This window comes from Halorubrum sp. B52, assembly GCF_059752555.1.
The window spans coordinates 1-53,285 of sequence record NZ_MWTG01000005.1; the positions used below are offsets into that span (position 1 = coordinate 1).

64 protein-coding genes and 4 pseudogenes (1 of these 68 running past the window's edge) are annotated in these 53,285 nt (G+C 59.0%); 33 read left to right on the forward strand and 35 right to left on the reverse strand.

From position 1 onward, the window contains the following. The 5 genes from B4V04_RS00855 to B4V04_RS00875 all read left to right on the forward strand — a co-directional run. Nucleotides 1–285, forward strand: a 285-nt coding sequence (locus tag B4V04_RS00855) for an SHOCT domain-containing protein (RefSeq protein ID WP_498228520.1), incomplete at its 5' end; no start/stop codon positions are given. A 521-nt stretch (nucleotides 286–806) separates the two neighbouring features. Continuing rightward, a complete protein-coding gene (locus B4V04_RS00860; protein WP_312621665.1) occupies nucleotides 807–1,229 on the forward strand; it encodes a DUF302 domain-containing protein in 423 nt (140 codons plus the stop codon). A gap of 2 nt (nucleotides 1,230–1,231) precedes the next feature. Next, nucleotides 1,232–1,585 carry an SHOCT domain-containing protein gene (locus B4V04_RS00865; protein ID WP_498228522.1) on the forward strand — a complete coding sequence of 118 codons (354 nt, stop codon included), beginning with the start codon at nucleotides 1,232–1,234 and terminating at the stop codon, nucleotides 1,583–1,585. A gap of 123 nt (nucleotides 1,586–1,708) precedes the next feature. Further along, a complete protein-coding gene (locus B4V04_RS00870) occupies nucleotides 1,709–2,017 on the forward strand; it encodes a thioredoxin family protein (RefSeq protein ID WP_310902080.1) in 309 nt (102 codons plus the stop codon). Nucleotides 2,018–2,036: 19 nt separating this feature from the next. Then, entirely contained in the window at nucleotides 2,037–2,789 is a 753-nt protein-coding gene (locus B4V04_RS00875; protein ID WP_310902079.1) for a plastocyanin/azurin family copper-binding protein, read from the forward strand. Between the two features lie 78 nt (nucleotides 2,790–2,867). Here B4V04_RS00875 and B4V04_RS00880 read toward each other — a convergent pair whose 3' ends face one another. Genes B4V04_RS00880 through B4V04_RS00890 form a run of 3 tightly spaced genes read right to left on the reverse strand, consistent with a single transcriptional unit; the run spans nucleotide 2,868 to nucleotide 5,072 of the window. Then, nucleotides 2,868–3,620, reverse strand: a complete 753-nt coding sequence (locus B4V04_RS00880; RefSeq protein WP_310902078.1) for an ABC transporter permease — start codon at nucleotides 3,618–3,620, stop codon at nucleotides 2,868–2,870. After that, the gene (locus B4V04_RS00885) at nucleotides 3,617–4,291 is read right to left on the reverse strand and encodes an ABC transporter permease (protein WP_310930776.1); all 675 of its coding nucleotides are present in this window, start codon (nucleotides 4,289–4,291) and stop codon (nucleotides 3,617–3,619) included. Before B4V04_RS00885 ends, B4V04_RS00880 begins: the two co-directional genes overlap by 4 nt. 55 nt (nucleotides 4,292–4,346) lie before the next feature. Further along, complete coding sequence (locus B4V04_RS00890) at nucleotides 4,347–5,072, reverse strand: ABC transporter ATP-binding protein (RefSeq protein WP_233514217.1); 726 nt, start codon at nucleotides 5,070–5,072, stop codon at nucleotides 4,347–4,349. 502 nt (nucleotides 5,073–5,574) lie between these two features. Here B4V04_RS00890 and B4V04_RS00895 point away from each other — a divergent pair. The 3 genes from B4V04_RS00895 (at nucleotide 5,575) to B4V04_RS00905 (ending at nucleotide 6,594) form a co-directional block, all read left to right on the forward strand. After that, nucleotides 5,575–5,796 carry a hypothetical protein gene (locus tag B4V04_RS00895; protein WP_058365172.1) on the forward strand — a complete coding sequence of 74 codons (222 nt, stop codon included), beginning with the start codon at nucleotides 5,575–5,577 and terminating at the stop codon, nucleotides 5,794–5,796. Between the two features lie 126 nt (nucleotides 5,797–5,922). Continuing rightward, entirely contained in the window at nucleotides 5,923–6,291 is a 369-nt protein-coding gene (locus B4V04_RS00900; RefSeq protein WP_058365173.1) for an SHOCT domain-containing protein, read from the forward strand. 9 nt (nucleotides 6,292–6,300) lie between these two features. After that, nucleotides 6,301–6,594, forward strand: coding sequence for a hypothetical protein (locus B4V04_RS00905; protein WP_058365174.1), 294 nt, complete (start codon nucleotides 6,301–6,303; stop codon nucleotides 6,592–6,594). Between the two features lie 210 nt (nucleotides 6,595–6,804). Here B4V04_RS00905 and B4V04_RS00910 read toward each other — a convergent pair whose 3' ends face one another. Then, complete coding sequence (locus tag B4V04_RS00910; RefSeq protein WP_123115056.1) at nucleotides 6,805–7,329, reverse strand: ArsR/SmtB family transcription factor; 525 nt, start codon at nucleotides 7,327–7,329, stop codon at nucleotides 6,805–6,807. Nucleotides 7,330–7,526: 197 nt separating this feature from the next. Between B4V04_RS00910 and B4V04_RS00915 the strand changes: the two genes are divergently transcribed. From B4V04_RS00915 to B4V04_RS00930, 4 genes are all read left to right on the forward strand, one after another. Beyond that, complete coding sequence (locus B4V04_RS00915) at nucleotides 7,527–7,742, forward strand: heavy-metal-associated domain-containing protein (protein WP_006667201.1); 216 nt, start codon at nucleotides 7,527–7,529, stop codon at nucleotides 7,740–7,742. Between the two features lie 4 nt (nucleotides 7,743–7,746). After that, a complete protein-coding gene (locus tag B4V04_RS00920) occupies nucleotides 7,747–9,666 on the forward strand; it encodes a heavy metal translocating P-type ATPase (RefSeq protein WP_123115057.1) in 1,920 nt (639 codons plus the stop codon). Nucleotides 9,667–9,678: 12 nt separating this feature from the next. Next, entirely contained in the window at nucleotides 9,679–10,332 is a 654-nt protein-coding gene (locus B4V04_RS00925) for a hypothetical protein (protein ID WP_089769851.1), read from the forward strand. A gap of 199 nt (nucleotides 10,333–10,531) precedes the next feature. Further along, on the forward strand, nucleotides 10,532–10,744 hold the full coding sequence (locus tag B4V04_RS00930; protein ID WP_235853656.1) for an SUI1 family translation initiation factor: 213 nt from the start codon (nucleotides 10,532–10,534) through the stop codon (nucleotides 10,742–10,744). Between the two features lie 88 nt (nucleotides 10,745–10,832). Here the strand turns inward: B4V04_RS00930 and B4V04_RS00935 are convergent, their stop codons facing one another. Together B4V04_RS00935 and B4V04_RS00940 are read right to left on the reverse strand one after the other, a co-directional pair. After that, on the reverse strand, nucleotides 10,833–11,273 hold the full coding sequence (locus B4V04_RS00935) for a TRAM domain-containing protein (RefSeq protein WP_058365043.1): 441 nt from the start codon (nucleotides 11,271–11,273) through the stop codon (nucleotides 10,833–10,835). A 46-nt stretch (nucleotides 11,274–11,319) separates the two neighbouring features. After that, on the reverse strand, nucleotides 11,320–11,895 hold the full coding sequence (locus B4V04_RS00940; RefSeq protein ID WP_058365044.1) for a DUF8170 family protein: 576 nt from the start codon (nucleotides 11,893–11,895) through the stop codon (nucleotides 11,320–11,322). Between the two features lie 132 nt (nucleotides 11,896–12,027). Between B4V04_RS00940 and B4V04_RS00945 the strand changes: the two genes are divergently transcribed. Then, nucleotides 12,028–12,459 carry a helix-turn-helix domain-containing protein gene (locus B4V04_RS00945; RefSeq protein ID WP_058365045.1) on the forward strand — a complete coding sequence of 144 codons (432 nt, stop codon included), beginning with the start codon at nucleotides 12,028–12,030 and terminating at the stop codon, nucleotides 12,457–12,459. 197 nt (nucleotides 12,460–12,656) lie between these two features. On the opposite strand, the pseudogene B4V04_RS00950 reads toward B4V04_RS00945, so the two are convergent. Together B4V04_RS00950 and B4V04_RS00955 are read right to left on the reverse strand one after the other, a co-directional pair. Beyond that, nucleotides 12,657–13,520, reverse strand: a pseudogene (locus B4V04_RS00950) (PLP-dependent transferase); the annotation flags it as partial. Further along, entirely contained in the window at nucleotides 13,517–14,491 is a 975-nt protein-coding gene (locus tag B4V04_RS00955; protein WP_142980530.1) for a PLP-dependent cysteine synthase family protein, read from the reverse strand. The pseudogene B4V04_RS00950 and the gene B4V04_RS00955, both read right to left, overlap by 4 nt. A 95-nt stretch (nucleotides 14,492–14,586) precedes the next feature. Here B4V04_RS00955 and B4V04_RS00960 point away from each other — a divergent pair, with 95 nt between their 5' ends. The 8 genes from B4V04_RS00960 to B4V04_RS00995 all read left to right on the forward strand — a co-directional run bounded on the left by B4V04_RS00960 (nucleotide 14,587) and on the right by B4V04_RS00995 (nucleotide 19,653). Further along, the gene (locus B4V04_RS00960; RefSeq protein WP_498228527.1) at nucleotides 14,587–14,847 is read left to right on the forward strand and encodes a DUF411 domain-containing protein; all 261 of its coding nucleotides are present in this window, start codon (nucleotides 14,587–14,589) and stop codon (nucleotides 14,845–14,847) included. Nucleotides 14,848–15,069: 222 nt separating this feature from the next. Then, nucleotides 15,070–15,270, forward strand: coding sequence for a hypothetical protein (locus B4V04_RS00965; protein ID WP_394348376.1), 201 nt, complete (start codon nucleotides 15,070–15,072; stop codon nucleotides 15,268–15,270). A 7-nt stretch (nucleotides 15,271–15,277) separates the two neighbouring features. Beyond that, nucleotides 15,278–16,159: a class I SAM-dependent methyltransferase gene (locus tag B4V04_RS00970; protein ID WP_142980481.1), complete on the forward strand. Its 882-nt coding sequence runs from the start codon at nucleotides 15,278–15,280 to the stop codon at nucleotides 16,157–16,159. A gap of 348 nt (nucleotides 16,160–16,507) precedes the next feature. Continuing rightward, complete coding sequence (locus B4V04_RS00975; RefSeq protein ID WP_142980482.1) at nucleotides 16,508–16,648, forward strand: YHS domain-containing protein; 141 nt, start codon at nucleotides 16,508–16,510, stop codon at nucleotides 16,646–16,648. Between the two features lie 83 nt (nucleotides 16,649–16,731). Further along, nucleotides 16,732–17,334 carry an AsnC family transcriptional regulator gene (locus B4V04_RS00980; RefSeq protein WP_142980483.1) on the forward strand — a complete coding sequence of 201 codons (603 nt, stop codon included), beginning with the start codon at nucleotides 16,732–16,734 and terminating at the stop codon, nucleotides 17,332–17,334. Nucleotides 17,335–17,550: 216 nt separating this feature from the next. Next, nucleotides 17,551–18,174 carry an ABC transporter ATP-binding protein gene (locus tag B4V04_RS00985; RefSeq protein WP_142980484.1) on the forward strand — a complete coding sequence of 208 codons (624 nt, stop codon included), beginning with the start codon at nucleotides 17,551–17,553 and terminating at the stop codon, nucleotides 18,172–18,174. A gap of 127 nt (nucleotides 18,175–18,301) precedes the next feature. After that, nucleotides 18,302–18,904 carry an ABC transporter permease gene (locus B4V04_RS00990; protein WP_241659229.1) on the forward strand — a complete coding sequence of 201 codons (603 nt, stop codon included), beginning with the start codon at nucleotides 18,302–18,304 and terminating at the stop codon, nucleotides 18,902–18,904. Then, on the forward strand, nucleotides 18,901–19,653 hold the full coding sequence (locus B4V04_RS00995) for an ABC transporter permease (protein WP_142980486.1): 753 nt from the start codon (nucleotides 18,901–18,903) through the stop codon (nucleotides 19,651–19,653). Before B4V04_RS00990 ends, B4V04_RS00995 begins: the two co-directional genes overlap by 4 nt. Nucleotides 19,654–19,788: 135 nt before the next feature. Here B4V04_RS00995 and B4V04_RS01000 read toward each other — a convergent pair whose 3' ends face one another. The 8 genes from B4V04_RS01000 to B4V04_RS01035 all read right to left on the reverse strand — a co-directional run bounded on the left by B4V04_RS01000 (nucleotide 19,789) and on the right by B4V04_RS01035 (nucleotide 25,491). Then, on the reverse strand, nucleotides 19,789–20,634 hold the full coding sequence (locus tag B4V04_RS01000; RefSeq protein ID WP_246057995.1) for a plastocyanin/azurin family copper-binding protein: 846 nt from the start codon (nucleotides 20,632–20,634) through the stop codon (nucleotides 19,789–19,791). A 134-nt stretch (nucleotides 20,635–20,768) separates the two neighbouring features. Next, nucleotides 20,769–21,122 (reverse strand): SHOCT domain-containing protein, encoded by a 354-nt coding sequence (locus B4V04_RS01005; protein ID WP_004048653.1) that lies wholly within the window; start codon nucleotides 21,120–21,122, stop codon nucleotides 20,769–20,771. A 6-nt stretch (nucleotides 21,123–21,128) separates the two neighbouring features. Then, on the reverse strand, nucleotides 21,129–21,545 hold the full coding sequence (locus B4V04_RS01010; protein ID WP_142980487.1) for a DUF302 domain-containing protein: 417 nt from the start codon (nucleotides 21,543–21,545) through the stop codon (nucleotides 21,129–21,131). Nucleotides 21,546–21,649: 104 nt separating this feature from the next. Further along, the gene (locus B4V04_RS01015) at nucleotides 21,650–21,997 is read right to left on the reverse strand and encodes an SHOCT domain-containing protein (protein ID WP_142980488.1); all 348 of its coding nucleotides are present in this window, start codon (nucleotides 21,995–21,997) and stop codon (nucleotides 21,650–21,652) included. 63 nt (nucleotides 21,998–22,060) lie between these two features. Beyond that, on the reverse strand, nucleotides 22,061–22,378 hold the full coding sequence (locus tag B4V04_RS01020) for a hypothetical protein (protein ID WP_142980489.1): 318 nt from the start codon (nucleotides 22,376–22,378) through the stop codon (nucleotides 22,061–22,063). A 272-nt stretch (nucleotides 22,379–22,650) separates the two neighbouring features. After that, the gene (locus B4V04_RS01025) at nucleotides 22,651–23,355 is read right to left on the reverse strand and encodes a DUF7546 family protein (protein ID WP_498228530.1); all 705 of its coding nucleotides are present in this window, start codon (nucleotides 23,353–23,355) and stop codon (nucleotides 22,651–22,653) included. 25 nt (nucleotides 23,356–23,380) lie between these two features. Beyond that, on the reverse strand, nucleotides 23,381–23,971 hold the full coding sequence (locus B4V04_RS01030; RefSeq protein ID WP_142980491.1) for a helix-turn-helix transcriptional regulator: 591 nt from the start codon (nucleotides 23,969–23,971) through the stop codon (nucleotides 23,381–23,383). A gap of 125 nt (nucleotides 23,972–24,096) precedes the next feature. Next, nucleotides 24,097–25,491, reverse strand: coding sequence for a permease (locus tag B4V04_RS01035; protein WP_498228531.1), 1,395 nt, complete (start codon nucleotides 25,489–25,491; stop codon nucleotides 24,097–24,099). A gap of 328 nt (nucleotides 25,492–25,819) precedes the next feature. Here B4V04_RS01035 and B4V04_RS01040 point away from each other — a divergent pair, with 328 nt between their 5' ends. Then, on the forward strand, nucleotides 25,820–27,286 hold the full coding sequence (locus B4V04_RS01040; protein WP_498228533.1) for an amidohydrolase family protein: 1,467 nt from the start codon (nucleotides 25,820–25,822) through the stop codon (nucleotides 27,284–27,286). Nucleotides 27,287–27,660: 374 nt separating this feature from the next. Here the strand turns inward: B4V04_RS01040 and B4V04_RS01045 are convergent, their stop codons facing one another. The 4 genes and pseudogenes from B4V04_RS01045 to B4V04_RS01060 all read right to left on the reverse strand — a co-directional run. Continuing rightward, a complete protein-coding gene (locus B4V04_RS01045; RefSeq protein ID WP_142980494.1) occupies nucleotides 27,661–28,347 on the reverse strand; it encodes an NAD(P)-dependent oxidoreductase in 687 nt (228 codons plus the stop codon). Then, on the reverse strand, nucleotides 28,344–28,655 hold the full coding sequence (locus B4V04_RS01050) for a hypothetical protein (protein WP_241659241.1): 312 nt from the start codon (nucleotides 28,653–28,655) through the stop codon (nucleotides 28,344–28,346). Before B4V04_RS01050 ends, B4V04_RS01045 begins: the two co-directional genes overlap by 4 nt. A gap of 659 nt (nucleotides 28,656–29,314) precedes the next feature. Continuing rightward, nucleotides 29,315–30,469 carry a DUF63 family protein gene (locus B4V04_RS01055; protein ID WP_049983668.1) on the reverse strand — a complete coding sequence of 385 codons (1,155 nt, stop codon included), beginning with the start codon at nucleotides 30,467–30,469 and terminating at the stop codon, nucleotides 29,315–29,317. A gap of 72 nt (nucleotides 30,470–30,541) precedes the next feature. Further along, a pseudogene (locus tag B4V04_RS01060) lies at nucleotides 30,542–30,763 on the reverse strand (Lrp/AsnC ligand binding domain-containing protein); the annotation flags it as partial. Here B4V04_RS01060 and B4V04_RS01065 point away from each other — a divergent pair. After that, nucleotides 30,752–31,292 (forward strand): annotated as a pseudogene (locus tag B4V04_RS01065) (hypothetical protein); the annotation flags it as partial. The pseudogenes B4V04_RS01060 and B4V04_RS01065 sit on opposite strands and share 12 nt — an antisense overlap. Before the next feature lie 35 nt (nucleotides 31,293–31,327). On the opposite strand, the gene B4V04_RS01070 reads toward B4V04_RS01065, so the two are convergent. From B4V04_RS01070 to B4V04_RS01080, 3 genes are read right to left on the reverse strand one after another with little or no spacing between them, the layout of a single operon-like run. Then, complete coding sequence (locus tag B4V04_RS01070) at nucleotides 31,328–32,566, reverse strand: site-specific integrase (protein ID WP_498228535.1); 1,239 nt, start codon at nucleotides 32,564–32,566, stop codon at nucleotides 31,328–31,330. Further along, complete coding sequence (locus B4V04_RS01075) at nucleotides 32,563–33,021, reverse strand: hypothetical protein (RefSeq protein WP_004048666.1); 459 nt, start codon at nucleotides 33,019–33,021, stop codon at nucleotides 32,563–32,565. Before B4V04_RS01075 ends, B4V04_RS01070 begins: the two co-directional genes overlap by 4 nt. A 3-nt stretch (nucleotides 33,022–33,024) precedes the next feature. Then, a complete protein-coding gene (locus tag B4V04_RS01080; RefSeq protein WP_498228537.1) occupies nucleotides 33,025–33,606 on the reverse strand; it encodes a DUF7342 family protein in 582 nt (193 codons plus the stop codon). 890 nt (nucleotides 33,607–34,496) lie between these two features. Between B4V04_RS01080 and B4V04_RS01085 the strand changes: the two genes are divergently transcribed. The 3 genes and pseudogenes from B4V04_RS01085 (at nucleotide 34,497) to B4V04_RS01095 (ending at nucleotide 36,883) form a co-directional block, all read left to right on the forward strand. Next, complete coding sequence (locus B4V04_RS01085) at nucleotides 34,497–35,450, forward strand: ParA family protein (RefSeq protein WP_271932952.1); 954 nt, start codon at nucleotides 34,497–34,499, stop codon at nucleotides 35,448–35,450. Further along, nucleotides 35,447–35,998: a DUF7970 domain-containing protein gene (locus B4V04_RS01090; protein ID WP_271932953.1), complete on the forward strand. Its 552-nt coding sequence runs from the start codon at nucleotides 35,447–35,449 to the stop codon at nucleotides 35,996–35,998. Before B4V04_RS01085 ends, B4V04_RS01090 begins: the two co-directional genes overlap by 4 nt. A 203-nt stretch (nucleotides 35,999–36,201) precedes the next feature. After that, nucleotides 36,202–36,883, forward strand: a pseudogene (locus B4V04_RS01095) (RNA polymerase subunit sigma-70). A gap of 88 nt (nucleotides 36,884–36,971) precedes the next feature. Here the strand turns inward: B4V04_RS01095 and B4V04_RS01100 are convergent. Continuing rightward, complete coding sequence (locus B4V04_RS01100) at nucleotides 36,972–37,403, reverse strand: TRAM domain-containing protein (protein ID WP_271932954.1); 432 nt, start codon at nucleotides 37,401–37,403, stop codon at nucleotides 36,972–36,974. 302 nt (nucleotides 37,404–37,705) lie between these two features. Next, on the reverse strand, nucleotides 37,706–38,098 hold the full coding sequence (locus tag B4V04_RS01105) for a winged helix-turn-helix domain-containing protein (RefSeq protein WP_271932955.1): 393 nt from the start codon (nucleotides 38,096–38,098) through the stop codon (nucleotides 37,706–37,708). Nucleotides 38,099–38,210: 112 nt separating this feature from the next. On the opposite strand from B4V04_RS01105, the gene B4V04_RS01110 reads away from it, so the two are divergent. After that, nucleotides 38,211–38,879, forward strand: a complete 669-nt coding sequence (locus B4V04_RS01110) for a DUF7509 family protein (RefSeq protein ID WP_271932956.1) — start codon at nucleotides 38,211–38,213, stop codon at nucleotides 38,877–38,879. 426 nt (nucleotides 38,880–39,305) lie between these two features. Here the strand turns inward: B4V04_RS01110 and B4V04_RS01115 are convergent, their stop codons facing one another. Continuing rightward, nucleotides 39,306–40,631 (reverse strand): orc1/cdc6 family replication initiation protein, encoded by a 1,326-nt coding sequence (locus tag B4V04_RS01115; protein WP_271932957.1) that lies wholly within the window; start codon nucleotides 40,629–40,631, stop codon nucleotides 39,306–39,308. A gap of 1,030 nt (nucleotides 40,632–41,661) precedes the next feature. Between B4V04_RS01115 and B4V04_RS01120 the strand changes: the two genes are divergently transcribed. Further along, the gene (locus tag B4V04_RS01120) at nucleotides 41,662–42,072 is read left to right on the forward strand and encodes a helix-turn-helix domain-containing protein (RefSeq protein WP_271932959.1); all 411 of its coding nucleotides are present in this window, start codon (nucleotides 41,662–41,664) and stop codon (nucleotides 42,070–42,072) included. Between the two features lie 72 nt (nucleotides 42,073–42,144). Here the strand turns inward: B4V04_RS01120 and B4V04_RS01125 are convergent, their stop codons facing one another. From B4V04_RS01125 to B4V04_RS01135, 3 genes are all read right to left on the reverse strand, one after another. Then, complete coding sequence (locus B4V04_RS01125; RefSeq protein ID WP_271932960.1) at nucleotides 42,145–42,468, reverse strand: DUF6788 family protein; 324 nt, start codon at nucleotides 42,466–42,468, stop codon at nucleotides 42,145–42,147. A 172-nt stretch (nucleotides 42,469–42,640) separates the two neighbouring features. Then, the gene (locus B4V04_RS01130) at nucleotides 42,641–43,459 is read right to left on the reverse strand and encodes a hypothetical protein (protein ID WP_271932961.1); all 819 of its coding nucleotides are present in this window, start codon (nucleotides 43,457–43,459) and stop codon (nucleotides 42,641–42,643) included. A gap of 112 nt (nucleotides 43,460–43,571) precedes the next feature. Continuing rightward, nucleotides 43,572–44,501, reverse strand: coding sequence for a M78 family metallopeptidase domain-containing protein (locus tag B4V04_RS01135; protein WP_271932962.1), 930 nt, complete (start codon nucleotides 44,499–44,501; stop codon nucleotides 43,572–43,574). Nucleotides 44,502–44,655: 154 nt separating this feature from the next. Between B4V04_RS01135 and B4V04_RS01140 the strand changes: the two genes are divergently transcribed. Beyond that, nucleotides 44,656–44,811 carry a hypothetical protein gene (locus B4V04_RS01140; RefSeq protein WP_271959273.1) on the forward strand — a complete coding sequence of 52 codons (156 nt, stop codon included), beginning with the start codon at nucleotides 44,656–44,658 and terminating at the stop codon, nucleotides 44,809–44,811. 92 nt (nucleotides 44,812–44,903) lie between these two features. On the opposite strand, the gene B4V04_RS01145 is transcribed toward B4V04_RS01140, so the two are convergent. The 3 genes from B4V04_RS01145 to B4V04_RS01155 form a co-directional block, all read right to left on the reverse strand. Then, entirely contained in the window at nucleotides 44,904–45,251 is a 348-nt protein-coding gene (locus tag B4V04_RS01145; RefSeq protein ID WP_271932963.1) for a DUF8013 domain-containing protein, read from the reverse strand. Between the two features lie 76 nt (nucleotides 45,252–45,327). Continuing rightward, complete coding sequence (locus B4V04_RS01150; protein WP_205252789.1) at nucleotides 45,328–46,326, reverse strand: DUF6610 family protein; 999 nt, start codon at nucleotides 46,324–46,326, stop codon at nucleotides 45,328–45,330. 123 nt (nucleotides 46,327–46,449) lie between these two features. Beyond that, entirely contained in the window at nucleotides 46,450–46,665 is a 216-nt protein-coding gene (locus B4V04_RS01155; RefSeq protein ID WP_144928047.1) for a DUF8129 domain-containing protein, read from the reverse strand. A 132-nt stretch (nucleotides 46,666–46,797) separates the two neighbouring features. Between B4V04_RS01155 and B4V04_RS01160 the strand changes: the two genes are divergently transcribed. Next, nucleotides 46,798–47,004: a heavy-metal-associated domain-containing protein gene (locus tag B4V04_RS01160; RefSeq protein WP_205252790.1), complete on the forward strand. Its 207-nt coding sequence runs from the start codon at nucleotides 46,798–46,800 to the stop codon at nucleotides 47,002–47,004. Here B4V04_RS01160 and B4V04_RS01165 read toward each other — a convergent pair. Then, a complete protein-coding gene (locus B4V04_RS01165) occupies nucleotides 47,001–49,277 on the reverse strand; it encodes a heavy metal translocating P-type ATPase (protein ID WP_271932964.1) in 2,277 nt (758 codons plus the stop codon). The two genes, B4V04_RS01160 and B4V04_RS01165, sit on opposite strands and share 4 nt — an antisense overlap. A 131-nt stretch (nucleotides 49,278–49,408) precedes the next feature. On the opposite strand from B4V04_RS01165, the gene B4V04_RS01170 reads away from it, so the two are divergent. Then, the gene (locus B4V04_RS01170) at nucleotides 49,409–49,963 is read left to right on the forward strand and encodes an ArsR/SmtB family transcription factor (RefSeq protein ID WP_205252792.1); all 555 of its coding nucleotides are present in this window, start codon (nucleotides 49,409–49,411) and stop codon (nucleotides 49,961–49,963) included. A 3-nt stretch (nucleotides 49,964–49,966) separates the two neighbouring features. Here the strand turns inward: B4V04_RS01170 and merA are convergent, their stop codons facing one another. Continuing rightward, nucleotides 49,967–51,421 (reverse strand): mercury(II) reductase, encoded by a 1,455-nt coding sequence (gene merA / locus B4V04_RS01175; RefSeq protein WP_498228539.1) that lies wholly within the window; start codon nucleotides 51,419–51,421, stop codon nucleotides 49,967–49,969. A gap of 78 nt (nucleotides 51,422–51,499) precedes the next feature. On the opposite strand from merA, the gene B4V04_RS01180 reads away from it, so the two are divergent. Both B4V04_RS01180 and B4V04_RS01185 read left to right on the forward strand, forming a co-directional pair. After that, the gene (locus B4V04_RS01180) at nucleotides 51,500–51,844 is read left to right on the forward strand and encodes a winged helix-turn-helix transcriptional regulator (RefSeq protein WP_205252794.1); all 345 of its coding nucleotides are present in this window, start codon (nucleotides 51,500–51,502) and stop codon (nucleotides 51,842–51,844) included. 101 nt (nucleotides 51,845–51,945) lie between these two features. Continuing rightward, nucleotides 51,946–52,500 (forward strand): peroxiredoxin, encoded by a 555-nt coding sequence (locus tag B4V04_RS01185; RefSeq protein ID WP_205252795.1) that lies wholly within the window; start codon nucleotides 51,946–51,948, stop codon nucleotides 52,498–52,500. Nucleotides 52,501–52,542: 42 nt separating this feature from the next. On the opposite strand, the gene B4V04_RS01190 is transcribed toward B4V04_RS01185, so the two are convergent. Further along, a protein-coding gene (locus tag B4V04_RS01190; RefSeq protein WP_271932968.1) for a hypothetical protein crosses the window boundary here: on the reverse strand, nucleotides 52,543–53,285 show its 3' portion. Its footprint extends 418 nt past the window's final position; 743 of the gene's 1,161 nt are visible here — the last part of the coding sequence; its start codon lies off the right edge, out of view; it ends in the stop codon at nucleotides 52,543–52,545.

Consider the following 53,285-nt stretch of genomic DNA (forward strand, 5'->3'; position numbering starts at 1 on the left):
ACTGGAACAGCTGCTGCCCACGGTAGTGGAAGCTACGGCGGCGGTATGATGGGCGGCGGCTGGGGCGGTATGGGCGGACTTGGCGGCTTCGGGATGCTCGGGGGCGGGATGTTCCTCTGGCCACTCCTCCTGATCGGACTCATCCTGCTCTTCGTGTACGGAACTAACCGCGAGGAACCGGCCTCTGGGCCGGATACTGCGCTCGCCGAACTCCGCGAGCGCTACGCCCGTGGTGAACTCTCGGACGAGGAGTTCGAGACCCGACGGAGCTCGCTCACACAGTGAGGCCTTCTACCCCTAACATTTTTCCGTGTCTTCCACATGGATTCGTATCGCCGGCGTGCATCCTCCGGGAGGAGAGGAACACAAGAGAGTATCGTTAAACGATGGAGCGATTTGCTGGGTCAGCAAATGGACTCAGCTGGTTATGTATCCAGCAATCGTCCGTAGTATTGTGTAGAAAAGGAACGGACACACAAAAAATAGAATGAGAGATTTAGCGAACCCGACGACACGATCTCTCTGAACCCGTCTGGAATGACTCAAGCGATCTGAACAGAACCCAACGTGCGTTGACCCCAGTCACGTACTGACTCGAAACGCGCCCACAACAAAACCAACCACCACAATGAACAACTCGCAACACAACACCCGGACCGATTCACGAGACCAACGCAGACAGGCTGCCGAGCGCCGACGACTCCGTGCATTCACCGCCTCAGAAGCGTCTGGCGGCGCTGGATTGACCGAAGAGGAAGCAAAGAAGCTCATCGCGAGCTTGGAAGCCAAAAACACTCAATAGACCGATGACGTACACCATCACCACAACGATCGATGCACCGCTCGACGATGTCGTAACCGCAGTCACGACTGCCCTGCAGGACGAAGGCTTCGGGATCCTCTGTGACATCAACGTCAAAACAACCCTGAAGGAAAAACTCGATGTCGACGTCGACCAATACCGAATTCTCGGGGCGTGTAACCCGCCACTCGCCCACGAAGGCCTCGCCGAAGAGCCGGAATTGGGGGCCCTGCTCCCGTGTAACGTCATCGTCTACGAGACGGACGCCGGTGACATCGTCGTGAGCGCCGTCGACCCCCAGCAACTGGTCGGCATCACGGAGAATCCAGACCTCGACGAGATCGCGGTCGACGTGCACGAACGATTCGAGCGTGTCATCGCGACGGTCTCAGACGAGTTGGGAACGGTGCCGGAGGAGGAGGAGTAACAATGTCTTCGTCGAATCAACTCGACACCACGACCATCGTCCTCCTCATCCTCGGGGCAATCATCGTCCTCCCCATGCTCACCATGGGGATGGGGTTCGGTGGCATGATGGGCTACGGTGGCATGATGGGCTACGGCGGGACCACCAGCGGCTGGTGGCCACTCGTCGGGATGCTCGTCCAGCTGGTCTTCCTCCTCCTCCTGCTTGGTGGCGGATATCTCGTCTTCCGTCGCGTGACGGCATCGCAGTCGTCGCGGAATCCCGCAATGGAGGAGCTGCGTATGGCATACGCCCGCGGAGATCTCACCGAGGAAGAGTTCGAGGCGCGTCGGAACAAGCTCGAACGCTCGGAGTGACGGTCCGACCACCAACCTCCGGCGTTACTCACGTCCGCCCCCTTGGAATCCGGAATCTGTGACCCTCACAGCTTTCGGATGTAAATAGAAATGTGCTAAAGGCACAAGACCATACTAGCTACTATGACGGAAGTTATCCTGTTCACGCAGGAGACCTGTGGAGCGTGCGCAACGCAACGAGAGAAAAACGAGGGCCTCGAAGATGCGTATCCGGGTGTCAAGTTCCGGGAGGTCGACATTCAGACCGATCTGGAGACGGCCGAAGAGTACGGTGTCCGAAAGACGCCAACGACGCTCGTGTATGCGAACGGGGAACAGACGGCCGAGTTCATCGGCATCGTCGACCGGGACGAATTGGAGGCTGCCATCGAGAGCGCCGGCCAGCAATCGCCCGGACTCGCGAACCGGCTCGCCAGCATCATCCGTGGATAACAGAAGCCAACCAGCTACAATGACAGACTACAGTAGACGCCAGTTCCTGGGAGCGCTCGGTGCTGGCACAGTCGCGAGTGCGGGATTCACCCAACCAGTCGCCGCACAGGAGACGTCCGTCGTGAAGATGGGCAACAACTACTTCGACCCGATCGGACTCCACGTCGAACCCGGCACGACCGTTCGCTTCGAGCTAGCGGCCGGAGCCCACTCGGCGACCGCCTACGAGGACCGGATTCCATCCGACGCCAGCGCATTCGACAGCGGGACCATCTCGCAGGGGAGCTTCGAGCACACGTTCGAAGAGCCAGGCACGTACGACTACTACTGCATCCCGCACAAGACGGTCGGCATGGTCGGTCGCATCGTCGTTGGTAGCCCTGGCGGTCCAGCTGAAGACAGCCCGATACCGGACGGCGAGGTCCCCGACAGCGAGACGATTGTTCAGAACGGCGCCGTGGCCATCGGCTCGGACGTCGACGGAAGCGGGAGCACCGATAGCGGCATGATGGGGCCCGGCGGAGGGGGCATGATGGGTGGCTCGAGGGGCGGATGGGGCGGCGTCCCGTTCGTCGGCGGGGCACTCGGAATGCTGGGACTGATCGGTGGACTCCTCTACTGGGCACTGGGTCGAGGTGACGCTCCTTCCCGGAGTGATACGTCTGCGATGGAAACCCTCCAACGCCGTTACGCACGAGGTGAGATCGACGAAGAAGAGTTCCAGCAGCGTCGTGAACGGTTGGAGGACAGGCAAGACGACCGTTCCCTGTGAGGTGAGTCAACAAACCCCTTCGGGGAGACGTCTGTAAATTCGTCCGTCTGCGGAGGTTGCCCTCTTTCGATTGCGTCGTCACGTCGCTCGAGTTCCTCGGTAGTACACCCAAATAGCGAGGAGTCCGACGACGAGGAGGTAGCCGAATCCCCAACCGAGCGACATAGCAGTATCGAGGTCCGTCGTGAGTCCGGTATCGACCATCACCCGGACAGGATGATACCCTGGGAAGAGTTTCATCCACCACTCGGGTTCCGACTGGACGAACAGCGGGTCCTGGAAGAGACCGATGTCGATCATCGGGAGGATCAACATGATCCACAGGCCGGCCAGACGGTTGAAGACGGCGCCGACGAGCATCCCAATAAGTCCGTAGGTAACTGAAAGGATGACCATCGCGGCGACGAACCACCACAGCTGTTCGGGCTGGAAGTCAACGAGCATCACGCCCACGGAAACGCCGACAACGACAAGCGTGATCACGGCGAGGACGCCGAACCGTGCGGCGATAACCTCGCGGGCGCGATAGCCGACAACCGCGAGGCGGCCGTCCGTATCTCTCGCCTCGCGCATCAGGAACAGGCCGGCCAAGCCAGCGATAAACGAGCTCGTGATCGGTGTCATGATCACGCCATGGACCTCGGGCATCCCTCGCATCACGGTCGTCGTCTCGCCGTCGACGAGCGTCCGGACCGGCATTTGGACGTCCTGGGTGACCGCAAAGGCGAGCGTGATGAACGACACTGGGAGAATCACCAGGAGCGCCACGAGGACGTAGTTACGGGCGTGTTCCCGGAGCCCGATACCGAACGCCGTGGCCGTTCGATTCACGCTGACCACCCCCCAGACGTGCGCATCGTCGCACCGAATACGGCAGTCACGAGGACGAGCAACACGAGAACGTATCCGCCAACGAAGGCGAGGTCGCCCGCCGCGAACGTGCCGTCGAAGACGGCCGACTGGAGAAGTTCTTTCGGATGATACAGCGGGAAGTACTGGACGAAGTCGGGGACATCCGCGGCGAGCGGGCTGTCGCCACTGAGGAACGCGTCCATCATCGCGAGGAACACGACGACGAGCGACCCCTCGAACAGCCGCGGAAGCACTGCGCCGACGAGCGCACCGAGGAAGGCGTAGACGACGCCCGCGAGCGCGAGGAACGCGAACACGAGCAGCGGTGCCTCGGGTTCGACGGTCAGCCAGAGGACCCCGAAGTTCACCCCCGCGACGACAATCGTGACACCCGCGAGAGTCGCCAGCCGCGTCGCAAGTAACGTCCTCGGCGAGTACCCGGTCTGGACGAGCCGTCGGTCGGCCTCCCGGGCACTGATCATCTGGACCAGACCCATCAGCCCAGCGATGATGGCGACGCCGAAGATTGCGCCGAGGACGCGCCCGAGATCGAGCGGAATCGCCTCGACGGTCGGCATCGGCGGTAGCCCCGCCATCGCCTGTCCCCACCCCTCGATGACCACGAGCGGCAGCACCAGCGCGAGGACCACGTTCAGGGGCGTCCTGAGGAACGTCCTAACGTTTGATCGAATGCCCACGGCGAACCTATTCATCGTCTCCCTCCCGGTCGCTTCGGAGTTCGCTCTCAGTTTCGTCGTCGGTCACGTCGTGAACCAGTCCGTTCCGCACCTCGAAGACGCGGTCGAGGCGACTCCGTTCCTCGATGAGGTGAGAGATCATGACGACGGCAGTGCCGTCGTCCGCGAGGTCCTGTGCCATGTCCCAGAATCGCAGGTAAGTCTCCCAGTCGAACCCGGTGTAGGGTTCGTCGAGCATGAGAACGTCCGGGTCGTGCATCAACGCGATGCTGAGGTTGACCTTCTGTCGGTTCCCACCGCTAAGCTGGTCGACCCGGTAGTCAAGGTACTGCTCGAAGTCGAGTTCGTCCGCCAGTCTTTGCTTCGCCGCGTCGATCTCCTCGCGACTCATCCCGTACCCGGCGCCGAAGAGCCGGAAGGTTTCAGAGACGGTCAACCGATCGTAGAGCAGGGGTTCCTGCGGACACCATCCGACGGTTCCATACCGTTCGACCGTGCCCGCGTCGTGGTCGAGAACCCCGACGAGAATCTTCATCAGCGTGGACTTGCCCGACCCATTCTCGCCGACGATGCCGACGATCTCGCCGGCACGGACCTCGATATCCGCACCGGTGAGAACGGGCGTCGACCGTCCCAACGGAAGTCGTGACCCGTAGGTTTTCTCGAGAACGTTGCCTCGAACGAGCGTCTTGCTACCATCGACCGTCTCCGTGGGCGCCGTGGTCATTTCCATACGTGGAAAGACGTTCTACTCATTCAATCGAATTGTTGTTAAGAATCGAAAGTTAACCCCGTCAAATTACCCTGAGATCGGGTTGTATCACGAAGAGAGCAATGGATAGCCAACGATTTGGCATTCCTTTTGTCTCCAAACAGGAGTAGACTTGGTCGGTAGCCGTCATGAAAATCAGACATCTATCAGGCCCCGAACATAGTGTTGATGCGGTTTTCAAGTCAAGGTTCGAGTATCCATGGTTCAGTGCTACATCTGTGACTCGGAATGCGCTCGCGACGATGAGGTGTTCGTCTGCGAGCACTGCGGGATCTCCTGCCACCGACACTGTATGGCGGAATACGACACCGATGTCTGCCCGAAGTGTGTCGGCGAGCCGATGATCGGAGCGATCGAGTTCTAGTCGTTCCTTGTCACTCACACACCGCCTTCAGCCCGGAGGCGGAGTATATCGATGGTCAGCTGGCGAAATGCGTTTTTGACTCGTGCCCGTAGCACAGGTATGTCTACGACCGTCGAACTCCCCAACGTTGATGAGACGTGCGCCTACTGCAGGTCGCGTATCTTCGACCACGACCCGATCTGTGTGCGCGACTGTACCGACGACTGCGGGTCGCCGACCTACTTCTGCAACTACGCGTGTCTCTCGACCTACGTTGACGAAAACAACTTGACGACTGGCAACGCGTGTGAGTGGTCGCCCGACGACCCCGACTGCTGCTGAGTGGATTCGCCCCAAGCAAGACACAGAGCGACGTATTAGCCGCCACCCAACCTAGGAACCACCAACGGAGCAGTACTGGCCGTCCAACTTTATGAATGCAGCCAACGAAGTCCGTAGTGGTTCACTATGTCAAAAGAGCGCACGTCCGACGGCCTGCTCCGCATCGTCCTGATCGTCCTCGCGGTGATCGTCCTGTTCCCGCTGTTGATGATGGTGTTCGCGATGCCGATGATGGGCATGATGGGCTGGTGGTGGGGTGGTGGCATGGCCGGCGGCCTCTCACCGCTGTGGGGTATCGGAATGATGCTCGTCTGGCTCGTTGTCCTCGTCGGCATCGGCTACCTCCTCTATCGCGGCCTCGTCGGTGGTGTCGGGTCGTCGCTGACCAGCGATAGAGCACTCGAGGAACTCCGAGTGGCGTACGCTCGTGGCGACCTCTCCGACGAGGAGTTCGAGGAACGGCGTGCGAAACTCACCCGCGAGGAGTCGCAGTAGTCTGCAATCATGTCCTCGACAGTACAGCGACGCGAGTTTCTCACTGCGCTCGGAGCCGGCATCGCAGGTCTCTCCGGATGCGTTGGAAATCTCCCGGGCAGTGGCGACGGCGTCGACAGGACGATCTACGTCGGAGGCTACCACTGGGGCTTCGTTATCATCGGTGCGAGTCTGTTCGCCTACGACGTTCTCAAGAAACGCTTCGTCCGCCGTGACGAACCTGATTCCATCTCTGACGGAACGATCATCTCCCGGCGAATCTTCGCCGAAGGAGACGCGGGTTCCGAACTCGACAACGATTAACGCCCCCAATCACTCGTGTTTCGACGATGTCGACGCTGTTAACGTTCTCTTCACGGCGTGCGATTTCATCTGCCAATTCGTTTCACCCGGGTGATCGTGCGCGACACGGGGAACACGGGTCCTGAATGGGGTGACCAGAAGATCCAACAACAACGGAGTCTCTCACCATGGACCGAGTCAGTAAATATCGTTATGAGTCACTGGCGTCGCTTACGATTCCCGCTGAGCGCGGACGAACGCTCGCCGCAGGACGGTCAGCAGGACGTACGTCTCGTACTTCTGGTTCCGACAGTGGTCACACGGCTGCATCTCCGTTGTGATCTCCTCGATAGATTCCTCGTACTCCTCCGTGAGATGGTTCAGTGCCTCCGTGACCTGCGGCTGGATAGCATCCGTCATCTCCTCCACGGCGGCATCAGCCGAACCCGGTAGTGAGTACGAGAGGACGATCGTGTTCGCGTGGTAGTACTTCGTCGTGCCGCCACGCCCCTCCTCAAAGCGGACGACGTCTACGAGTCCGGAATCGCGGAGTTCGTTGATGTGGTGCCGAACGGTGTTTTCGGTCCGCTCGATCCCTCGATCGGTGAGTCGGTCGTGAACCTCGCCTGCCGTCCGTGCCTCATCGGCCAGTATGTCGAGGATCATCGCTCGCATTGGTTCGTCGATGGCGTCCGAAACGCGGGTATCCCTGATCGCGATGTCGTCGAGATGGTGGTCGGCACCGGAACTGCTCATAATGGGACTGTGAGACACGTGCGGGAAAAGGTAGCGGCGAACACTGCTGTCGAGCACTTCGACCGGACGACTGGCCTGCGGTCGGATCGAGTCGAAGCCCTAGACGACCTATTGGACTGTTCCAACGACCTATATCTCTATTCAAACATATCATCTAAAAAATGTATATGGCGGTCCGGGTGCTACGTAGAACTGTGATGAACGAAACGACCCAACTCCGTGTGATGGACTTCGACTGCCCGACCTGCGCGAGCACCGTTGAACGCGCCCTCTCGAACGTCGACGGCGTCCAGAATGTGAAAGTCCACTACACGACCGGCCGAGTCGAGATCGAGTACGACGACGACGTCGCTGACCCCGACGCCTTCGCACAGGCCATCGAAAACCAGGGCTACACGCCCCAGCCCGCCTAGACCAATGAACGCACAAACGATCACACAGTACTACCGGAAGAACCGGAAAGCCATCGTCACGGCGTCCAGCGGCCTCCTCTACGGTGGCGGCTGGAGCCTCGGCCACTTCACCGGCTTCGATACAGCGAGTGCCGGTATTCTCATCCTCGCGGCGATCATCGGCGGCTACGACATCGCCAAAACCGCCTACTACGAGGTCACCAACCGAACGCTCGGCATCAAGACGCTCGTGACCTTGGCGGCCATTGGTGCCATCGTCATCGGCGAATACTGGGAAGCTGCCGCCGTCGTCTTCCTGTTCAGCCTCGGCAGCTACCTAGAAGGCCGGACGATGCGGAAGACCCGGACGGCCCTCCAGGAACTTCTGGAGATGACGCCCGACACGGCGACCGTCCGTCGCGACGGAGACCTCCAAGAAGTACCTGCCCGCGACGTCGAGGAGGGTGAAGTTGTCATCGTGAAACCGGGCGGAAAGATCCCGGTCGACGGGAGCGTCGTCGACGGCGAGAGTGCCGTCAATCAGGCCCCGGTCACCGGCGAGAGCGCGCCCGTTCACAAGACCGACGGTGACGAAGTCTACGCGGGGACGGTCAACCAGGAAGGCGCACTGGAGGTCCAGACGACGGGTGCGGGCTCGGATACGACGCTCGAGCGCATCATCCGCCGCGTCGAGGAGGCCCAGGAGGCCCAGTCGCCCACGGAGAGTCTCATCGACCGGTTCGCGAAGTACTACACCCCAGCCGTCATCGTGCTCGCAATCGGCGCGTACGCAGTCACGCAGAACGCGATCCTGTCGCTCACCTTGCTGGTCATCGGCTGTCCGGGCGCGCTGGTCATCGGACCGCCGGTCAGCATCGTCTCGGCCATCGGGAACGCCGCCCGGTCGGGAGTCCTGATGAAGGGTGGCGAACACCTCGAACGTGCCGGCAAGATCGACCTCGTTGCCTTCGACAAGACCGGCACCCTCACGAAGGGCGAGACCACCGTCGCCGACGTCGAGGGGTTTGGCGTCGACGACGACGAGGTAATCTCGCTCGCGGCGACTGCCGAGAAGAAAAGCGAACACCACCTCGCCGACGCCATCGTCGACGCAGCACGCGACCGTCCGACCGCCGCAACCGATGGCGGAACTGCGGTCGCCCATTCCGATGCCGCGAGCGCCGAACACCGGTCGGTTCCGGATCCGGATGACTTCGACGTGGTCGCCGGCAAGGGTGTCGTCGCCCATACGGACGGCCACGAGGTCGTCGTTGGGAACCGAGCGCTGCTCGACGACCGCAGCATCGACATCCCGGATTACATCGCCGAGTACGTCCGTGGCCGCGAGGAACGCGGTGAGACGGTCGTCCACGTCGTGCGAGACGGCAGCATCATCGGCGTGATCGCGATGCGCGACGAACTTCGAGAGGCCGCTCCTGGCGTCGTAGCGGCGCTTCAGGATGCCGGCATCGAGACGGTGATGCTCACCGGCGACAACGAGCGGACGGCAAGTGCCGTCGCAGGGGAAGTGGGCATCGACGAGTACCGCGCCGAACTCCTCCCCGAGGACAAACAGACCGTCATCGAAGAATACCAGGCCGACGGCCACGTCGTTGCGATGGTCGGCGATGGCATCAACGACGCGCCATCGCTGGCGACCGCCGACGTCGGTATCGCGATGGGCGCTGCCGGCACGGACACCGCCATCGAGACGGCGGACATGGCGCTGATGGCCGACGATCTCGAACGCATCCCGTACGCGGTCACACTCAGTAAAGCGACGCGCTGGAACGTCCTCGAGAACGTCGGGCTCGCGGTGCTGACCGTGACCGTCCTGCTCGCTGGCGTGCTCACCAGTTACGTCACGCTCGCCGCCGGGATGCTCGTCCACGAAGCCAGCGTTCTCCTCGTCATCCTCAACGGGATGCGACTGCTCCGACACTAATCTCCACAACCAATGACAACAAATTCACCTGCGACTGACGCGACGCACACTAGCACCGACTGGCAGGTCGACTACGACGCCGACCCGATCGAAATCCGCGACCCCGTCGCGGAGGCCCTCGGCGTCCTCACATCAGGCGATCCGTTCGTCGTCACCTACACGGACGCGGTGAAAGAGGCCGGTCACTCCTGTCCGACTGCCTCGGGCGCCTACCGGATCGTCCAGCTCGGGCTCGATGCCCTGTATCCCGATGACTATCCAATCCGAAGCGAAATCGAAGTCCAGGCAGCCGGCCCGCGAGACGATGCTGCGTACGGCGTGATGGGGCGCATCATTTCGTACGTGACTGGCGCGACCGACGACGACGGATTCAGCGGGCTCGCCGGTGGTCACGGGAGCCGTCGTGATCTCCTCGTCTTCGACGCGTTCGACCCGGGCACGCACGAACCGACGTTCCGGTTCCGGCGAACCGATACGGACGAGACTGTTGAAGTGACCTACCACGTCAGCGACGTTCCCGACGGCGGCCCCGCAATCGGGAATCTCCAGCGGATTCTAGAGGGGTCCGCGAGCGAGGAGCAGCGGGCGGCATTCGCCGAGGCCTGGCACCGGCGCGTGCAGGTCGTCCTCAACGACGATTCGCTGTTCACCGTCGAAGCGGTGTGAACACGACAGTGCAGCCCTCGTACGCTATATGAATTCACTGCGGTATACTGTCGATATCTTCGAGCGCCTCGATAGCAACGTCTCCTAACTCTCCAGCCTGATATGAGAATACCGCTCTCGCACCATCTCATCGAAATTATCTACGCTACTGATTCGATGGGGCAATCCGCTCGCTGATCTCGATCGGGCGACAGAACAGGTGACTGTCCGAACGGAAGAACGCCGGTATGGAAAGAAAATGGTCGTCGTCGAGGGGTTCGAAGGTGGCACCGATCTCGACTCACTCGCCTCAGAACTGAAATCTACACTTGGAACTGGTGGCACCGTCAAAGAAGGGCACATCGAACTCCAGGGCGATCACGAGGAACGCGTCCGCGAACTTCTCAAAGCAAACGGATACTCCGTCAGATAAAACAGTACGATTCTTCATATCCTGTAGAACACTCCACTGGTTCCGTCGTTACCGACAGCATCAACTAAACGATTTGGTAGAGGAGCACTCACAGCGTTCGGGGGTCCGGCTCAACGATCGTAGCAAAGGCGACGTTCTGTTGCACCTGTTCGATCTCAACGGTCGGTTCGTCACCGGGCTGCCCCTCCGGAACGATCACGACGTAACCGCGGTCAACCTTCGCGATGCCGTCGCCCTGGTCACCAATCGTCTCAATCGTCACCTCCCGAATCTCACCCTCTTCAACAGGCGGCTCGGGGGGTCCCTGCTCCTGAGTGGTCGGGGAGGTCTCAGACGATCTGTCCGCGGACGGTGTATCGGATAGCGCCGTTGTATGCCCGGTTTCGAGAACAGCGATTCGATACGTTTCACCGGGTTGAATAGCGTCGTGACGTACCTCACTCGCTGGAACCTCGAATGTGCAGCTTCCGTCCTCGGACTCAATAGTCGCAGTAAATACCGAGCGAAGTGTATCAGGGATGTCGACCATCACGAGAAGATTCAGTATCCGACGCAAATAGTCGTTCCTCACGCCGTCAGTCCGGCGCGTAAGCATCCTCAATATAGTCACGAAGGTCATCGGGCGTCGTCCACGTGTACGCACGATCCACCCGCTCCATCGAGAGGAGATAGTGTGCGAACATCCCGTCGTAGGCCGCGTACTGTTCCTCCTCAGTCTCGTACGTTCGATAGAAGGCTCGCGTTCGCTCCCGATAGGTCGGCTGATCGATGTAGCCCGCTTCCCACGCGTGTCCGCCCTGGGAGTGTTCGTACACCCCGACGATATGATCCGCGTAGCTGACCAACAGCTTGAATTTCGACGTGAAGAACTCCGAGATGTCCAGAATATCGTCCATCAGGAATGCGTCGACACCATCATCGGAGTTTGAGGCTGCGGCATCGCTCGCAAGTTGGTCGCGAACAGCCTCCAATCGTGGTCGCTCCTCCTCACCGTAGGAACCGAGAACGAAGTAGGACGTGTTGTTGATGAATCGTCCGAGGTCCTCGTGCATCGCGGTCTGGATCGCCTCGACCCGTTCGGGTGTGAGCGTCTCGCCCGGCTGGTCACCCAATTTGTCGATGACGGGACGGGTAGCGTCGTCGTTGGTCATACTGGGTAGGATTCACTACCGCCACCTAACGGTACGGAAATACGACCGGAAGTGGAATGCCCCGGCACTCTGGGTACCACTTCGAGTTTCACCGAAATGGTTATCTGACCAGGGGACAAACACTGAGACACAATGTCCCGGCCTGACGCCACCCCGCTCACGCCAGCCGAGAACGCGGCCGGCCTCGATCCGATCGCAGCGTTGAGTGCCCTCGACGACACGACCCGCGCGAATATCATCGGGACGATTGTCGGTCATCCGAAAGGCGCGCCCTCGAAGAAAGAACTCGAATACTACAACCCGAGCGTCGCCGCGTCGACGCTCACCGACCACCTCATTCGGCTGGAGGAGGTGGGGCTGATCAAGGCCATCGAGCGAGATCGTGAGGGGCTCGAGCGGGGCCAGCCATACCGGTTCTTTCAGCTCACCAATGCCGCCCGCGAGCTGTTCGACCGGAACAACCTCTTCGAGCCCGATGCGTACCGAGAGCTATTCGCCGAAGTCGAGAAAACGGACGAAATCAAGACCGCCGAAGACGTCGACCGTCCAGATGAACGGAACTGAAATAGACCGCGGAGCGTGCGTTTTGCTGAACGGAGAGCTCGACATTCGAGATATTCTGGAAATGTAACCAGCGCAAAGCCCACAATGGAGATCAGTCTCGATTTCGATTCAGAACAGATGAATCGTAACAGAAGGCACGCATCAATTCCATCCTCCGAGGCTGTGAATGTAGGGGGCATGAGGTGTCGGATCGTACGTCCGAGCCAAATCAAGAGCGTGAGTGACTGATGATCGTCGAGCCACGCCGCAAGGTCGCGGGCGTTCCCACTGTGTCGGTCCATCCGGACGGGGAGCGTCTTCGTTCCGCGAAGGACGAGGAAGCACGCGAACGGGTCCGGTGTCGCTCCCACGCTGTTCTGGTAGAACCCCAACTGCTCGTCCAGACCTTCGTCGTCCGTGACCAGGGCGCCGCCGACGACATCGGAGTGTTCGCCGAGGTACTTCGTCAACGAATGAGCGACGATATCTGCGCCTAACTCTAATGGGCGCTGGAGATACGGTGTCGCGAATGTGTTGTCCACGGTACAGAGAGCGCCGTACTCGTGTACGATTTCGGCGGTCTCCGCGATATCGACGCCCTACATAAGTGGATTCGTCGGCGTCTCGAGCCACACGACTTCCGTCGCCGAGGAGACCGCCTCTCGGACTGCGTCGCGGTCGGTCGTGTCGACGAAGTCGAACGTGAGGTCGTAATCCTCGTAGACCTGCGTGAATAGCCGATGGGTCCCGCCGTAGACGTCTTCGCCGACCACGACGTGATCGCCTGCTTCGAGCAGATTCAGGACCGTGTTGATCGCGGCCATCCCGCTGGCGAACGCCCGCCTGTACGCTCCGTTTTCGAGGCTGGCGAGATTCGCTTCCAGTGCCGCTCACGTCGGGTTGTCGGTTCGCGAGTACTCGTAGCCACGGTGATCGCCGGGCGCGTCCTGGGCGAACGTCGAGGAGGCGTAGATGGGCGTCATGACTGCGCCGGTATCCGAGTCCGGGCGCTGGCCTGCGTGGATCGCCCGCGTGTCGAACCGGCCAGCATCGTGCGTCTCGTCTCTCTGGTCGTCGCTCATGCTTTCCCCTCCCAGGCCTCGAAGGAACCGTAGATGTTCTTCGAGAGGTACCGTTCGCTGCCATCGGGAAACACCGTAACGACAGCCGGTGCCGGGAGATCGAGTTCACCAGCCGCGGCCTCTTCGGCGACCTCGCGTGCAGCGACGCTCGCCGCACCAGAACTGGAGCCGACAAGATGCCCCTCTTCAGCGGCGAGACGAGTCACTCCGGCGTGTGCGTCCCGGTCGCTAACCGTCCGAATGTCGTCAATAGCGTCTGGATCGAGCAGCCCGGTCACGTCCGGGTCGTGTGTGCCGATGCCTTTGGTCTTGTATGGTGCCTCTTCGCGTTCTCGGTTCAGGAGTTCGCCAAACGTCGAACCGGAGGGCTCGACGGCTACGACGTGGACGTCGGGGACACGCTCACGCACGGCCCGGGTGACGCCCATCAGCGTCCCGCTGGAACCGACGCCCGCAACGATTGTGCCGACGTGCTCGCCGAGCGTATCGAGGATCTCCCAGCCCGTCGTCTCGTAGTGGGCCTCGACGTTCAACGGCGTCGCAAACTGCTGTGGGACGACGGCATCGTCGCGCCGGTCGGTAATCTCGTGGGGCGTTTCGGCAGCCTCCCCCATCCCCGCATCACCGGAGATGTGAACGATCTCCGCACCGAGCGCGGCCATCAGTCGTTCTTTCTCCTTGCTGAATCCGCGGGGAACGACGAAGACCGTCTCGAGGCCGAGTCGAGTGGCGGCGATCGCCATTCCGATGCCGGTGTTTCCGGCTGTCGGTTCGACAATCGTGCCGCCGGGAGAGATGTCGCCGCGTTCGAGGATGTGCTTGCCGATTCGGTCTTTCACGCTGCCGCCGGGGTTGAACATCTCCAGCTTCGCGTAGACGGACACGTCGCTGGGCGTCGCGTCGAGTTCGACGATCGGGGTGTTGCCGATTGTTTCGAGGAGCGATGCGTCGGAGTCGGTGTAACGAGTCAGGTCTCTGGGTCGTGTGGTGGGCAATCTGTGGACGGTACGCGTCGTATCTCCGTGACCATCTCGACACGTCGCTCGGGGAAACCGAAATCGAGGACGTGACGGATCTCAAGCGCCAACACGAGATTCCATCGGATCTACAGAGCTGTCACACACTCGTCCTCGATGAGTACGTCGTCGAAGGACATGTTCCTGCCGAGGTTATCGCGACGATGCTCGATGAAGAGCCGGCGATTGACGGCATCGCGTTGCCCGGTATGCCGTCCGGATCGCCGGGGATGGGCGGGACGAAGTCCAATACATTCACCGTCTACAAACTCGGCGGCGGAAAGACAGGTGACGTGTACACCGAAATCTGAACAGAGAAGACCTGGTCAAGATACTTTGGGACGGCAGTCCACACCCAGAACGATGATTCGACGACTCCTCCACGATCCCGGGTATGTGCTCGCGTACGTACTTTTCCTCGGTGCGAATACGCCAGAATCGGTCGTCACCCGTCTTCGCATTGCGTATCGCCTTGTCGGTGTCCGGATCGTCGAGACGCCACAGGTCGATTCGGTCGAGCGGACGATCTTCCTGTGCCGTACCGAAATCTGGGCACCACCTGGTACGGGGAGAAGTGGATCTGTCACGACATCCTCGACCGCGTCGACGACGGTTACGTGACGTATCTCCGACGGCACAAAGGAATCGACTACCAGCGTCCTCGCGGGTGTACCGACCTCGCGTACTGCGACGAATCCGAGTACTGCTATTCAGAGGTTTTCGAACTCGAGTAGGTGACCGATGGATCAGAGTACTCTACGCAACCGAGTCACCGACCAGTTCTCCTACCGCGGCGAGCGAGCCGATATCTGGCGGATCTTCGATCTCCTGCTCGACACTGACGAGTTCCTCAATCTCGGCTACTCGGAGTGGTACCAGCCACATATTGTCGGCTCGAGTCAGCGTCGCCTCGTCACGGAAGTCGGCTCGAGGGTCGTATCGCACCTACCTGCAACGGAGGGAGTACGACTTCTCGATGTCGGCTGCGGTCGGGGTGGTCCAGCGCTCCATCTCGCCGATCGGTTCGGCTTCAACGCCACTGGTGTCGACCTCGTTCCGTACAACATCCAGATGGCAACCGAGAACGCACGGGGTATGCACCTCGATTCCGAGTTCGTCGTTGGCGACGCGACACAACTCCCGTTCACCAGGGACTCGTTTACCGCGTGTACTGCAATCGACGCGCTTGTATACCTCCCCGACCGAAACCGCGTTTTCGCTACAGTCGCAGATACCCTCGTACCCGATGGGGTTTTCGTAGTCTCCGATCTCGTGACACAATCCGACGCGATTGAAACGGAACGGAGATTAGTCGATTCATTTTCGGATGCGTGGGATATGCCGCCGTTAGGTACTGTTGAAGGATACAAAGCCGCTCTCGACGATACCAGCTATGAGCTCAAAGCGGTCGAAGATATCACGAAACACAGCGTCGGACGCTTCCGAAAGTGGACGACGCTGTACCTCCAGCTACTCACGAGCCCGCTCCGGGCACTCATTGAACGACTGTTGGGAACGTATGATCTCGATCCCGCAGCGATTACTGAGCAGGTGAGGAAGGCTCACCACGCGCTGCCGTTCCTGCGGCACGTTATCTTCGTTGCGGAAATAGAGGCCACTTGACTGCTACTCACACGACGTGAAAGAATCGAATCGTCATGTCGACGCTTGAGCATCCTCCGGACTTGGATGGACCTGCGGGATCTTCATCGCCCGTGATTGTCGGTGTTGGATCGTGACCCATAGATTTAGAATTGGTCCAGACTCTAGTATTTATAAAAAAACACGGATAGGAATCCATTGGTATGCTCGGACGATAGTTCGGTATTGTGAGGTACTAATCCTTGATTCCGGGGTCGGACAAGCCAAACTATGCAGCACGGCTCAAATCGCTCAATATCTCGACTTTGGAGTACTAAGAACAAATTGCTTGATTTAGGCCCTCGTACGTATGATGTGGGGTGAAACCGAATGGCAACTGACCCAGTCTGTGGAATGGACATCGATGAAAAGGATGCGGCGGCCACAGCTGAGTACGACGGTCAAACGTACTACTTCTGTGCCGAGGGCTGCAAGGAGACGTTCACCTTGACACCGGAGGATTACGTCTAACCGTCACACCCCACACCTGCGTCGTAGCTCCCCCCACACCCACCCCCATTCACCCGATCCCCCCACCCCCATTCCGCCTTTCGATGACCCAACCAGAACTTGACGACACGGATCGCGAAATCCTCCGTCTTTTAGCGAAGAACGCGAGACGACCATACAGTACTATTGCTGAGGCAGTAAATCTTTCAGCCCCGTCGGTTTCAGCACGCGTCCGTCAACTGGAGCAAGAAGGTGTCATTCGTCGATTCACCGTTGATCTCGACCTCACACAGTACGAAAACCGGATACACGTCATGGTACGCCTCCAGCCTGAGTTCGGAAAGACGGATTCTCTTCGAGAATCGATCCTCGAGACCCCATCCGTAGAACACGTATTCACAACTGCGGAGGGCGAAATCGTAGCTGTTGCGACGCCGTCGCGGACTACAGTCGGAAACTGGGCACAGCAATATCTACCACTGACTGACGTGCGGCGATACGACGTACAACTGCTGTCGAGCACTGCTCACTCAGCGTATGCCGAGGGGACAGAATCCGCACTCAAATGTGCAAATTGCGGAACCACTGTCGGTGAAGACGGACTAGCCACCCGTGTCGGTGGTTCACTCCAGCAGTTTTGCAGTGAGAACTGTGAAACAACGTATAGGGAACAGTATACAGAAAGTCAAGAGAAATCTGATGCTTAGAGTCTAGCATTAGCTGTGTACTCAATCCCTGATTACTCACGAGTTTGCTGCTAATAGTTTGGATTTGAAACAGTAATCGTAGTGAATTAGGAGCGTGTGTATACACCTATGGAAGCGTCCACAACCACCACAGGAGAAGCTACAAGCAACAAGGTACTCGTCCGTGCTAATGAGATTGAAAAAACGTACGGATCGAGTTTTCCATTTACGCGGTCAGTGACCGTCCTCACCGATGCCGATCTCGAAATTCGGACGGGGGAAATCGTCGGGATCGTCGGCGCGAACGGGTCGGGCAAATCCACGCTCATGAACATCCTCGTCGGTGTCCTCGAACAGGATTCCGGAACAGTCGAACGGACGGGAACCGTTGGCTGGTGTCCACAGGAACCACTGCTTTACGACCGCTTGACGGTCGGAGAGACGTTCCGACTGTTCGGTTCCGGATACGGAATGACCGCCGAAGAAATCGACGAGGCCAAACACCGCTTGGCGTCGAAACTCGATTTCGAGCAGTACCTTGACTACCGAATCGACCAACTCAGCGGTGGTAACCGGCAGAAAATCAATCTCAGTATCGCCCTGATGCACAACCCGGACGTCCTCATGCTGGACGAGCCCTACACTGGATTCGACTGGGAGACGTATCTCACGTTCTGGGATCTCGCAGAGGAACTCGCTGCTGACGGAACAGCTGTCACGATGATTTCACACCTGATCGAGGAACAAAGTCGTCTCGACCGCATCTACGAGGTTCGTGACGGACAAGTCTACGACGTGACTGATCAAGAAGCCGAGACTGATGCAACGGCCAGTGAACGGGGGGAAGCGACCGATGAATAGGGTTCGAACAGGGATTCGATCGAACGTCTCCACCTTCCTCAGAACCCCCCTGGATGTCGTCTTAGCACTCCTACTTCCGGTTGTCGTTATCGAAGGCTGGGGACAAGCGATGGCGGGGTTGCCAACTATGCCGACAGTTGAGGCGATTCCGATCGATCTGGGTCGCCTCCTCGGAGCGATATTCGGGATCGCTATCATCGCCGGCCTGATGGGACTCACCCAGATGATCAGTGCGCGTACAGCCGATCGTCGGCTCGTCCAGACGGGCTATCCACCTCGGACATTGCTTGCGACTCGATTAGCGACGCTCGGAGGGGTCACGGTCGTCGTGGCTGCCGTGAACTACGGCGTGCTTTGGCTGACAATTTCACCGGAAGCCCCTGTCCTGACGTTCGTATTCCTCGTCCTTGCTGGCCTCGTCTATGCGTTTCTCGGCGCACTCGTCGGTGCGCTCCTTCCACGACTGTTCGAAGGCTCGCTCGTCGTGGTGTTCCTCGCGATGATGGATGCGTTCCTCAGTGGCGACAGCCCGCTGGCTGCTGACATTCCTGAGTTCGTGGAATACTTCCCGCTCTATCATCCGAAGGAACTCCTTCAGGAGGCGATGTTCCAGGGCACATATACGACAGGTAATCTCGGCTTCGTTGCCGGATACCTGTTGGTCTTGCTCGTACTCGTCACCGTAGTGTTCGGAATGACGATGCGCACCAGTGGGGGGTGGTCCGCATGAACCGCACGACAACGGCGTTCTCAATCGGTATCAAAGAACAGGTGCGAAACTACGTCCTCGTCGCTCTGCTGGTCGTCTTACCGGTCTCGTTCATCACGTTGGCGTTCGCAGTCACCCAAAATGTCGAGATGCCGGTTCGAACGCTCGTCGACGGTGAGACGGTGACGGTGATGCGGGGAATGCCGGAGGTCCACGGCGTGATTATGACGCCGATTACGAGTGCTCTCATCGCCGGACTCGCCGGGTTGTTCCTGATGCGAGAAGCCAAAGACACGGACGGTCGTCTGGCAGTCGCGGGCTATCGTGCACGACAGGTAATCGCTGCCCGGTTTGGGGTTCTCGCAGCAATTACTCTCATCGTCACCGGTGTCTCAGTTGGTGTGATGCGCGTCGATTTCCAGCCCGAGTATCTCTGGTGGTTCGTCGCAGCGATGCTCGTCGTCTCGCTCACGTATGGCCTCATCGGGATGCTCGTCGGGGCCGTCTTCAACCGCCTAGCCGGGATGTGGCTAATGCTGATTCTCCCGATGCTCGATATCGGACTGTTTCAGGATCCGCTGTTCATTCAATCTGAACCTGATTGGTGGATGAAACTCTTTCCGGGCTATTGGCCAGTCCGTGTAATGGTCGATACCGGACTCACAACCGACGTAGATACGGCTCTCTCGTTGGTGTGGGCTACTGGATATCTTCTCCTCGTAGCCGTGCTCGCAATTGGTATATATTACAGAGTCACGCAGGCGAGTTGATCACAAGAGAGATCAGTCATAAATAGAACAAAACAGGTCACGGGATCGTTCTGAAATCAAAGGTATCGGTGAGGACGGTATTCTCTAATCCCCGAATCACTTGACCCCGATCAGTTCACCCTCTCACGGTGGCAATCAGTTGGAGAAGTCCTCATCAGTAGCATCTAATCGCTCACGGCGGCGTCTATACTCCTCCTCGTCAATTTCGCCCCTGGCATAGCGGTTCTGGAGCGTTTTTCTGGCTGAGTCGTCGGTAGCCGATCGAGGAGAATTTTGGTTTCCAAGCCAGTAGAGCCCCCCACCGAGAACGCCCAGCATTCCGAGTACACCACCAACAGCTGGTAGCCCTCCAACTCCTCCGTTGCGGCCACTCATCATTCCAGAACCACCTCGTCCCATCATTCCACCACCAGTATTCCCGCTTCTATCGCTGCTTGAGCCGTAGGCGACTGTACCCTGGTCAACAATCGTCTCACTCGATGGGACCTCACCATCCGGGATTGGACCCTCCTCTGCCGGTCCGCTAGGACTGCCAACCACTATCCGTCCGACCATCCCAATCGACTTGTGCGGGATGCAGTAGTAATCATACGTCCCTGGCGTTTCGAACGTATATTCGAAGCTCCCGTCTGAGATCGTCCCACTATCGAAGGCGGAAGCGCCCTCCGGAATACGATCTGCGTACGCCGTAGCGGAATGTGCCCCCGCTGCGAGTTCAAATTGAACGGTTGTCCCGGGATCAACACGTAGGCCGATTGGGTCGAAATAATTGTTTCCCATCTCCACGATGGGCGTCTCCTGTGCGTTCGCTGACTGAGCAAAGCCGGTGCCGGCGACCGCGCTGGCACCGACAATGCCTAAGAATTGACGTCGGCTGTGATGTGTCATGTGGTCTGTATCATTCGTCAGGGGGTAGCTACGCGCGATACTGGTACGAAGACTTCGGACGTGACTCACTCCGAACTTGTCGCTTGTTCCCATTACTACTCATAACCATATGCTGAATCGAGCACACCATTTCGATGTAACGGAACGATGCTGCCGAACGGTTGGTTTCGATACCCTCGAGTCGATCCGCAGGTGTTCAAACGGGTGAAACGCGGTTTGGGTAGTGGTCACTCTGATTGTTCGAGCTTTTCTCGTCGGGCTTCGAACTCTTCGTCCGTGAGATCGCCACGAGCGTACGCCAGACGGAGCTCTTCCATCGCGGGATTATGAGACGTCTGTGTCTCGCTCATCTGCCGAAAGATAAGATATCCACCGCCCAGAAGCGCAAGGAGGAAGATGAGCGGGACGAGCATACCGATGAAGGGCCACCAACCACCTGTGGTACCGTACTGGCCCATCATTCCTCCGTATCCCATCATCCCTCCGAACCCCATACCCATTGTGAGCAAGGGAAGGAGGATGAACGCTCCGAGGACGATGAGCAGTATCGTCGTCGTATCCAGTTGATCCGATGATGCCATCAGAGATCAGGCCTCCGATACGGGTTCAAACTCGTCTGTTACGGCTGCCAGTACGCGGTCGAATCGTTCGCTGACCTCGGTCGCGATGGAGTCAAGTGCATCGTTGTCAGCAATCCCGACTAGCTGTTCCGGATCGACCGCACTCACCACGATGACGCCGTCATCAGTCTCATAGACGATGACGTTACAGGGCAAGAGCGCACCGAGTTCAGTTTCTGCACTCAACCCTTCGTATGCCAGCGGGGGATTGCACGCACCGAGGATGCGATACTGGCGGAACTCCTCGCCGAGTTTCTCCTTGAGCGTCGCCTGAATGTCGATGTCACAGAGAACACCGAATCCCTCGTTTTTGAGCGCGGCATTTGTTGCGTCGACGATATCGTCGAACTCTCCATCAATCTTGGTTTGTATTGTGTATTTCATGTAATACTGTATTCTTTTTACGGACTTAAGGGTTCGGTCCCGTCGCCCCAACTGGCAGACGAGAATTTTTCTCGACGATGCTCCTTCTATTTCGGTCATGGGCACTACTCGAGTTGCTTTCGTCGACGGTCGAACTCTTCATCGGAGAGTTCACCGCGAGCGTAACGCTCACGGAGAATCGCAAGCGGCCGACTATCACTCCTCTCAGAATCTCTGTTGAGGAGTGAGTAGACGAGATAGAGCGGGACGACGATCAGGAGCCCCATCCAAAGGAAGCTCCAGAGGCCCATTCCACCGCTGAAGACCCCCCAACCGCCGCTACCCATCATACCGCCGCCGTAGCCTCCACCACCGTGAGCTGCTGCGGTGCCCGTAACTGCAATCAACAGCGGAAGTGTAAGCATTGCGATTCGACGAATCGTCCGCCCGAGAGTGTTGGTGTAGTGTGTCATTGTGATCGGTGAGTCAGTAAGTCGAATATCGATCGTTTCAGACGAGGACCCGAACAGGGATCGTTAGCAGCCGTACCCCTGTCCGTTCATCCCCGTAGCGGTGTGATTGTCATCCGCCATATCCTGGGCCATCTCGTCGACGGTCACGCCCATGTGCGCTTCCATCTCGTCAACGGCATTCGGGCCCATGTAGTCGGTCATGTGACCTTCCATCCAGGCCGCCCAGTCTGCTGCACTACCACCGGCTGGCGTCCCTTCAGCTGCCGTCTCGTTCCCCTGGATCGGTTCGTCACCGTGTGCGCTAACTACCGGGGCGGCAAACGCGAGTCCGACAATCGCGAGCGCCACGAGCAGCCATCGTCCGAGGTTTCGGTTGGTCATTGTCTTTCGCCTCACGTAGTCATACGGTGGGTTCGGAGTTATCTTCGTGGGAGTGAACTCAAACAGGAGAGCGTTCAAGAACGTCTATAACGCCATCTAAACGTTTTCTACTGACGGGATCGTTCATACCTGCCGAATTCGAGGGGATCAGAGGAATGGTGAGAGCAAAGGGGATCCGTCGAGACTGTTCACCTCATTGCGGCGATCCAGACAATAACCACGGTTCAGGCGGCGAGGGAGGCTCGGGTATTGCTAACCACGAACGAGATGGGTCAGTTCCCTCGGAACTGGTGATACTGCCTCGTGAGTGCCTGACGATGGTAGAGGATTCCAATCGTCACGAGAAACAGAACGGTCGCAATCTCGTAGCCATACGCACCAAGCAATAGCATCGTTGAAGAACCACTTAGTCCGCCTGCAAGTAGAACAGCAAACAACGGACTAACGCAGGCAGGACACGCTACAATCCCGACAATTCCTCCGACCGCCGACTGCGAGAAATCAAGCAACGCATCATAGACGAGATACGCCAGCGCGAACAGGCCAACCGCTTGGTAAGGAATGAGCGAGACCGTGATCAGGTCACCTGTATAGATGAAGACCGGACTCCACCCCAAAGATCGACCCCACATTATTCCGAAGCCGTTTGGTCCAGTGAGCTGTCCGAAATGAGAGGTGCTCGGTCCAAGTAATCCTGAAAAATAAAACATCACGATGAGGTATAGAGCAACGACAAGTGCGGCACCAAGACGATACACGCGACGTGTCGTCTCAGGTCGGGTGTGCCAGATCGCCCAGAGTGAGGCGGTGAACCAAATGAACGGAAGGACGAAATGGGTCCACCGACTCCCCATATCTCCTGTGAAAAATGCATACACCAGCCCGGCAATCAACTGTGCGGCGAGGAGGAGATTCAGCCACGTACTTGACTTGAGAAGTCGGCTCACATGATCGCTTTCGAGTGTTGCTTGTGGCATGATGGGGTAGTGTGTGTATGAAGTTCTAGGTTTGTTGGTTCTGTAGATCATCACTCGGATACACGCGATAGGTCCGACCCTGTCGTTCCCGATACAGCAGCCCGCGCTCCTCGAGTGAACTCACAGTCTGGCTCACTTTACTCTTCGAGAACTCAGATCGATCCCGAAGTTCGATCTGCGTTATTCCGGGGGAGTTCAAGACGGGTTCGAGAACGCGTCGTTCATCATCCGGTAAGAGATCGAGAACGCGTGCTTGTGGGTCCGATTCAGGATTGATAGACGTCGCCGGCGAGGCTTCATCGTCCATCGACGTAGCCGTTGCCGATATCTGTACGGAATCGACAGGCGTCGTTGTGTCAGCCACTTCTGGATCGGTGAGTTCTCCCCGGACCACGTAATAGACGCTACCGATAACGCCAGCGACCAGCAGGGTTCCAACCACGTACCAGAGGGGGTCTGTGCCGTGCATCGTCCCCATAGATGAACCCATCATCGACCCCATCGATTGCTCGATAGCCCGACGCTGTTGATAGGCTCGCCAACTGAGTACCCCGCCGGCCAGGAGAACGAACCCGACAAGTACACCGACGACAGTATCTGCTCGACGGCGATTCATATGACGGCCCCGAGTTGCGAGATTTGACTATTCATACCGTTTATTTGGGTACAGTAGTTGTGACAATTGCGGATTGAAACTGTGATGATGAACCCCTTCACAGCGGATGGGTCACAGTGCGATCATCAGTGGTCATGGTCATGATCGTGGCTCGATATCTGCGGGCTTTGATCAGCAAATTCCGTGGGTTCTTCTTCGAACGTACGCTTGCATTTCTTTGAGCAAAAATAGTACGTCGTCCCATCATGGGATGCACTCGGGGCCTCATCGTCGGTTCGCATCCCACACACTGGATCACGATACTGACCCGGTGCGCCGAGTCCGCGCCGGTAAACGTAGAGGAGGAATCCAGAGAGTGCGAAGGCGATAATATTGAGGTAGAACGTGTAGTTGAGCTGGAAGTACGTCTGTTCGGTCGCCGTCTCGCCACCGGCCAGATCTGGGACGATGTCGAGGGCGTCGAACAGCAACTCCATGAGGAAGCCGGTGAACGCCATCGTGACGAAGAAGACGCCGAGGATGTACAGCATGATCTTCCAGCCGTAGTACTTCCGGTAGACGTTCAACACGGGCACGGTGATGAGATCGGCATAGACGAATGCGATGATCCCGGCGAAGCTGACGCCACCGCCCCACAGCGCGACGGCGAACGGGACGTTCCCCATACTGCCGACGAAACTGAGCACGGCGATGATGACGCCCATGACGGCGTTCTCGGCAGTCACGAACAGGCCGTCGCCCTGAATGAACAGCGTGTTCCACACCCACTGCGGGACGAAGACGATGACGAACCCAGAAATAAGGAAGCCGGCGACGATGTCTTTCCAGATCATCGACCACTCCTTGCGGTACTGATTCCCGACCTTGTACCAGCCACCCCACGACAGCAACTCGTCACGCCACCCGCCGCGACTCGACGTCTCCTGGCGGTAGGTCTCCATACAGCCCTCCGAGCAGAATTTGAGCGTCTCACCGCCGTCAGTCGTGAGCGTGTACTCGTCTTTGCCTTCCATCCCGCAGGTCGGGTCTTCGGTGAGGCCCGCCTCACGGTCGCGCTCGTTGAGCGTGTCCCGAACCTCATCGAAGAGGTTCTCGGGAAGCGTGAGGTGAACGATACCCGCCATAACAACGATGAGGATGAGGCCGCCGAGCAACTCCGCGAGAAGGAATTCCCACCCGAGCAGGATCAGGATCATCAACCCGAGTTCGACGATGAGGTTGGTCGACGCGAACATGAACGCGAGGAAGTTCACCGCGTGCGCCCCCTTCTTGAACAGCCCCTTCCCGATGGCGACGGCGCCGAAACTACAGCCACTGCTTGCTGCTCCGAACACAGTCGCCTTGGTAAGTCCAGTTAGATCGCCCTCACCTAGCACCTGTGCCATCCGCTCCTTCGAGACGTAGACCTGGACCAGACTCGTAATCGTGAGGCCCATGATGATCGCCCACGCCGCCGTCCAGAGAAATCCGACACCGATACGGAGGGATTCAAGAACTCCGTCGATTATCGTCGCCTGCATAGGTGTATCATTGTAGGGATCATCTATTGCGGTTTTGATTAGAATATGCTGCCTATGAGGGTATCAGTACTATGGTATCGTAACCGTCGGCCATAGATGATCTATTGTGAAGAGGGAAAAACCTTGCAAACCTCCACAAGCTCCGCGGACTCCGACTTCAGATTCAAAAGGGGAATCTGATTAAATCACGCCGACGTATTAGAGGCTAATGGGACCAGTAGAGACCGATGATATCCCAAATGAGGGGAACATCACCTGGAAGAACAGCGTTCGCCGGCCTGCTCGGTTGTCCAGTACGGTAACTGTCACATCCACTTCCTAATTTACGATGGCTGTCGATCTGGCAATCCATGATGCACTCGTTCTCACAGCCGACGAGCGGAACCGCCTGTACGAGCGCGGCACAGTATGCATCACCGATGGCTGTATCGAAGAAGTCCGACCGTCACGTGCAGGAGACGGAGAATTAGAAGCGTCCACCGTTATCGACGGGAACGGGAAACTGGTGATGCCGGGGTTGGTGAACGCCCACACGCACCTGGAGATGACACCGCTCATCGGTGCGTTTAGCGAACTCGATCTGACGGAGATGCTCGGGAGTGGGACGGCCTTGTTTAACAGACTAGGGAACGGCGAATTCGAGTACCTCGTCGAGGCAGGCGTCGAGCTCGCAGCGCTCAATTTCCTCCTGGGCGGTGTCACGACCGTGAACTCGATGGACGCACGGCCTGCCGCAGGTGCAGAGGCGTTCGGGGAAGCAGGGCTCCGCGGATTTTTCGGCCCGGCGATCTCGGACCTCTTCTGGGACCAACCAGTCGATCAGCAGTTCTCCCGTGCTCGCGAGTTCGTCGAAACGTACCACGACACGTACGAGGGCCGAATCAGGGCGACGATCTGCCCGCACGACGACTGGTCGTGTACCAGGCAGCTGTGGGAACGGACCGCGTCCCTCGCCGCAGAGTACCCGGACCTGCTCGTCCACACGCACTTGCTCGAACTCGAGGAGAGTAACACGATGGCACGAGCGAACGGTGGCGAGGACTCGGTGGGATTGCTCGACGACGTTGGACTCCTGGACGACCGACTGGTCGCTGCTCACTTCCGCCTCGCCGACGAAGAGGACATCCAGCGAACCGCCGAGGCGGACGCGGCTGTTGCGCACTGCCCGTCCGTCTTCTGTTACTGGAATCCGAACGGGGAGACGCAGTGGACGCCCGTTCCCGAGCTTCGAGCCGCCGGCGTCGACGTCGGAGTAGGGATTGACGACCACTACTGGCACGACTCGTACAGCATGTTCGGTGAAGCGCGGCAAGCTCGGCTGGCGGCAAATCTCAAGCGTTCAGCTGGGCAGTTCGACTCGATGGAACTGATACGAATGCTCACTATCGAGGGCGCACGCGCGCTGGGGATGGACGACGAGATCGGCAGTATCGAAGCGGGAAAGCGCGCGGATATTATCCTCCTCGACGTCGACAAACCGAAGTTCACGCCACTGACCAACGTTCCCGCACACGTCGTGAACAACGCGGTCCCGGCCGACGTAGAGACAGTGATCGTCGACGGCGACATCGTTCTTCGGGACGGCGCACCCGAGACGATGGATTCGGACGACGTGCGACAGCGAGCAAACCAGGCTGTCGAACGCTTCGTGGACGAGACTGGCTGGGAGCTACACGTAGGTGGCAGTGAACCTCCCACCAGCATCGAGACAGTACGGGACCTCCCAAAGCGTGGCCCTGCGCGACTCCTGACCCGCCTCGCGATTCAATCTGTGCGTGATCGATTCCCATTCTAAGCGGGTGGCAAAGAACAGTCCACACACCCTTCAGCGCGATAGACGGAGCAGCCGGTCTTGCAGTACACTCTTCAAGGAGACGCCGGCTATGTACAGCTATGCCCGGTAAACGGAGTGATTCCCCACTCGGTCGGGTGATTGGTCTCGGTGTCGCCGGCCTCGCTGTAGTGTTGCTGGTGTTGGATCAGACCACCGACCTGCCGGTTCCCTACGGATATGATGGAAGTGGCTTTAGCTTCCTAATCGGGGGTGTAGTGGCACTTCTGGTCGTTATTGTCCTGGGGTGGCAGTATCGTGATGTCCTGTTTGGGTAATTCGCTCGGGAAGCAACTCGCTTTTGCGCAATCAGTCGCGGGACTCGTACAGCTGTTGTCTCAGTTAGTTTTGAGTCGCTTCGCGATCGTCGCAATCTGATCCAGGAAAAATCCGAGATCGGCGTTCTCTTGGCTGGTGACTATCGGCGTCTCTCGAACGTATAGGTCCTCTTGAACGATTTGAAGCAGAAAATCGGCGACATCAGCCCGTGAAATCGGCCGAGCACTGGCATCAATATCGACACCGTGGACGTATTCTCCGGTTCGCGGTGTGTCCGTCAATCCACCGGGCCGTACGATCGTCCAGTCGAGGTCGCTTTGCATGACCAGTTCTTCTTGCCGGGCCTTGTCTGCCATCAGATCGTGGAGAGCGGTTGCGTTTGCAATTCGGACATACCACGGAACGGTTTCAGAGCTCGAACCGAGACCCATCGACGTTAACACGAGTAATCGGCTGACTGGCCGGTCATCCATCGCCTCGATGATGTTTCGAGTTCCCCGCGACACGACATCCGGTGGGTTGTTCGGCGTTCGTCCAAGGAGACAAACCACGGCGTCTGTATTCTCGACTGTTTCAGAGACTGCCCCTGGATCCAAGACATTTCCCTCGATAGCTGTGATCTGCTCACCTGGCGGGAGTTTAGCCTGGGATCGGGTGAGGGCCCGAACGTCATAATCGGCGGCCAGGGCCTGCGTTATCAAACGTCGTCCTGTCCCACCAGTCGCCCCGAACACAGCGAGTTTCATGAGAGTGAACCGGTAAAGCGGTTGTACAACTCAGCAAACAGGTAGGTGAATACACCTGTAATGACCACTGCTTCAAGGATTCCAGCGATAGTCCCAGCAGGTGTCGGCGTGAAGAACAAATGCCACTGCTCCATCATCTCGACCCCACCTTCGTAGATTCCGATCGCCCCGAAGAGGCCGAGTAAAAGCATAATCACAGCTGCGACAGTAGCTGCTGCCGCAGCAAATGGAAGCGGATCGAGACGCGGTGATTCCTGACTGGATTCCGGGATCTGACGAACGCCGGTTTGCTCGGGTGGAGTGCTCATATGAGATACTACGAGCGGGTAATTCACTGAGTTTGTGGATACGATTCGAAACCGGCTACATCAAACTGCTACCCGCCAAAATATGATGACAAAAAAGCACCACGGCACGGGGTTTGACCCATTACTGAACCCTTCTCTTAGCACGATCCAGCCCGATGAGTCAGCGTGACAGCGCGAAGGCTCCCAGAATGAGATTGGATTCGAACGCAGAACTGTTGCAAAGATGGGATGTCGAAAGTATTCCCGAGGTAGCCCACAAGAAGGTAAGACACAATCGCATTGAATAGGGAACTCGTATTGAGAACTGGAGACGCATTTCACGGAGGGAAAATATGTCTGACAAAACAGACGATACACGACTCATTACGATTGTTCTCATTATCATCGGTGCGTTCGTCCTCTTCCCGATGTTCTTCATGGGCTTCGGGATGATGGGAGTTGGCCCGATGATGGGTGGCACATGGGCGGCCATATGTGGGGAGACGGGACCATACCAACTTGGATGTTTATCGCCGGTATCATCATGCAGCTCCTTTTTTTAGCTGCCCTCGTCGGCGGTGCCTACCTCCTCTACCAGGCAATTACGGGAAGTGAGAGCGACTCAGACGACGTCACCGGTAGTAGCCAAATAAACGAACGACGGAACGAGAGTCCGGTACTTATACGCCGAACGTCGCGCGCAGCATGTCCCGCGTGCCCGGGCCGAGCCCGACCGCGAGCACCGTGATCAACAGCAGCAGCGTGTACCGCGGCGACTCCTCGTACATTTCCCCGTTGAACACCCAGACGACGAACGTCGCGGCCGCGAGCTTCACCAACAGAAACGGCCACGCGTCGCCGGTGACGGAGACGATTGACGCCGGCAGCAGCCGCCCGGTCCAGTCGACGATCAGCGCGTTGACGACGTGTTTCGGCACGAGGTTCGCGGTGCCGGTCAGGGCGGGCATCCAGTTGAGCCCGATCACGTTCGCGACGCCGTCGATCGCGTGCCCCCAGATGATCACGATCCCCGCCGCGCCGGTCCCCTGTCGGATCGTCGGAATCTGCCGGGTCGCCAGCGCCCACGTGCCCGCGGTCGCGGCCGTCGCGATGACGAGCGTGGGAACGAGCACCTGCGGATAGAAGGTGACGTAACCGGTCGTGGCCGCGAGATAGGACAGATACCCGACCGCGAGCGCGAGCCCCGCGGCGCCCGACGCGAACAGCGGCCGCGCGTAGTCGTCGACGACGCCACGGCGTTCGAGCCCGAACGCGGCGAGCACGCACGCGAGCGTGAACAGGAACACCGTGAAGTAGATGAACGGGCTGATCAGCACCGCACTCGCCGGGAACGCGATCAGCGGTTCGACGCCGGCCGCGGTCGCGGCGACGCCCGCGTCCTCGACCGTCCGCATCGCCCCGCCGAACAGCATGAACGGGAACAGCGCGTAGAAGAAGCGGAGCTCCGTGGCGATGTCGAGCCGGCGGAGGAGGAAGACGACGCCGATCAGCATCGCCAGCAGGATCACCACGTAGCTCACCGTCGAGAAGGTGGTGTACCCCGGGGCGGCAACGACCTCCCCGGCGCCCCGAGCCGCCTGACACGCCGCGGTGCTGCCAAGCAGCTCCGTCCCGCCGGCGTCGCGGACCGCGCACTGCGCGCCCTCGCCGTCCGCGACCACCGGCCCCCAGAAGTAGCGCCAGAGGAACTGGTCGTAGACGACGCGCGGGAAGACGACCGATCCGACCGCCAACAACGCCGTGACGCCGCCGACGACCGCCGCCCACGCGCGCTCCGGCGACGGGTCGAACCCGTCCGCCACACCTGTGCTCATGGTCACCGTTCGGGGAGGTCCCGAGTTGAGCGTTCCGGTCCCGTAGCGCGGGCGGCGGCGCCACGCGCTCCGCTACAGCGGCGGCCCGGGCTGCTCGTAGTCGGTGCCGAGAATCACCATCGTCTGCGAGCGCGAGAACCCCTCGGTCTCCGCGATCCGCTCGAACATCAGCTCCCGGAGCCGGTCCGTGTCGGCCGCGACGACGCGGAGGATGATGTCCCACTCGCCGGTGGTGAGGTGGATCTCGCGCACGCCGTCGATGCCGCGGAGGCGTTCGAGCGCGTCCTCGAACCGGACGACCCGTTCGTCACCACCTATAGAAATGTAGTGGAAGAGGCGGGACACTCCTGTCCGACTGCCTCGAACGCCTATCGGATCGTCCGGTTCGGGCTCGACGCCCTGTATCCCGACGACTTTCCAGTTCGGAGCGAAACCGAGGTGCAGGCGGCCGGCCCGCAGGACGATGCTGCGTACGGCGTGATGAGCCGCATCATCTCGTACGTGACTGCGCGACCGACGATGACGGATTCAACGGGCTCGCCGGCGGCTACGGCGGCCGCCGCGACCTCCTCGTCTTCGACGCATTCGACCCGGACACGGCGGAGCTGACGTTCCGATTCCGGCGAACCGACACGGACGAGACCGTCGAAGTGGCCTACCACGTCAGCGACGTTCCTGGCGGTGACCCGCGATCGGGAACCTCCAGGGGATTCTCGACGGATCGGCAAGCGACCAGCAACGGGAGGCCTTCGCTGACGCCTGGCACCGCCGCGTGCAAGTCGTTCTCAGCGACGACTCGGTGTTCACCGTCGACGCGGTGTGAACGCGGCGGTGTATCCTTCGTACTCGAAATACGAGTTACCGGGGTATACTGTCGATCTCGTTGAGCGCCTCGGTGGCGACATCCCCCAGTTCGCCGGCCTCGATATGCGAGTACCGCTCACGGACCATTTCCTCCGAATTATCGAGATACCGGGCGGCGACAGTATATCCGAATGCTCGAACGAGAACTTCACCCATCCCACGCCGACCACCGTGCGGAGCAAGATAATCGTGTTTCGGATGGTCGATGTCGATCTCTGCAGCCTCTGAGAGTCGTTGGAGAATCGACCGTGCGCCATCCGTCGTGATCGACGGCGGCCGAATATCCTCCTCAAGCGCCAGGAGGAGGTCGCGAGCGTACTCCTCACGGCGTTCGGCGATTGCCTCCGGATGTTCCCCTCGTTCGGATAGCTCTTCCCGGACGAGCCCTGCGAGCGTCCGTTGGTCGAACGTTGGAAACACCGGCCACCGCTCCGTCGGTGGGTCCATCAGCTGGCGGTAGCTCCGGAGCGGCGAGATCACCGGGTCGGGAAGACTGGCGGCGTCCCACTGCTGTTTCTTCCGGTAGACGTCCATACTCCCGTCGTCAAGGGAGATGTCCTCCCAGCGAACACCGCGTCGGCGCGGGTCATTCGGGTCCCGGAGGAGTTCGCCGACGCGGACGGCGGTGTACGCGAGGACGAACACCAGCGCCCGGTCACGAGCCGCCTTCAGCGCCGCGTAGCGTCCTCGCTGCTTGTCGAGGGGGTCAGTATCCTCCGGAAGTATCGTGTACGCCTCGACGGCGTCGCGGGCCCGTTCGTCGACGTGGCGGGTGAGGGCGTGGCGCTGTTCAGACGTCCAGGCCTGCTGGTCGCCGGGCTTGCGGCCGTCGTCCTCCGGCAGCGGCGCCATCGCACTGGCCCGCTGCGCGTAGTGGGCCTCAAGATATCCCTCGTTGACACACCACCCACACCACGCAGAGATATAGCGGTAATAGGTTTGTACCGTGTTCTGCTTGAGTCCCCGATCTCCCCCGAGATGCCGAGCGTACTCCCGGAACACGCGTTCGTCGAGATCGTCAAAGGTGGGCTCCCGGTCGACGTCGTCGGGGACGATCCCGGTCCAGTCGTCGTCGCCGCGGTCGCCGGCGGCCCACTCGGCGAACCGCTCGAGCTCGCGGGCTGCGTTTCGTCGATAGTTCCCACCGTCGCCACCGCGACCCTTCCCCTTGTCCTGGAGATACCGTTCGAAGGAGCTCGCGAGTGACCGATCGGCGCGTTCTCGGGGTGTCATGGTTCCTCGTTCGCGTACTGGTAGGTCGGACGGACGTCCTCAAGGAGCTCTTCGACGATTTCCCAGAGAATCAGGGAGGGAGTCTCGTGTTCGAAGGTGATCCCCCAGCGGTCCTCCGTATCGGCGACTGAGTACTGGAAATGCGTCCGTCCCAGATCGGGATGGTCTTCGTCCTGGTGCCAGCCGGCGTGAAAGCCCGTGTTCGGATCGGTGTAATTGATACGGAACCAATCATGTGGCTCCTGCCGGTACCACTTGATGGACAGTTCCGGCGACTCAGGCCCTGTCGAAGGGTCGAGACGGGCTGGATCAAACCGTGCCCGCAGCTGTTTGGCCTCGATATCATCAGGAACGAACTCGACTGTCGTGATCTGTGGCACACGGTCGAGGACGTCCCGCTTTAGCTGGGCGTAGAAGTTTGCGTTCGGGTCACCACCGGGATGCGGGACCGACATCCGTCAGCTACTGGCCTCGGCAGGCTCTGTTGTCGGAGCGAGGAAGTCCCATTCTCGGATGGCGAACCCAACGATCTGGATACGCCGCTGAAGATGCTCCCACTCACGGGCAATCTCACGGCGACTATCTTCCTCCTCAGCGTCAAGGGACTCGTCAGCGAGCGTCCCGCGAAGCTGGTTCGGTGACTCAACGCCGAATTCGTCCTCCCAGTCGCGAATCTGGGTCTTCATATCGGCGAGACGGTCCGTGAGCTCCTCGACAGTGTGGCCGCTGTCTCGAAGACGCATCGCCTCCTGCATCGCTTGGCGGCGATAATCAGGGTAATACGTCGTGTGAGTACCGCTTTCGTCACGATGGAGGATGCCATCGTCGACGAGCCGTTCGAGGACGCGCTTAGTTGGTTCGTGTGACCAGCCCGCTTCGGAAGCGATCCAGTTGGCTGTCCGCGGCTCCGACAGCTGCCGAGCAACCATCCGCACGCGGTCTTCACCCGTGGTCTGGCGTTCCATCAGGCCCTCGGAGTTCGATTCGTCTTCGGTCATACAACACCCTTCGGACTGTGTCTTAATATAGATTGAGGTCATTAGTCCTATATCGAATGCGCTTCTTCGCCATCGCCTCGACCTCGGCTGAGGAGAGTCAGAGCAAACTCGGAGCCCGGTCTTGTCGGCTCTACCCCGGGGGAAGCGCCGTTGTGAGGGGGTTGCAGCATTCGTGCTTCACCGACGGCGGCGGGGCACTTCAAAGTGGTCGTGATTACCGGCGTAATCAGGACCACCAGTGACAGAAGTCTCATCTCCTATATTCCTGCGATAGAGGGGTTCTACTCACTAATAACCGAATATGAGTCAATAATAAATCGTATGCCGCTATACCAAAATCGCAACCGGCGGTTGCCGATTCATTGTCAAAGCTAAATCGGGAAATACTGGGGCTGAGTCGATTGTCCTTCCCACTCGTGTCATCTATTCCTGGCGAGATCACGCCACGGTTGTATTGACCACATTGGCGAGATCACACTTTCTGCCGCCCCCGCAACGCCGCGAGAGTGTAGTCTTCTTCGGCGAACTCAGGGAATCAACCGTCCAAGGGAGATAGCGGATGGCCTTTCTTGACATCTTCACGACTGATTACGGAGCTGGGAACTTGGCTGGGAGATCATCTGAACCCCGTCGATCACGGTACGAGTTCTATGCAGAGCGTCGGTACCTGATGTAGCTGAATGATTCTCGCCGTATCGAGGGAGAAGAATGGTCGACGGCCCGACCTTGTTCTGCCTAGCGTGCCGACGTCCGGCGAATTTTGCTTCACTCACCCACATACATCAGTTGTGGCAGTCCGTTATGAACGTCCATTGTGAACACTCATTATGAACGTACAGTATGATCACAAGGCGTGGTCTGTAATTGTTACAGTACGTAATGTGGCGTGTGTCTGACTAACTCTTATTATCGATGCGAATGATGGTGCGTACATGCTACCAATAACGGTCTATAACCAGAGTGGTGGCCAATCCAAATCCACGATCACCAGAGATCTCGCCGCCGCCTACGCCGAACTCGGTCTCAACGTCCTCATCGCGGATTTCGACGCCCAAAATGGAAGCGTCTCGAACTACCTTGGCGTCGACGAAGACAAACACAACCCCGACGCCGACGACCTTACGCTGCACCTTATCGACCAGGGCAAAGGGCCGTTCCGCGACCTCATCCGCACGGCCGACGACGGTATCGACGTTATTCCCTCACACAAACGCTTCAACCGCGTCGACCAACGCCTCGACCAACACGCCGACTACCTCGAAGCGTCCAAACCCCCCGAGTGGGAGTACCCCCGATACGAACGCTTTTTCCAAGTCCTCCAAGACAACGACATTCAGGACGAGTACGACGTCATGCTCGTCGACCCGAACGCGAAAGCCGACGAAGGCTACTATCTCGCCCTCTACGCCACCCGCAACATCCTCATCCCTGCCGAACCCACGCGCGGCGGCATCGAGAGCATCGCCGGCGTCGAAGACAGCGCCCGCAACTTCGCCGATGAGATGGATATCAATATCACACTAAGCGGTGTCGTTCCATCGAAAGTCGACGTCGGAAAGAAGATTCACAAAGAGTACCTCACCAAGATTCACGAGCAGTATCCGGCTCCAGTCTACTTCAAGAACCTCGGTGCGTTCGAGAAGGCTGAGGAGAACTACGAGACGGTGTTTTCTCAGCTGAAGGACGGCCGCATCCGTGACTACAACGCGGACATCATGCCTAAGTTCCGCACGCTCGCATCGTACATCTACCATCGCGCGGGCCAAGACCTTCCTAATGGGGGGTGGCCGCGAGAAGATCTATTCCACGGAAACGACATCTGGGGAGAAGTCGACCTCTCCCAGCTGACGACTGGCGGTCCCGACGCCGCTGAGGTGTCACAATGAGCTTCGAGTCAGGCGGCGATATGGAGAACCCGTTCGAGGACGCAGATGACGAAGGCGACGACACTCAAGCCGACGAATCAGTAGAGATGGACATAGAAGACACGCAGCCTGTCGAGGACGACGAATCGACCAACAACACCACTGGGCAGGCGTCGAGTACTACGAGGCGCGACGACTTACGTGGGGCCGGTAGCGGACAGGAATCCGAGACCAGAGTCGACTACATTAGCGACCTTGAGTCCGGCCGCAGGTACTCGAACGAGCGGCTCGCGAGAGCACTCATGCGGCCGGAGTATCACTCCGAATCGCCGCCAGTCCCCTACGCGACGTGGCGAGATGGAACGTCGACGGCACGCGACCGGACCACGCTCGAACTCAACCCGGACGTCGACAACCTTGTCCGGAAGGCCCAAACCGAGTTCGAGGACCGCTATGGCACGAATATCACAAAGGCCGATCTCCGTGAGTTCGCGATGGTGTACGGCCTCGCACACCTCGATGACATCTTCGAGATGGCTGAAGAATGGGGCATCCAGTATGACAACTGAACCGATGTGCTTCCGTATTCGGTTTCGAACTGTTCCTTGACGTCGTCAATATACAGACTTGTGAGCATACCCTTGCCAACACTGTAGACGAACGGTCCAGTCGTTCATGAAGTGAAACCTGAGTGGTGGAACTCAGCCAGATACGCTCTAACCAACTATCTAGTAAGGCTTTCAATTGTTACCGAATTATTGGTAACCACCAGATGTACGAGGTGCTCGACGACATGGCAGCCCAGGTCATCCTCGCCATCAAAAGTGGTGACTCCAGCCGGCGTTTCGCTCAGCACCTCCACAGACCGTACGAGACGGTGAGACAAGCCGTCAACCGTCTCGAAGACGCAGACCTACGTCCACTATGACGACGGCCTCTCTGTTGTCGACCAGCGCGTGAGAGAAGCCGCGCGCGAGCTGGTCGCGGCAAGCGCCGGCGTGAGTCCACCCTCCATCGAGGAGGCATACATCATCCCGCAGTTCGGTGACTGGCCGTTCGCGTTCACGCGGATCGACGCCATCTACGTCTGGATTCAGGGCGGCTACCAGGTCAGCCGCGAACCCGACGACTACCCGCTCTTCATCGCTGTTCGCGAGCAGGATGTCGACGCCTGGAAGACGTTCTTCGAATCGTTCGGGCTACCAACCACCTTCGAGCGCCAGCCCAGCGACGAGATCGATGGACCACTGCAGATCGTACTCGATCCACAGCCGTCACTCGAAATCGAGGACGTCGAAGGCTACCCGGTTATACCGCGCGAAGACACGATCGAGTACATGCGCGAGCACTACGCGCAGTTCCAGTCGGCGCTCGCGATGCTTGACCGCATGTACGACGACCTCGATCTCGGTGTCACTAGAGAGCGAGGATCTCAAGCATGGCTCTCGGAGTGATTTCGGGGCATCGGCTGTCTCTGTTGAGACAGTCACGGCACTCCAGCAGTATCTGTCTGATCAGATCGAACAGCTGCAGTGAAACAGCTTAGAGAGCCCGCGGATCAATATCAACGACGCTGGCAAAGGCAACGTTCTCCTGAACCTGCTCGATTTCGACGGTCGGCTCATCACCGGGTTGGCCACCAGGAACGATCACAACGTATCCACGGTCAACTTTCGCGATTCCATCACCCTGGTCGCCGATTGTCTCAATTGTCACGTCCCGAATTTCGCCCTCCTCAACCGGCGGCCCAGAAGATCCACGCTGTCGGTCAGATTGGGCACGATCTGCGGACGCGGGCTCGTGCTCGTCCTGCGCCGTCGTGGGTGAGTCGAAGACAGAGATCCGATACGTTTCGCCGAGGGAGACAGCGTCATGATTGAGCTCCCCGGACGGAACCTCGACAACGTATGTCCCGTCCCGTTCGTGAACAGTCGCGCTGAAAACAGAGCGAAGCGAGTCCGGAATTTCGACCATTCGATGGTCCAATACTCGGCTGGTAGAGAACTTAACTCCATGGAAACGGCACGAGACAGCGACCTCCTGTATTGACGGGTAGTGCGGTGAAGTCACCGTTCTACCGCGATTGAACGTGAGAAGATGTGTTCTTGTTCGTACGGCCACATGGGATCTGAAAACGTCACGTCGAAAGAGAATTAACCAACATCTCGACTCAAAAAACCGTAGTTGTTGGTTAATACTATGAGGTACGGTAATCGCAGCGAAGATATCGAAGGGTAACAGGATCGCTGACAGGGGGCAAAGAACCCTACGACAGCTTACGAATAGGCGTCGTTGAACTCACGTTCACGCCGCATCAGCTCCTCGACACCATGCTCGAGGATCCCGCGTCCCATTGCTGTCGGCCGATAGTACGTGTAAAAGCCCTGGCTGTCGGCGGTCCGTCGCTGGCGCTTGTCGACGAGGCCGACATCAACCAGTTCGTCGAGGTGGTAGTGGAAATTGTGGGATTCGACATCGACCGCGGCCTTGAGATCGGCAGCACTCAGTTCCTCGTTGGCGACGAGCGTTCGCAGGATGCGAAACCGCGTCGGGTGGCCGATCGCCTGTTGCATCGTGAGATACTCCTCGAGCGTCAGCCCGCTCTCTTCAGGGAGCGGCGGCTCCGGCTGGCGAACGTCCTCTGTTGGCTGGCGATCGGTTTCGGACATTGAGGGATGCCTCGGTTCGAGAGTTGGGACGCCACATACTTAGTCGTTCTCTACTAGAATATTCCTGAGAACACCGATATTTATATACTACTGTTCCGAATCGACGACTCGAATGCGGCAACGGATTATCGACAATCTCTCCCGGGCCACTGAAGATTCGGACGCCCTCACTCCAGCCCGGCGCGAACAGTTTCTCGTCTATCTGATGGGGCCGTACCGAACGTTCGACGTCGACGCGCTGCTACCGGCGGACGCGGATGTCGAAACCGACGCCCCATCGTTTGCGACGTGGGACGAGACCAGTGGCGAGTACGCCGAAGATGAGGTCTTGCGCCTCCTCCAGGAGACACGGGACTGTCTTCGCGACCGTGGCTTCAATTCCTTCCTCGCGATTGACGTCGGAATATCGCTCGATGAGATGGATGCTGCCACACAGAGTATTGCCTTCGCACAAGCTAGCAATGCAACGATTTTCATCGCCCCACAAGTCGGCGATAATCTCGGCGTCGGGATCGAGATCGGGAGCGTCCTCGAGGATTTACTGTCAACAGACGGGATGCAGGGGCCGGCGACTGACGCGACCCCACCAGAGCGCACGCGACGGGTGATGGTCGCGACCGAACCATCGGTTCGAAGCGCCATGCTCGGGGCAGTCCACGCGCGCTGGGACGCCAGCGTCCGGACGTTCACCGATGCCGCAGATTGCTGCCGACTGTGCGCGCAGTTCTGTACCCACATTCAGAACGAAGAGCTCTATGGCTCGCTTGAGCGTTTGGAATGATTCCGTCCAGTGCAGGCGGAACAGGCATCTATGAACTACACCGGCTAGGGAGCAGCACTTGACAAGAGAGATGAGCGGTCCCCGCTGATCGCCGATTCCTGAATCGAACGGAGGCTGCCGAGCCGATGTTGCCGCTCCTGTGTATATTTCGCGATGTCCTTCCATCAGAAGCCTCGAAAGACATAGACGTAGAGGAGGGTCTCCACTCAGGAAAAACAGTGTGTAGGGTCCGCAAGATCCGATGGCGGCATCACTGAACCCTCCAGAAAATCGGTGACGCGATCTCCTGGGCGGTCGCCTCTATCGATTTGTTGTGTGAGCAACCACCATGATCTGTAGACCCACCCCTATCGACTTGTTACTGTCACCGATGGATCTGAATCATCGATAACACCCTCACCCCTATCGATTTGTTCGAGGAACAACCTACTGATTGAGCTGTGCGTTCACGACGGTACGGAGTTCGTCATCGTGGACGTCGTCTAGCCGCGAATCTTCTCGGAGCGTTTCGATGATGGTTTCCGGATTCTCACCAAACGTGAACTCGAGGTAGCTGCCCGAGTGTGGCCCCTGACTCTTCCGTTCTGTCTCAACTAGCGAATACGTCGTGAGTTCCTTCATCTTGTTCACGTACGTTTCCTGGTGGTACTGATCCGAATCTAGGGTACCCGTCAAGTACTGATATACCCGGTATCCAATCGGGCTCTTCGCTGCACCAGTTCCGGCCTCACGGGCCACAGCTGCAGTTGCGAAAAGACAGAGCTTCTTCTGCGTACTAATTCCACGAGTTACCTCTAACACGCGGTTCTTCTCGACCTTATCTTGGGCCTCTCGAACGTGCTCCTCACGGACTTTATCTGCACCTGTTTTTTCTGCGATCGATCCCGCTGTTCGCATCAAGTCTATCGCCTTTCGGGCGTCCCCATTGGTTTGCGCGGCGAATGCTGCTGCGAGCGGGATGACGTCGTCACTGAGCGCATCCTCGTGGAAAGCGTCTTCTCGAGCCCAGAGGATTTCCCGGAGTTGGTTGGCGTCGTAGTCACTGAAGTGAACGTCTTCGGGGGTAAACGAACTGAGAGCGCGACTCCCCACACTCTCCATCATCTTCGTGTCATTAGTAATGGCGGTCACGGAGACCTGGGCGGTGATATCATCGGTGCTTCCAGCACGAGAGAGTTGATAGAGAAGACGGGAAAAGGCTGGCTCATCCTTATCGCGACGACCGACGAGCATGTCGAGTTCATCGAGAATGAACACGACTGTATCGTAGTGGTCGTTTATCAGACGATAGAGTTCGCGCCATTTTTTCTTGTTTGGAACCCCGTGTTCTGGGACATCGACAGTCGTTCCAATGTCGCTCGCCACCTTTCGCGCAAGTTCGTAGACGGCTGCACCGAGGGTTCCCACATTCTGGCAGTTCATCTGGATGACGCCGAACCGGATATCACGACTTTCGCAGAGTTCGACGATGTTCTGGCAGACAGCGTTGATGATGAGAGATTTCCCGGTCCCGGAGGGGCCATAGAGGAGAAGGTTCGGCGGCCGCTCGTTACTAATTGCGACGCGAAGGTGCTGAGTGATATCGGTGAGCTGGGTGTCACGACCGACGATGCGTTCTTCATCGACGATTTCGTTCGGTTCAAGGAGATAACGGTTCTTGATGAGACTCGCGGCTTCTTCCTGCTCGAGAATGAGATCTTTGATAGAACCCGTGGACTCGGGGGTTTCCTCGGGACCACGATCCGTTGGCATACCGGACCTCACTCTACCACGATACTAAAAGATTCCCCTGTCGATTTCTTTTCTACCGGTACGACGGTCAGATCCGGTGTATTAGAGGGTTACACCGGAGTATCCCACAACCTCCGACGATTTGTTAGGAGCTCTTCGCCTCAACCAATCCAATAGGACTCTCTAACACCCTCTCACCTCTATCGATTTGTTCTAACCACAAAGGAGGGGTGGGGGTGAGAGAAATCCCGAACGGACTAACGCTCCATCTACGTCACGATTAGCACGGAATCGAGAGCTGCTTTCACCTTCTCTTTCTCTTCTTTCTAGTTATAGTTACTAGCTAGCTAGTAGAACGCACCTCTATCGACTTGTTCTCACGACATGCCTGCCCTTCATTTCCCTCCTGATTTAGTATATGAATATGGATTGAGAAATCAGGAGATAAAGAGCGGGTTTGGACATCTTATAGGTACCATGGCGGGACGTCTTGTCATTCCCTCTGTTCCCCGGCAAACTACTCTACACTCTCCCCTATCGATTTGTCTAATACCCATCCCATCTACCGAATACAGTAAGAATCGAGCTAATAAAGACCGATCCGGTCGAAGGACCTCATCCTGATGTGCCATCTTCTCGTGAGTTTCTCGTGATCAACTCTCCCCTCCCCACCCTTACTCGCCAGAACAAATCGATAGGGGTGGGTGTGTGGTCCTGTCGACACGGTCGCGATAGATGCAGCTGATCACGTATAGAGCCGACTCCGTGCTCAATTTCGGAATCTTCTCTCTATTGGTTCGATACTGGTCTTCCGTGGATGACTTCCCGCTGAACAAATCGATAGAGGTGACCCTCCGCATGCAGGTGGTTTCGTTGAACAAGTCGATAGGGGTGCGTCTCCCTAGCTACTCGATCGGGTTCAGAGATCTCGATATCTGGTCCCCTGTATTAGCAATGCTACCGTACACAGCCAGTCGATTCAGTCAATTCGCTTCAAACCGATGCGTATTTGAGCGAAACGCTTTTTATGCATTATTCGAATGCTGTGGTAATGAGTACTTCCGACCACACACCAGGCGACCTGGAGTCCGTTCGAGAGCGGCTCAACGTCGTCACCCAGGAGACGCGATTCGTGCTCCTCCAGGACATCCTGGGGCATCCGGCGGAACTGCCGACGCTGAAGGAACTCGACTACGTCAACCCGAGCAAGAGCCAGACCACGATTCGTCAGCACCTCCAGCAGCTCGTTGACGCCGGCATCGTCGAGGAAGTGCTCCTACCCGAGGACCGTCGGCAGAACGACCTACCGTACAAGTTCTACGGGATCAGCGAGAGTGGTCGGCAGTTCCTCGCAGAGCACAAGCTCCTCCGGGCACAAGACACGCTCCGAGAGATCTACGACCGAGTGGAGAAGACCGACGACATCAAACGATACGAGACTGCTCCGCGACCAGAGCGCTAACAGCTTCCGTCTTTCACTTCGCAGATGGGGTGTCCTCCGAACAACTGGCCATCCGACTGAGGTACTATTCGTCTACTCGTCCGGATTCACTGGGGATCTGTACTTTGACTTGACGCGATCGCCTTCCCGCCACTGCCAGTAGTAGTAGCGGTTGTCGTTGATCTCCTTGATCGTGATCGTCGCTTTCGAGGGGACGTCATCGGGAAGATCGTCGGGGCGCTCGTCGATCTCGTCTTCCTCGTCCGCTTCGGCAAGGCGGGCCTCGCGCTCGCGATACTCGGCGAGGTCCTCGGCATAGCGGGCAACGTCTCGGAGCAGCTCGGGTGAATACTCGTTGAGTGTGTCGATGATGTCGGTGGGGAGGTCCGCTGGGGGCGTCGGTGGCTCGTAGGACATGGGCCGATCTCTGTTAACCAACACAAACGCAAGGAGCATAGTTTTGTTGGTTAAATCCGTAACCAACCGCTCACAACGGTCTTACAGCAGCTGTAACACTACTCAAAACTCTCTATCAATGAGTTTCGTCTGATGTTACAGCCCTCCGAGGATCCTCGAACGCTGGGCGATCCTACGAGTTCGAGGGGAGTCGACCATCAGGTCGTGGGACCTGCCCCTGTTTGATCTCGTGATCGACTCGCCGGAGGTGTTTACAGCCGCCCTCGGGCGTTCGTTTCCGCCAATCTGGGCAGGTACACGACTCGCTGATCACATCCACTTCGTATCGATTCCCCGATGCTGATTGGACCTCGTACCGGCCACCTTTTTCGAGCAGCGAGACGGCCATCTCTTCGTCGACGGCGCGTCTGGTTCGCGGCTCGAGGCCGTCGGTCTGGGTCGAGTGCTCCGTGACGACCATCCGGTCGCGAACGTCGCCCGTTCGGCCACCGTCCGGAGCGACGGCTTCCGCAGGGCCACTGAGCCGCTCGTGGAGCACTTCCTCCACCGGATGGCCTTCCGGCCACAGGTACTGGACTTCCCGACGCTCGCGATGGTTGTAGGAGCCACAGGCGGCAGCACTCCCGCTCCAGACACGCCACGCCCCGAGGGCGGCCATCACGTCGACGATGATCTGCGGAACGGTCTCGTACTCGTCGGGGTAGAAGATTCGAAAGCGGGTACACTCCTCCTGCAGCGGAACGGTCTCCCACCACTCGATGTGGTCGCCCCAGCTGTCGAACATCGCATCGTCTTCTCCGTATCCGACGGTCACGCCGTCGATCTGCGGCACGTCCATCGACACCTCGTCTGCCTCGCCTTCGAGCAGTCGGAGCACGGCGTACCGGAGATACTCGTGTTCCGGATGGTCGGTCGACTGGGCGATCTGGTCGTGGTGTTCTGCGACTCGCTCCGCCTCCTTGAGAACGGTAGTTAGGTACTGGTCGGTCATGGGTCGATGGAGACGGGAGTGCGCCTCCGCCCCTCGGCGGGCGCTGATAAACGCAACCAACGAAGACCCGTATTAGCGTTCGACTGTTGGTTAACTGGAAGGGACCACGAGTTCAGCCCTCGGCGACCGTCCCGATAATCTCCTGGGCGGTCGAACTGATCCGACCGAGCCGATCCTGGATCACTTCCGCATCGTCGTTCTCCCACGCGGCGAGGTAGAATGCCGACCCGCTCGTGTCCAGTCCGAGAAACCGACCCACGATATACGCGACGGCTTCCGCTTCGACTTCGCGTTTCGCTCGCTCGGTGTCGTCGTCGACGTCGAAATGCAGTAGTGCGTGAGCGTACTCGTGAATCAGCGTGACGGCGAGGTCGGCCTGATTCTCGCGAGCTTTCGCCTTGACGACCGGCTGGAGGTCATGGAGGCTCCGGTCCTCACAGATGCCCATCGCGTCACCATGCTCCCAGTCGTCGGCCTCGACGATACGAACCGTCACGCCGAGGTCCGACGCTGCGTCGGTCAGTGTCGGAACCAGGTCCTCGGCTTCCCCGGTTGCCTCCGTCTCCAGTTCGGGAAGCGGCTCGCCGTCGGTCTGGGACACGTCGAAGACAGCTGTGGGTTTGAATCCGACGAGTCCTTTCGACCACTCCTCGGGCGGCGTCTCGTCGTATTCACACTCACTGTCCTCGTGGTAGCTGGGCGAGTTCTCGCACTCCGGGCACTGCTTCGCGATGATCGGTGCCCAGATCCAGATCGCCTGTTCGCCTTCCTGGACGTACCGGTCGAACTCGTTCCGCCAGGTGTTGTAGCCGGCGACCTTCGTCGCTTCGGGACACTGGAGTTTGATGAGCAGCGTGTTGCGATGGGAGTAGTCGTGGAAGCGACTCTGGACGTCGAGCCACTCCTGAAATTCCTCGCTGGCCTGGGCCTCGTCGACGTCGTCGACGAGCTCGTCGATCCAGGCTTCGATGGTACTGTGCATCTCGTCGTGCCGCGTGTCAGTCTCATCGAACGAGACCGACGAGTTACTGGCTGTAGCCATTGTATTCACCGAATCGAGTTCACGGCGAGTGCGTCAGTTCAGACGCGCCGCACCCCTCGGGGGCGCACAACAAACGACGGTGCTCCTGAGAGGGATATCGGGGCCGCTATCGGAGGCTGGGATTAACAATCGGTGCGAGAATACCGTCGAGAGCATGGGATTCGTCGATGTGCTTCGCGGGGTCATTGGAACCAGCACGGCCGTCACGGCCACGCTGTATGAGTGCCGCCACTGTGGCACGACCCTCTCGGCAGATACTGAGACGTGTCCGACCTGTGGTGGCGAGGACGTCGCCTGCTACCGATTCTAAGGAGGTCTTGCTCGGACCGCTGCACTCGTTGTCGGCACTGCTTGTGTGGTCGTGTCCGTTCAGCCCCCCTCGGTGTGAATGGGGGGATCTGGTTATCGGAGCGCTGCCTTCTCGTCAGCGAAGCCGACCGTGACGAGATATTCGAGGAACGAATCGAACTGGTCGACATCGCTCGGCGTGTCCGTCGCGAGGTGTCGTGCCCACTCGATCGCCCACTGGAACGCGGGATCGGTCCCGCCCTTACCATGTATATACCACCAGCGGGCGGCCTTCAGGACGACGAGCGGATTCGTCGGCGGTTGCTCGCTTGCGAGTCCACGAGTGATCGACTGGATTTCCTCGGGTACCTCAGCAGGGTCGACCTCGCCTGATTGCGTGTTCGATACGTCGACTGGAATATCGTCGATCGAGACATCGTTCGGGCGCTGTTGTTGACTCACGGAAAATCACCTTCTCGGAGGGCTTTCTGGATCGAGCCCTCGCCCTCTCCGGGGCGCGAAAAACCAACTCGTAGCGTCACGCAGGTGGGAGGTAGACGCTCTGCTCGCCGGCGATCTCCTCGAGGGTGTTTCGATGCCGGTGCGCGAAATAGCAGTCGTAGCTGCAGTAGCCACAGAGAGCGCCAGTATCGTATTCGGCGACGAAGGGACCGCGCCGGGTCGTCCAGACGTTCGCTCCGCAGTCGGTACACGCAGCACTCTCGAGATCGGTCGGTGACGGCCCCTCGTACTCGATTTCCAGAGTGTCGTTATGTAGTGTCGAGTCGGGCCAGACACCGTGAGAATGCCAGAAGGCCTTGATGCGGGCGAGACTGTGTCGGACTGTCTTCCGAACTGTGACGTGGGAGGCGTCACGGCCACTATCATCCCAGCCGTCAGCCGTCCAGAACTCCCCGAACTGCGCGCCGCGATGTAGCCCGTTCCAGTCGACGCCCACAATGTCGGCTGGTGGCTCGTCGGTGAGTGTCGGCCGGGTCAGCTGTCGGATGGCTTCGAGTTGTTTTGGTGGGCTCCCGCCGAGGATATGGACGCGCCGACCGCGCCAGTCGGCCGGATCAGAGAACTCGTGGGCCAACCGGTCGGCGTACCCACGCGAATAGCCAAGAACGAGATCCTTGGGAATTGCGTCGATCACCGCTTGGGACTTTGGGACGATGATGAGCTCGGCCTCGGGATAGCTGGCCTGAATCTCACGAGCAGCAGCGACGTGGTCATCGACGTCGCCGCGTTCGTAGATGTCGCCGATGACGCCGACCTGTGGTTCGTGCTCGAAGAACCGATCGACGAACCGATCCAGATCGGGGTTCCGAAAGTCGTTGTCAAGCATCCCGACGGGGAGGGTGAGATTCTGATATTGGTTCTCCTGATACCCGCAGTCCTCCCGAAAGCCGGGAAGGAAACCGAGCTTATAGGCATCCAGAGTGAACGGGGCTCGATGGAGGAACGCCACGATGTCGGCTTGTCTGGCGGCAGCGATGTCGCTAGCCGTTCTGGAGTCTGTACTCACGAGGGACATGATTGGCGTCACGAGGCCGCTGTTGGCCGCCCCGCGCCCCTTCAGGGGCCTGAAAAACCGAGGCGCAGTCTGTTAACCAACAATGGGGAAACCCACGCGGAGCTTGTTGGTTAATAACAGAGCTTACTCTTCGTCCTCACGCAGCTCTTCAGCCTTCCACTTGAGCCGGCGCAGAATCTGCGTCCGATTCTGATGGGCGTTCTCGTAGGCAACGCACTCCTGGAGGGTTTCCATATCCGGGATCGTCGCGATACCGGCCTTGATCAGGCGTGTGTTCGGTGCTTCCAGACGCTTCTCTGGAGGGAATTCGTTACTCTCTTCGTCGTCAGTAGTCTCCATCTCGAAGAGCCTCCACCCCTTTGGGGCCGACACAAACAACTCTCCGGACGATAACGCTCTACCTCTAATAGGGATGAAACCGATACAATAGTTACCGTAATGGTCATCCCCAGCGAGTGTTTACAGGCCCGTATGGAGCGAAAGACTATCTCAGTCACCGGGATGTCGTGCAACGGGTGCGAACAGAACGTGGAGACCGCCCTGCGAAACCTCGATGGTGTGAATCGGGTTGAGGCCGACCACGAAGCTGACACGGTCGACGTGGTCCTTGAGGATGGAGTCGCAGACGACGATGTGAACGGGGCAATCGAACAGGCTGGCTACGACGTAGTGGCTTAATCGGCCGTCACTCGACCGTCTTCCCGCTCGCCGTCGGTACGTTCTTTTAGAGCGAATTCGGTGTTGACACCCTCGCCGGAGAGGAGTTGACCAGCGAAGCTGTTGGCGAGGACGGCTGAGACGGACAGCACCATTGCGAGCATCGCGAACACCGGGTGAACGAGCCCCGTGGTCGCGGCGGCGACGCCGACGCCGTTGAAGGCGAACGCCGTCGCGAGATTCTGACGGGTCTTCCGGTAGCTCTCTTTCCCGATCTCGTAGGCGTCCATCACGCCACCAAGCCGGTCACCCATCAGGACGATATCCGCCGACTCGATGGCGATGTCGGTCCCAGCGCCGATGGCAATCCCAATATCCGCCTGCGTGAGTGCGGGGGCGTCGTTGATGCCGTCGCCGACCATCGCAACGCGGTGGCCGGCTTCCTGCAGGCGACCGATCTCCTCGCGTTTCTCGTCGGGCAACACGTCGGCCATGACGCGGTCGATGCCAACCTCCTCGGCGACCGCCTGTGCGGTACGTTCGTTGTCGCCGGTGATCATCACGGGCGTGATGCCGGCGTCTCGCATCCGCTGTATGGTCGCAACGGCGTCGCTCTTGACCTCGTCACCGATACCAATCAGACCGAGTAGGTCACCGCCACGGACGACCCCAGAGACGGTGAGGCCGCGGCTTTGGAGTCGCTCAATGTCGTCGCCCCCTTTCGACAGGTCAATTCCCTCGTCGCTAAGCCATCCCGGTTTCCCGACCAGCACGCCGTCGCTGGCCACGGTTGCCCGGACGCCCTTGCCGGTCACGGAGTCGAAGGCGTCGGGATCTGCGTACTCGACATCTTGCTCGTCAGCGAACTCGAGGATCGCATCAGCGAGAGGATGCTCGGAGAAGGCCTCTGCACTGGCCGCAGTCGTGAGTACATCCACCTCGTCGGTGTCGAACGCGACGACCTCACTGACGGCGGGTTCGCCGACGGTGATGGTGCCAGTTTTGTCCAGCACGATGTGGTCGACGTCGGGAAAGATCTGGAAGGCGTCGCCGGAGCGCATCAGAATGCCGCGGTTCGCGGCCTTTCCGCCGCCCCGGATGAGGGCGAGCGGCGTCGCCATCCCGAGCGCACACGGATAGCCGAGGACGAGGACGGCCAGCGCCGCGAAGGCCCCGCGCTGGACGTTCGGACCTCCGCCCCACGCGAGCGGTGCGATCACCCAGAAGAGGAACGAGAAAGCAGCGATCGTCAAGACGCCCGGCACGAAGTACTTGAGGACGCGGTCGGCGAGCTGAATGATGCCGGGTTTCATCGCCTGCGCCTCCTCAATCTCGCGGGCCACCTGGTTCAGGAACGCGTCCTCGCCGGTTGCAGTTACCTCGATGAGCAGCGTCCCGGTCTCGTTGACGCTGCCGCCGATCACCTCGTCGCCTTCGGCCTTCTCCTCGGGGATGGACTCGCCGGTGGCAACCGACTCGTCGACTGTGGATTTACCCTCGACGACCTCGCCGTCGACGGGGATGTTCTCGCCGGGCTTGACCCGGACCTGATCACCGATGTCGAGGTCGTCGACCGGGACCTCCTCGACGTTACCGTCATCACCGATACGGCGTGCCGTATCGGGCTGGAGGTCGAGAAGGCCTTGGACGGCTTGGGAAGCCCGTGTACGGACGATGAGGCTGGTGTACTCCGAGAGGATGTGGTAGGTGGTGATGAACAGGGAGACGGCGAAGAAGTGGACGGTCGGGAAGCTCGGGAAGACGAACAGGCCAAGCAGTCCGCCGACGAGCCCGGCGAACGCGCCCGCTTCCAGGAGCACGTGCTGATTGAAGATCCCCCGGCGCAGGCTCTGGAACGCCTTCTGTTTGATATACCGTCCGGGGCCAAACATCGTCCCGAGCGCCAGCCCCAGCGTCACCAGATCCATCGCGAGCGATGCCGACTCGAAGCGTCCCTTCACGAGAATCATCCACCCCATCAGGGCAGCGACTACCATAGATGCACCGCCGGCGAGGAGGAGGCTTCGCTTCCCGTCGGCGAGTTCGGCCTGCTGTTGCTCGTACCGCTTCGCCTTGTCCGGGTCGCGGATGGTGTACCCGAGATCCCGGAGCGTGTCCTTCACCTCGACCTCACTCAGCAGGTCGTCGTCGTATTCGACGAGAACTTCCTCGTGGGCGAGGCTCACGTCGACGTCTTCGACGCCGTCGGTCCGGCTGTAGGCCTTTTTGATGCTTTCGGCACAGAACGAGCAGGACATCCCCCCGACGTTGAATTGTTCGTGTGTCGTTCCCATCTTGCCTGTTGGTTATCGTGCGACGCGGATAACCATTACGACAAAAGTTATAGCGGTTTCGAGATACTAATACTGCTGTCGGGAGAGTGGCGTCACTCTTACTATTGTCGTCCGCTTATGTCGTCACAAGAATGGCGCTCCTCGAATCTGATGTGCCGATTCGTGAAGTCGTGACGACGGATCCGGAGAAAGCGAAGGCACTGGAGAACGACGTTCGGGCGAAGATCCTCGATATGCTCGCGACCGATGAAATGACGATCGAGGAGATCCACGACGAGTTGCACCGTCGCGGCGAGGAGAAGGCCGAGACGACAGTGCGTCACCATGTGAACGTCCTGAAGGATGCGGGGATGGTGGAAATCGCTCGTCTGGAAGAGGCTGGTGGAGGGACACGGAAGTACTACAAGTCGAACACGCGAGTCTTCTCCTACGATCTTCCGGAAGGCGCCGACAATAACCTCGCGCAGGCGCAGTCTACCGCGTCCGAAGAATTGACTGCCCTCATCGAGACGTTGTATGCGGACCACGGTACCGAGATTGAGGCGGTTGCCCGCGAAATGAAGCCTTGCGAGTACTGCGACACCCAGCATTACGAGGAGTTCATCGTTCGCGAACTCCTGAACCGTGCCCTCATCGAATTAGGCGAGAGCGGCACGCTCGACGATGTGTTCTCGACCGAGGACTGACGCTCACTCGATACAGCAGCTCATCGTCGATGTGTCCCTACGGAACGCCTGGCAGGCGTGTTTGAACGCCTCGCTGAACGTCGGGAACGGGTGGACGGTGTCGATGATGTCGTCGACAGTCAGTCCGAACTTCACCGCCAGCGTGGCTTCCATGATCATGTCGGCGGCACGCGGCCCGACCATGTGGACGCCGACGATCTCGTCGGTTTCGTGGTGCTTCACCACCTGGACGAGTCCATCCGTGTTCTTGACGGCCTTTGCCCGAGGGACATCTTCCATCTGAACCGTCCGGCAGGAACAGGTACCGTGTTCGTCCATATATTCGCGTTCAGTTGTCCCAACGGCTGCTACCTCGGGACTGGTGAACACAACTGCTGGCACTACGTCGTAGTCGATGCTGACCCCCTCGTCCCCGAAGGCGTTCTTGACGGCGTGATTGCCCTCCTTGGCGGCGACCGTCTCCAGTTCGGGCTCGCCGATCACGTCCCCCGCCGCGTAGATGTCGGAATTGGTCGTCTGGAAATGCTCGTCGACGCGAATCGCCCCATCGGATTCGGTCTCGACGCCGACTGCTTCCAAGCCGATGTCCTCGTTGTTGGGCTGGACGCCGGTCGCGACGAATAACGCCTCGGCGGTGAACGCTTGCTTCTCGCCCTCGATGACAGTCTCCACCGCGACGCCCTTCTGACCAGGGTCAGCACCACTGTCGGTAGCCACATCCTGAACCTGCTGGAAGTCGTTACTGGTCACGACGTCGATTCCTTCCTCGTTGAAGGCTCGTTGCATCTCCCGGCCAAGCTGACCTTCCATATCTGAGAGCACGTGATCGGAGCGCTGGAGAACCGTCACGTCGACGCCGACGCGGTGCAGGATCTGGCCCCACTCCAGCGCGATGTACCCGCCACCGAGCATCACCATGCTCTCGGGGAGGTCGCGCTCCTCGAGGATGGTCTCGCTGGTGTAGTAGTCAACGTCGTCGAGGCCGTCAATGGGCGGCGCCCACGGTGAACTGCCGGTCGCGACGAGCGCTTTCTCCCCAGTGATGCGCGCGCCCTCGTCGGCGCCGTCGACGACCTCGATGGTCGTATCGTCGACCAGCTGGCCGTACCCCTCGTAGATGTCGGTCTCGAAGTGCTCAGCGACGTCGACGTAGTTCTCCTGCCGGAACCGTTCGATGAGTTCGCCGGTGCCGTCGAGGGCGTCGGCCCAGTCGACAGTCGGCTCTTCGGGATATGTGACGGCGTCGAAGGGGTTCTCCGACGCTGCAGCACTACTCTCGGCGACGGCGAGCAGATGCTTACTCGGGACACAGCCGACGTTCACGCACGTCCCGCCGATGGGCAAGCCCGTATTCACCATCGCCGTCGAGAGGTCCCGCCGGCTTGCTTCAGTGATCGCGGCGAAGGCTGCGGCGCCCCCACCGAGAATCACGAGATCATAGTCGGAGGTGTGAGTCATCTATACCGATACTTTACGACAGGAAGTTCTTATACTCCAGAGTCCGAAGCTATGGAGTAGGTTGGAGGCCACGAAGCTATGGCAGATACTACTTCATCGGCGCCCGCGTGCGATATCGACGGGACGTGCTACTGCCCGCTCACAGGAGTTATCGACACGTTGAGCCGAAAATACGCGATGCAACTCGTCAGCATCATCGGCGCACACGACTCACTGCGGTTCGCGGAGATCGAAGACCACCTTCCGACAGCGAGCACGTCGACAATCTCGAAACGCCTCGACGAGTTCGAGGAAGCAGGACTCGTCTCACGGACGCAGTACAACGAAATTCCGCCACGCGTCGAATACACGCTAACTGATGAGGGGGATGAGATTCGTTCGAGATTAGAACCCCTTCTTGAGTGGGCGACGGCGAACTCCTGACGTACGGACTCCAGTGAATTTCATCCCACATCTGAGGCTCCTCCATTCAGGTGGGGGTGTTAGCCCCAAGACTATCCTTTCTTCGTGTGCTACTGTGACGCATGATAAACAAGGGAGCGTCTGCACCGTCATTTACTCTTCCAGGTCTCCGTGACGGAGAACAAACCGAGTACAGCCTGGATGAGACAACTGCGGATGATCGGGCTGCGTTGCTGGTATTTTACCCGTTTGATTTCAGTCCTGTTTGTACAAACGAACTGTGTGCGATTCGCGATGCAGAGTGGTTTCAGCTGACGCCGGCGCTCGATGTCTGGGCAATTTCAGGTGACAGCGTCTACGCCCATCGAGCATTCGCCGAGGAATACGGCCTCAATTTCCCGCTACTTAGTGATAGTTCCGGGCGGGTTGCCGAGTCGTATGATGTCTGTTATGACGAATGGGAGAACCACGAGCGCGTCCCGCAGCGTGCCGTGTTCCTTATCGACTCCGAGCAAACGATTCGATACGCCTGGGCGACAGAAGATGCACTCGAGAAGCCGGATTTCTTCCCTGTCAAAGACGCTCTTGAGACGCTGGAAGCGGAACGCGATGAACTCGGTCCTGAGGATGTCGAATTAGTAGTCGAATATAACGAGGAACCGGAACCTCTCACGTAAACTGCTATTTGAGGATCGTTTCAGTGAACGCCGCTCCGACAATCAGCTCATCGCATCTTGGAACCGCTCACGGAGCGCATCCTCACGCTCCTCGAACTGGTCGACCTTCTCCTGTAGATCATCGTTGACGCGCTCGATGCACGCGAGCGCCCGCTCGCCGGCAAGCGACGCCTGCGACCCATCATCGCCATCCGCTTCCAACTGCTCCTCGTAGGCTCGCTCGACCCGCTCGATGGTGCCCTCTGGGTTGAACAGGATGTCGTTGGCCGTGCGAACGTAGCCGTCCAGCGACGCACCCTCCTTGCCTTGGAAGAAGTGGGTGAGCGCGTATGTCGCGCCGGAGTGCAGTGTCCACATATCGATTTCGAACGGCGACGCTGCGTTCGCCTCGGCATCTTCGGCAGCACGCTCTGCGAGATAGTCCGGGAATCCTAGCAGGCTGTAAAACTCGGTGACGGTGAACGGGAGCTCCGAGAAGTCGAGGTCGATGTCCTGGGCGTCCCGGATGAACTCGAAGAGGTCGTCGGCGACGAGTTCGACCTGTGCGAGGATCTCCTCCCACCAGGTCCGGAAGTTCCGCACGTCGCCGACATGCTTGATGACCTCCTTGTCGGTGAGCGAGCGCATCGTATTCGAACAGTACCCGTCCTGGGCGAACCCCTCCACGTAGACGGCGTGCTCGCCGAAGAAGTCGTACCCCGACGTGACGCCCATCGTGATCGGGTCCGACCGGCCGGGGAGGCGCACCTCGAGGCCATCGAACATGATGTCCATATGGACTTCGC

What these genes read in the sequence shown, in the direction of transcription:
- B4V04_RS00860 (WP_312621665.1), top strand. Translation starts at nt 807, where the DNA reads ATGACGTACACCATCACCACAACGATCGATGCACCGCTCGACGATGTC.
- B4V04_RS00865 (WP_498228522.1), top strand. Translation starts at nt 1,232, where the DNA reads ATGTCTTCGTCGAATCAACTCGACACCACGACCATCGTCCTCCTCATC.
- B4V04_RS00870 (WP_310902080.1), top strand. Translation starts at nt 1,709, where the DNA reads ATGACGGAAGTTATCCTGTTCACGCAGGAGACCTGTGGAGCGTGCGCA.
- B4V04_RS00875 (WP_310902079.1), top strand. Translation starts at nt 2,037, where the DNA reads ATGACAGACTACAGTAGACGCCAGTTCCTGGGAGCGCTCGGTGCTGGC.
- B4V04_RS00890 (WP_233514217.1), bottom strand. Translation starts at nt 5,072, where the DNA reads ATGGAAATGACCACGGCGCCCACGGAGACGGTCGATGGTAGCAAGACG.
- B4V04_RS00895 (WP_058365172.1), top strand. Translation starts at nt 5,575, where the DNA reads ATGTCTACGACCGTCGAACTCCCCAACGTTGATGAGACGTGCGCCTAC.
- B4V04_RS00900 (WP_058365173.1), top strand. Translation starts at nt 5,923, where the DNA reads ATGTCAAAAGAGCGCACGTCCGACGGCCTGCTCCGCATCGTCCTGATC.
- B4V04_RS00905 (WP_058365174.1), top strand. Translation starts at nt 6,301, where the DNA reads ATGTCCTCGACAGTACAGCGACGCGAGTTTCTCACTGCGCTCGGAGCC.
- B4V04_RS00910 (WP_123115056.1), bottom strand. Translation starts at nt 7,329, where the DNA reads ATGAGCAGTTCCGGTGCCGACCACCATCTCGACGACATCGCGATCAGG.
- B4V04_RS00915 (WP_006667201.1), top strand. Translation starts at nt 7,527, where the DNA reads ATGAACGAAACGACCCAACTCCGTGTGATGGACTTCGACTGCCCGACC.
- B4V04_RS00920 (WP_123115057.1), top strand. Translation starts at nt 7,747, where the DNA reads ATGAACGCACAAACGATCACACAGTACTACCGGAAGAACCGGAAAGCC.
- B4V04_RS00925 (WP_089769851.1), top strand. Translation starts at nt 9,679, where the DNA reads ATGACAACAAATTCACCTGCGACTGACGCGACGCACACTAGCACCGAC.
- B4V04_RS00935 (WP_058365043.1), bottom strand. Translation starts at nt 11,273, where the DNA reads ATGGTCGACATCCCTGATACACTTCGCTCGGTATTTACTGCGACTATT.
- B4V04_RS00940 (WP_058365044.1), bottom strand. Translation starts at nt 11,895, where the DNA reads ATGACCAACGACGACGCTACCCGTCCCGTCATCGACAAATTGGGTGAC.
- B4V04_RS00945 (WP_058365045.1), top strand. Translation starts at nt 12,028, where the DNA reads ATGTCCCGGCCTGACGCCACCCCGCTCACGCCAGCCGAGAACGCGGCC.
- B4V04_RS00970 (WP_142980481.1), top strand. Translation starts at nt 15,278, where the DNA reads ATGGATCAGAGTACTCTACGCAACCGAGTCACCGACCAGTTCTCCTAC.
- B4V04_RS00975 (WP_142980482.1), top strand. Translation starts at nt 16,508, where the DNA reads ATGGCAACTGACCCAGTCTGTGGAATGGACATCGATGAAAAGGATGCG.
- B4V04_RS00980 (WP_142980483.1), top strand. Translation starts at nt 16,732, where the DNA reads ATGACCCAACCAGAACTTGACGACACGGATCGCGAAATCCTCCGTCTT.
- B4V04_RS00990 (WP_241659229.1), top strand. Translation starts at nt 18,302, where the DNA reads ATGCCGACAGTTGAGGCGATTCCGATCGATCTGGGTCGCCTCCTCGGA.
- B4V04_RS00995 (WP_142980486.1), top strand. Translation starts at nt 18,901, where the DNA reads ATGAACCGCACGACAACGGCGTTCTCAATCGGTATCAAAGAACAGGTG.
- B4V04_RS01000 (WP_246057995.1), bottom strand. Translation starts at nt 20,634, where the DNA reads ATGGGAACAAGCGACAAGTTCGGAGTGAGTCACGTCCGAAGTCTTCGT.
- B4V04_RS01005 (WP_004048653.1), bottom strand. Translation starts at nt 21,122, where the DNA reads ATGGCATCATCGGATCAACTGGATACGACGACGATACTGCTCATCGTC.
- B4V04_RS01010 (WP_142980487.1), bottom strand. Translation starts at nt 21,545, where the DNA reads ATGAAATACACAATACAAACCAAGATTGATGGAGAGTTCGACGATATC.
- B4V04_RS01015 (WP_142980488.1), bottom strand. Translation starts at nt 21,997, where the DNA reads ATGACACACTACACCAACACTCTCGGGCGGACGATTCGTCGAATCGCA.
- B4V04_RS01020 (WP_142980489.1), bottom strand. Translation starts at nt 22,378, where the DNA reads ATGACCAACCGAAACCTCGGACGATGGCTGCTCGTGGCGCTCGCGATT.
- B4V04_RS01025 (WP_498228530.1), bottom strand. Translation starts at nt 23,355, where the DNA reads ATGCCACAAGCAACACTCGAAAGCGATCATGTGAGCCGACTTCTCAAG.
- B4V04_RS01030 (WP_142980491.1), bottom strand. Translation starts at nt 23,971, where the DNA reads ATGAATCGCCGTCGAGCAGATACTGTCGTCGGTGTACTTGTCGGGTTC.
- B4V04_RS01035 (WP_498228531.1), bottom strand. Translation starts at nt 25,491, where the DNA reads ATGCAGGCGACGATAATCGACGGAGTTCTTGAATCCCTCCGTATCGGT.
- B4V04_RS01040 (WP_498228533.1), top strand. Translation starts at nt 25,820, where the DNA reads ATGGCTGTCGATCTGGCAATCCATGATGCACTCGTTCTCACAGCCGAC.
- B4V04_RS01045 (WP_142980494.1), bottom strand. Translation starts at nt 28,347, where the DNA reads ATGAAACTCGCTGTGTTCGGGGCGACTGGTGGGACAGGACGACGTTTG.
- B4V04_RS01050 (WP_241659241.1), bottom strand. Translation starts at nt 28,655, where the DNA reads ATGAGCACTCCACCCGAGCAAACCGGCGTTCGTCAGATCCCGGAATCC.
- B4V04_RS01055 (WP_049983668.1), bottom strand. Translation starts at nt 30,469, where the DNA reads ATGAGCACAGGTGTGGCGGACGGGTTCGACCCGTCGCCGGAGCGCGCG.
- B4V04_RS01070 (WP_498228535.1), bottom strand. Translation starts at nt 32,566, where the DNA reads ATGACACCCCGAGAACGCGCCGATCGGTCACTCGCGAGCTCCTTCGAA.
- B4V04_RS01075 (WP_004048666.1), bottom strand. Translation starts at nt 33,021, where the DNA reads ATGTCGGTCCCGCATCCCGGTGGTGACCCGAACGCAAACTTCTACGCC.
- B4V04_RS01080 (WP_498228537.1), bottom strand. Translation starts at nt 33,606, where the DNA reads ATGACCTCAATCTATATTAAGACACAGTCCGAAGGGTGTTGTATGACC.
- B4V04_RS01085 (WP_271932952.1), top strand. Translation starts at nt 34,497, where the DNA reads ATGCTACCAATAACGGTCTATAACCAGAGTGGTGGCCAATCCAAATCC.
- B4V04_RS01090 (WP_271932953.1), top strand. Translation starts at nt 35,447, where the DNA reads ATGAGCTTCGAGTCAGGCGGCGATATGGAGAACCCGTTCGAGGACGCA.
- B4V04_RS01100 (WP_271932954.1), bottom strand. Translation starts at nt 37,403, where the DNA reads ATGGTCGAAATTCCGGACTCGCTTCGCTCTGTTTTCAGCGCGACTGTT.
- B4V04_RS01105 (WP_271932955.1), bottom strand. Translation starts at nt 38,098, where the DNA reads ATGTCCGAAACCGATCGCCAGCCAACAGAGGACGTTCGCCAGCCGGAG.
- B4V04_RS01110 (WP_271932956.1), top strand. Translation starts at nt 38,211, where the DNA reads ATGCGGCAACGGATTATCGACAATCTCTCCCGGGCCACTGAAGATTCG.
- B4V04_RS01115 (WP_271932957.1), bottom strand. Translation starts at nt 40,631, where the DNA reads ATGCCAACGGATCGTGGTCCCGAGGAAACCCCCGAGTCCACGGGTTCT.
- B4V04_RS01120 (WP_271932959.1), top strand. Translation starts at nt 41,662, where the DNA reads ATGAGTACTTCCGACCACACACCAGGCGACCTGGAGTCCGTTCGAGAG.
- B4V04_RS01125 (WP_271932960.1), bottom strand. Translation starts at nt 42,468, where the DNA reads ATGTCCTACGAGCCACCGACGCCCCCAGCGGACCTCCCCACCGACATC.
- B4V04_RS01130 (WP_271932961.1), bottom strand. Translation starts at nt 43,459, where the DNA reads ATGACCGACCAGTACCTAACTACCGTTCTCAAGGAGGCGGAGCGAGTC.
- B4V04_RS01135 (WP_271932962.1), bottom strand. Translation starts at nt 44,501, where the DNA reads ATGGCTACAGCCAGTAACTCGTCGGTCTCGTTCGATGAGACTGACACG.
- B4V04_RS01140 (WP_271959273.1), top strand. Translation starts at nt 44,656, where the DNA reads ATGGGATTCGTCGATGTGCTTCGCGGGGTCATTGGAACCAGCACGGCC.
- B4V04_RS01150 (WP_205252789.1), bottom strand. Translation starts at nt 46,326, where the DNA reads ATGTCCCTCGTGAGTACAGACTCCAGAACGGCTAGCGACATCGCTGCC.
- B4V04_RS01155 (WP_144928047.1), bottom strand. Translation starts at nt 46,665, where the DNA reads ATGGAGACTACTGACGACGAAGAGAGTAACGAATTCCCTCCAGAGAAG.
- B4V04_RS01160 (WP_205252790.1), top strand. Translation starts at nt 46,798, where the DNA reads ATGGAGCGAAAGACTATCTCAGTCACCGGGATGTCGTGCAACGGGTGC.
- B4V04_RS01165 (WP_271932964.1), bottom strand. Translation starts at nt 49,277, where the DNA reads ATGGGAACGACACACGAACAATTCAACGTCGGGGGGATGTCCTGCTCG.
- B4V04_RS01170 (WP_205252792.1), top strand. Translation starts at nt 49,409, where the DNA reads ATGGCGCTCCTCGAATCTGATGTGCCGATTCGTGAAGTCGTGACGACG.
- merA (WP_498228539.1), bottom strand. Translation starts at nt 51,421, where the DNA reads ATGACTCACACCTCCGACTATGATCTCGTGATTCTCGGTGGGGGCGCC.
- B4V04_RS01180 (WP_205252794.1), top strand. Translation starts at nt 51,500, where the DNA reads ATGGCAGATACTACTTCATCGGCGCCCGCGTGCGATATCGACGGGACG.
- B4V04_RS01185 (WP_205252795.1), top strand. Translation starts at nt 51,946, where the DNA reads ATGATAAACAAGGGAGCGTCTGCACCGTCATTTACTCTTCCAGGTCTC.